This is a genomic window from Shinella sp. HY16, from assembly GCF_028534175.1.
GTDB lineage: Bacteria > Pseudomonadota > Alphaproteobacteria > Rhizobiales > Rhizobiaceae > Shinella.
In genome coordinates, this window is record NZ_JAHYXL010000005.1 from 226,134 (window position 1) to 273,458 (window position 47,325).

Annotated in this window: 47 protein-coding genes (1 of these 47 cut by a window edge); 15 read left to right on the plus strand and 32 right to left on the minus strand. The window is 63.8% G+C overall.

The genetic code is table 11. The features are described from left to right. From K0P03_RS31470 to K0P03_RS31505, 8 genes are all read left to right on the plus strand, one after another. A protein-coding gene (locus K0P03_RS31470) for a GMC family oxidoreductase (protein WP_272791696.1) crosses the window boundary here: on the plus strand, positions 1 to 481 show its 3' end. The gene continues 1,166 nt to the left of window position 1, outside the view; 481 of the gene's 1,647 nt are visible here — the last part of the coding sequence; its start codon lies off the left edge, out of view; it ends in the stop codon at positions 479 to 481. A 54-nt stretch (positions 482 to 535) separates the two neighbouring features. Next, positions 536 to 1,186, plus strand: coding sequence for an HAD family hydrolase (locus tag K0P03_RS31475; protein WP_024270087.1), 651 nt, complete (start codon positions 536 to 538; stop codon positions 1,184 to 1,186). Then, positions 1,183 to 1,965, plus strand: a complete 783-nt coding sequence (locus K0P03_RS31480) for a DeoR/GlpR family DNA-binding transcription regulator (RefSeq protein WP_023516826.1) — start codon at positions 1,183 to 1,185, stop codon at positions 1,963 to 1,965. Before K0P03_RS31475 ends, K0P03_RS31480 begins: the two co-directional genes overlap by 4 nt. Positions 1,966 to 1,976: 11 nt before the next feature. Next, entirely contained in the window at positions 1,977 to 2,984 is a 1,008-nt protein-coding gene (locus K0P03_RS31485; protein ID WP_245290340.1) for a glycoside hydrolase family 3 N-terminal domain-containing protein, read from the plus strand. 41 nt (positions 2,985 to 3,025) lie between these two features. Further along, positions 3,026 to 4,234, plus strand: coding sequence for an MFS transporter (locus K0P03_RS31490; protein ID WP_272791698.1), 1,209 nt, complete (start codon positions 3,026 to 3,028; stop codon positions 4,232 to 4,234). Positions 4,235 to 4,442: 208 nt separating this feature from the next. Continuing rightward, positions 4,443 to 5,027, plus strand: coding sequence for a DUF4956 domain-containing protein (locus K0P03_RS31495; protein ID WP_023513651.1), 585 nt, complete (start codon positions 4,443 to 4,445; stop codon positions 5,025 to 5,027). Next, entirely contained in the window at positions 5,005 to 5,826 is an 822-nt protein-coding gene (locus K0P03_RS31500) for a polyphosphate polymerase domain-containing protein (RefSeq protein WP_272791699.1), read from the plus strand. The genes K0P03_RS31495 and K0P03_RS31500 overlap by 23 nt, the downstream gene beginning before the upstream one ends. A gap of 1 nt (position 5,827) precedes the next feature. After that, positions 5,828 to 6,760: an esterase-like activity of phytase family protein gene (locus K0P03_RS31505; protein ID WP_023513653.1), complete on the plus strand. Its 933-nt coding sequence runs from the start codon at positions 5,828 to 5,830 to the stop codon at positions 6,758 to 6,760. A gap of 65 nt (positions 6,761 to 6,825) precedes the next feature. Here K0P03_RS31505 and K0P03_RS31510 read toward each other — a convergent pair whose 3' ends face one another. Next, positions 6,826 to 7,323, minus strand: a complete 498-nt coding sequence (locus K0P03_RS31510) for an RES family NAD+ phosphorylase (protein WP_023513654.1) — start codon at positions 7,321 to 7,323, stop codon at positions 6,826 to 6,828. A gap of 8 nt (positions 7,324 to 7,331) precedes the next feature. After that, on the minus strand, positions 7,332 to 7,682 hold the full coding sequence (locus tag K0P03_RS31515) for an MbcA/ParS/Xre antitoxin family protein (RefSeq protein ID WP_272791700.1): 351 nt from the start codon (positions 7,680 to 7,682) through the stop codon (positions 7,332 to 7,334). A 327-nt stretch (positions 7,683 to 8,009) separates the two neighbouring features. Between K0P03_RS31515 and K0P03_RS31520 the strand changes: the two genes are divergently transcribed. Together K0P03_RS31520 and K0P03_RS31525 are read left to right on the plus strand one after the other, a co-directional pair. Beyond that, positions 8,010 to 9,023: a zinc-binding alcohol dehydrogenase family protein gene (locus K0P03_RS31520; protein ID WP_272791701.1), complete on the plus strand. Its 1,014-nt coding sequence runs from the start codon at positions 8,010 to 8,012 to the stop codon at positions 9,021 to 9,023. A 56-nt stretch (positions 9,024 to 9,079) separates the two neighbouring features. Then, complete coding sequence (locus K0P03_RS31525; protein ID WP_272791702.1) at positions 9,080 to 9,388, plus strand: putative quinol monooxygenase; 309 nt, start codon at positions 9,080 to 9,082, stop codon at positions 9,386 to 9,388. Positions 9,389 to 9,391: 3 nt separating this feature from the next. On the opposite strand, the gene K0P03_RS31530 is transcribed toward K0P03_RS31525, so the two are convergent. The 7 genes from K0P03_RS31530 to K0P03_RS31560 all read right to left on the minus strand — a co-directional run bounded on the left by K0P03_RS31530 (position 9,392) and on the right by K0P03_RS31560 (position 16,787). Continuing rightward, positions 9,392 to 10,288: a LysR family transcriptional regulator gene (locus K0P03_RS31530; RefSeq protein WP_272791703.1), complete on the minus strand. Its 897-nt coding sequence runs from the start codon at positions 10,286 to 10,288 to the stop codon at positions 9,392 to 9,394. A 173-nt stretch (positions 10,289 to 10,461) separates the two neighbouring features. Then, positions 10,462 to 11,586: a substrate-binding domain-containing protein gene (locus K0P03_RS31535; RefSeq protein ID WP_272791704.1), complete on the minus strand. Its 1,125-nt coding sequence runs from the start codon at positions 11,584 to 11,586 to the stop codon at positions 10,462 to 10,464. Positions 11,587 to 11,647: 61 nt separating this feature from the next. Further along, the gene (locus K0P03_RS31540) at positions 11,648 to 12,640 is read right to left on the minus strand and encodes an ABC transporter permease (RefSeq protein WP_272791705.1); all 993 of its coding nucleotides are present in this window, start codon (positions 12,638 to 12,640) and stop codon (positions 11,648 to 11,650) included. Beyond that, a complete protein-coding gene (locus tag K0P03_RS31545) occupies positions 12,637 to 13,617 on the minus strand; it encodes an ABC transporter permease (protein WP_272791706.1) in 981 nt (326 codons plus the stop codon). Before K0P03_RS31545 ends, K0P03_RS31540 begins: the two co-directional genes overlap by 4 nt. Then, a complete protein-coding gene (locus K0P03_RS31550) occupies positions 13,614 to 15,128 on the minus strand; it encodes a sugar ABC transporter ATP-binding protein (RefSeq protein WP_272791707.1) in 1,515 nt (504 codons plus the stop codon). Before K0P03_RS31550 ends, K0P03_RS31545 begins: the two co-directional genes overlap by 4 nt. Further along, positions 15,125 to 15,973, minus strand: coding sequence for a sugar phosphate isomerase/epimerase family protein (locus K0P03_RS31555; RefSeq protein WP_272791708.1), 849 nt, complete (start codon positions 15,971 to 15,973; stop codon positions 15,125 to 15,127). Before K0P03_RS31555 ends, K0P03_RS31550 begins: the two co-directional genes overlap by 4 nt. A gap of 7 nt (positions 15,974 to 15,980) precedes the next feature. Then, entirely contained in the window at positions 15,981 to 16,787 is an 807-nt protein-coding gene (locus K0P03_RS31560) for a sugar phosphate isomerase/epimerase family protein (RefSeq protein WP_272791709.1), read from the minus strand. Positions 16,788 to 17,006: 219 nt separating this feature from the next. Here K0P03_RS31560 and K0P03_RS31565 point away from each other — a divergent pair, with 219 nt between their 5' ends. Beyond that, positions 17,007 to 18,050 (plus strand): AraC family transcriptional regulator, encoded by a 1,044-nt coding sequence (locus tag K0P03_RS31565; RefSeq protein ID WP_272791710.1) that lies wholly within the window; start codon positions 17,007 to 17,009, stop codon positions 18,048 to 18,050. On the opposite strand, the gene K0P03_RS31570 is transcribed toward K0P03_RS31565, so the two are convergent. The 9 genes from K0P03_RS31570 to K0P03_RS31610 form a co-directional block, all read right to left on the minus strand. Further along, positions 18,037 to 18,804 carry an SDR family NAD(P)-dependent oxidoreductase gene (locus K0P03_RS31570; protein WP_272791711.1) on the minus strand — a complete coding sequence of 256 codons (768 nt, stop codon included), beginning with the start codon at positions 18,802 to 18,804 and terminating at the stop codon, positions 18,037 to 18,039. The two genes, K0P03_RS31565 and K0P03_RS31570, sit on opposite strands and share 14 nt — an antisense overlap. A 1-nt stretch (position 18,805) precedes the next feature. Then, the gene (locus K0P03_RS31575) at positions 18,806 to 19,699 is read right to left on the minus strand and encodes a hypothetical protein (RefSeq protein ID WP_272791712.1); all 894 of its coding nucleotides are present in this window, start codon (positions 19,697 to 19,699) and stop codon (positions 18,806 to 18,808) included. After that, a complete protein-coding gene (locus tag K0P03_RS31580; RefSeq protein ID WP_272791713.1) occupies positions 19,696 to 20,604 on the minus strand; it encodes a dihydrodipicolinate synthase family protein in 909 nt (302 codons plus the stop codon). Before K0P03_RS31580 ends, K0P03_RS31575 begins: the two co-directional genes overlap by 4 nt. Further along, on the minus strand, positions 20,601 to 22,214 hold the full coding sequence (locus K0P03_RS31585; RefSeq protein WP_272791714.1) for a GMC family oxidoreductase: 1,614 nt from the start codon (positions 22,212 to 22,214) through the stop codon (positions 20,601 to 20,603). Before K0P03_RS31585 ends, K0P03_RS31580 begins: the two co-directional genes overlap by 4 nt. A 1-nt stretch (position 22,215) precedes the next feature. Beyond that, on the minus strand, positions 22,216 to 23,364 hold the full coding sequence (dgoD, locus tag K0P03_RS31590; protein ID WP_272791715.1) for a galactonate dehydratase: 1,149 nt from the start codon (positions 23,362 to 23,364) through the stop codon (positions 22,216 to 22,218). Continuing rightward, the gene (locus K0P03_RS31595; protein ID WP_272791716.1) at positions 23,361 to 24,425 is read right to left on the minus strand and encodes an ABC transporter ATP-binding protein; all 1,065 of its coding nucleotides are present in this window, start codon (positions 24,423 to 24,425) and stop codon (positions 23,361 to 23,363) included. Before K0P03_RS31595 ends, dgoD begins: the two co-directional genes overlap by 4 nt. A gap of 1 nt (position 24,426) precedes the next feature. Further along, positions 24,427 to 25,245, minus strand: a complete 819-nt coding sequence (locus tag K0P03_RS31600) for a carbohydrate ABC transporter permease (protein ID WP_272791717.1) — start codon at positions 25,243 to 25,245, stop codon at positions 24,427 to 24,429. Between the two features lie 5 nt (positions 25,246 to 25,250). Continuing rightward, entirely contained in the window at positions 25,251 to 26,147 is an 897-nt protein-coding gene (locus K0P03_RS31605; RefSeq protein WP_050745278.1) for a carbohydrate ABC transporter permease, read from the minus strand. A 61-nt stretch (positions 26,148 to 26,208) separates the two neighbouring features. Next, positions 26,209 to 27,573, minus strand: coding sequence for an ABC transporter substrate-binding protein (locus K0P03_RS31610; protein WP_272791719.1), 1,365 nt, complete (start codon positions 27,571 to 27,573; stop codon positions 26,209 to 26,211). Positions 27,574 to 27,785: 212 nt separating this feature from the next. Between K0P03_RS31610 and K0P03_RS31615 the strand changes: the two genes are divergently transcribed. Further along, on the plus strand, positions 27,786 to 28,514 hold the full coding sequence (locus K0P03_RS31615) for a FadR/GntR family transcriptional regulator (RefSeq protein WP_050745280.1): 729 nt from the start codon (positions 27,786 to 27,788) through the stop codon (positions 28,512 to 28,514). Positions 28,515 to 28,538: 24 nt separating this feature from the next. On the opposite strand, the gene K0P03_RS31620 is transcribed toward K0P03_RS31615, so the two are convergent. Beyond that, positions 28,539 to 29,033 (minus strand): Lrp/AsnC family transcriptional regulator, encoded by a 495-nt coding sequence (locus K0P03_RS31620; protein WP_272791720.1) that lies wholly within the window; start codon positions 29,031 to 29,033, stop codon positions 28,539 to 28,541. 132 nt (positions 29,034 to 29,165) lie between these two features. On the opposite strand from K0P03_RS31620, the gene K0P03_RS31625 reads away from it, so the two are divergent. Next, a complete protein-coding gene (locus tag K0P03_RS31625; protein ID WP_272791722.1) occupies positions 29,166 to 31,541 on the plus strand; it encodes a transketolase-like TK C-terminal-containing protein in 2,376 nt (791 codons plus the stop codon). A gap of 126 nt (positions 31,542 to 31,667) precedes the next feature. On the opposite strand, the gene K0P03_RS31630 is transcribed toward K0P03_RS31625, so the two are convergent. The 11 genes from K0P03_RS31630 to pcaD all read right to left on the minus strand — a co-directional run bounded on the left by K0P03_RS31630 (position 31,668) and on the right by pcaD (position 42,014). Next, positions 31,668 to 32,171, minus strand: coding sequence for a hypothetical protein (locus K0P03_RS31630; protein WP_272791723.1), 504 nt, complete (start codon positions 32,169 to 32,171; stop codon positions 31,668 to 31,670). A gap of 144 nt (positions 32,172 to 32,315) precedes the next feature. Next, on the minus strand, positions 32,316 to 33,647 hold the full coding sequence (locus K0P03_RS31635; RefSeq protein WP_050745284.1) for an MFS transporter: 1,332 nt from the start codon (positions 33,645 to 33,647) through the stop codon (positions 32,316 to 32,318). Between the two features lie 33 nt (positions 33,648 to 33,680). Further along, entirely contained in the window at positions 33,681 to 34,469 is a 789-nt protein-coding gene (gene benD, locus K0P03_RS31640; protein ID WP_272791724.1) for a benzoate diol dehydrogenase BenD, read from the minus strand. After that, positions 34,466 to 35,494 carry a benzoate 1,2-dioxygenase electron transfer component BenC gene (benC, locus tag K0P03_RS31645; RefSeq protein ID WP_272791725.1) on the minus strand — a complete coding sequence of 343 codons (1,029 nt, stop codon included), beginning with the start codon at positions 35,492 to 35,494 and terminating at the stop codon, positions 34,466 to 34,468. Before benC ends, benD begins: the two co-directional genes overlap by 4 nt. A 36-nt stretch (positions 35,495 to 35,530) precedes the next feature. Next, a complete protein-coding gene (benB, locus tag K0P03_RS31650; RefSeq protein WP_023513464.1) occupies positions 35,531 to 36,019 on the minus strand; it encodes a benzoate 1,2-dioxygenase small subunit in 489 nt (162 codons plus the stop codon). Next, the gene (locus tag K0P03_RS31655) at positions 36,016 to 37,374 is read right to left on the minus strand and encodes a Rieske 2Fe-2S domain-containing protein (RefSeq protein ID WP_272791726.1); all 1,359 of its coding nucleotides are present in this window, start codon (positions 37,372 to 37,374) and stop codon (positions 36,016 to 36,018) included. Before K0P03_RS31655 ends, benB begins: the two co-directional genes overlap by 4 nt. A 76-nt stretch (positions 37,375 to 37,450) precedes the next feature. Further along, entirely contained in the window at positions 37,451 to 38,389 is a 939-nt protein-coding gene (catA, locus tag K0P03_RS31660) for a catechol 1,2-dioxygenase (protein ID WP_272791727.1), read from the minus strand. 48 nt (positions 38,390 to 38,437) lie between these two features. Then, entirely contained in the window at positions 38,438 to 38,728 is a 291-nt protein-coding gene (gene catC / locus K0P03_RS31665) for a muconolactone Delta-isomerase (RefSeq protein ID WP_272791728.1), read from the minus strand. Positions 38,729 to 38,740: 12 nt separating this feature from the next. After that, the gene (locus K0P03_RS31670) at positions 38,741 to 39,922 is read right to left on the minus strand and encodes a muconate/chloromuconate family cycloisomerase (protein WP_272791729.1); all 1,182 of its coding nucleotides are present in this window, start codon (positions 39,920 to 39,922) and stop codon (positions 38,741 to 38,743) included. Positions 39,923 to 40,384: 462 nt separating this feature from the next. Beyond that, a complete protein-coding gene (locus tag K0P03_RS31675; RefSeq protein ID WP_272791730.1) occupies positions 40,385 to 41,077 on the minus strand; it encodes an alpha/beta hydrolase in 693 nt (230 codons plus the stop codon). Between the two features lie 145 nt (positions 41,078 to 41,222). Continuing rightward, a complete protein-coding gene (pcaD, locus tag K0P03_RS31680; protein ID WP_272791731.1) occupies positions 41,223 to 42,014 on the minus strand; it encodes a 3-oxoadipate enol-lactonase in 792 nt (263 codons plus the stop codon). A 167-nt stretch (positions 42,015 to 42,181) separates the two neighbouring features. Here pcaD and K0P03_RS31685 point away from each other — a divergent pair, with 167 nt between their 5' ends. Then, positions 42,182 to 43,105 carry a LysR family transcriptional regulator gene (locus K0P03_RS31685; RefSeq protein ID WP_272791732.1) on the plus strand — a complete coding sequence of 308 codons (924 nt, stop codon included), beginning with the start codon at positions 42,182 to 42,184 and terminating at the stop codon, positions 43,103 to 43,105. A 16-nt stretch (positions 43,106 to 43,121) separates the two neighbouring features. Here the strand turns inward: K0P03_RS31685 and K0P03_RS31690 are convergent, their stop codons facing one another. Continuing rightward, positions 43,122 to 43,508, minus strand: coding sequence for a DUF983 domain-containing protein (locus tag K0P03_RS31690; protein WP_272791733.1), 387 nt, complete (start codon positions 43,506 to 43,508; stop codon positions 43,122 to 43,124). A gap of 156 nt (positions 43,509 to 43,664) precedes the next feature. Continuing rightward, positions 43,665 to 45,068 carry an aminotransferase-like domain-containing protein gene (locus tag K0P03_RS31695; protein WP_272791735.1) on the minus strand — a complete coding sequence of 468 codons (1,404 nt, stop codon included), beginning with the start codon at positions 45,066 to 45,068 and terminating at the stop codon, positions 43,665 to 43,667. A gap of 787 nt (positions 45,069 to 45,855) precedes the next feature. Here K0P03_RS31695 and K0P03_RS31700 point away from each other — a divergent pair. Beyond that, complete coding sequence (locus tag K0P03_RS31700; protein ID WP_272791736.1) at positions 45,856 to 46,977, plus strand: PLP-dependent cysteine synthase family protein; 1,122 nt, start codon at positions 45,856 to 45,858, stop codon at positions 46,975 to 46,977. Positions 46,978 to 47,325: the final 348 nt, after the last annotated feature.

Below are 47,325 nucleotides of genomic sequence, written 5' to 3' on the forward strand. Positions count from 1 at the left end.
TGCGGTACCCGGCGGCAATGGCTGCACGGTCAATCTGGGGCAGATCCGGCCGCGGTCGCGCGGGGAGGTCACGCTTGTGAGCGCGGATCCGGCGGCAAATCCGCGCGTGGCGCCGCGCTATTTCTCCGATCCCTATGATCTTGAGGCCATTACCGACGGTACGATGGCGGCCCTCGACATCATGGCGCAGCCGGCTATTTCGAAATTCGTGACCGCGCGGCATACGCCGGTGCCGTCCCTGAAAACCCGCGAGGAGATCCGCGCCTTCTGTGTGAAGGACGCGCATGCCGCCCTGCACCCTGCCGGAACATGCCGAATGGGCGTGGACGACCGGGCCGTGGTCGACCCGAAGCTGCGCGTGCACGGTATCGAGCGGCTGCGCGTTGCCGATGCCTCGGTCATGCCGACGCTGATTTCCGGCAATCCGAATTCCGTCTGCATCATGATTGGCGAACGCGCGGTCGATTTTCTGCGTCAATAGGTGGTGCTTCTTGTTGCATAAATGTGCATGTTCATGCATTGTTGGAATCAATAAATGCACAAAAAGGCAAACAGAATGAATCCTAGTGTTGTGGTCTTCGATATCGGCGGCGTGTTGATCGACTGGAATCCAGCTTATCTTTATCGCCAGCTCCTGCCGGACGACGCGGCTGTTTCCACCTTCCTGACGGATGTCTGCACTCCGGCATGGAACGAGGCGTTCGATGCGGGTCGGCCGTTTGCCGAGGGCGTAGCCGAGCTCGTGCAGCGTCACCCCGAGCAGGCCGACCTGATCGAGGCCTACTGGCTGCGCTGGCACGAGATGCTGGGTGGCGAGGTGCCGGGCACCGCCGGCATTCTGGGGCGGCTGAAAGCGGATGGCGTTCCCGTGCACGCGATTTCGAACTGGTCGGCGGAGACCTTTCCGCGGGCGCAGGCGATCTTTCCCTTCCTGGGGCTTTTCGACGTGCTCATCGTTTCCGGGCGGGAAAAGTTGATAAAGCCGCATGCGCCCATCTTCGAGCGCTATCTGGAGCGGGCGGGTGTTCGCGCCGAGCAATGCATCTTCATCGACGATAATCCGGCGAACATTGCCGCGGCGGCGGCGCTCGGCTTTCATACCGAACATTTCAGCACGGCCGAGGCGCTGGAAGCCCGCCTGGCGGCGCTCGGCCTGCTCGCGCCCAGCGCGGAGACAGCGGGATGACCGCGGACAGGAAGGAACTCGCGGCACTGTCTCCGGAGGAACGGCAAGCCGTCATTCTCGAAAAGGTCAATGCGGCAGGCCGGGTCCTTGCAGCCGGGCTTGCACAGGAGTTCGGCGTGTCGGAAGATTCGATCCGCCGCGACCTGCGCGACCTTTCGGACGCAGGGCTCGTGCAGCGCTTCCATGGTGGTGCGGCGCGGCTGGTGACGCCGGCGCTCGATTTCCATCGGCGTGAAACGCTGCATGCGGAGGAAAAGCAGTCGATCGGCCGTGCCGCGGCTGCGACGATCCCCGAGGGTGCGACTCTGCTGGTGGATTCGAGCACGACCGTCGTCCGTTTCGTGCGTTCGCTCTCCCCTGCGCTCTCCCTGCGCATCATCACGACGGCGGTCGACGTCGCCGCCGCTGCGCTCGATCACCCGCTTGCCGAGGTGGTCATGCTCGGCGGTCGCCTGAGCCGGCTGACGCGCAGCGCCACCGGCGCCGGTGCGATCGATGCGATCCGGGCGATGCGGGTCGATTACTGTATTCTCGGTACCTGCGGCGTCGATCACGGCCTGACGCTCCGCGCTGACGATTTCGAGGACGCCCATCTGAAATCTGCGATGATCCGGGCCGCGAACAAGACCCTGCTTCTCGCGACGGCGGACAAGCTCGGCCAGGCAGCGACCTACGAAGTGGCGCCGATCTCGGCCGTATCGGCGCTTTTCACCAGCAGCAGAGACACCGCCATCCTCAAGGCCATCGGCGAGGCCGGCGTTGATGTCGAGACAGTCTGACAACGGAGACCATGATGCGCTTTTCACCGGATGAGGACGCCCGGGCGATCCTTCTGCCCGCCTTCGATACGCTCGACGTCATGGATGTCATGCTGCCCTTCCTGGAAAAGGGCGGCTGTTCCGTTCTCCTCGGCGAGACCCGGGCGGAATATGTCGCACGGCGCATGTCGGCAGAGCGGCTGGCGAGCGAAACGCCGGAGGCCTTCCGCGCCGCCGTCGGGCGGCTGAGGGCCGTAACCTCCCACTTGATTGTCGCCGTCGATCAGGAACTGGGCGGCATCCAGCGGCTCCAGGGGTTGGTGCCGCTGCTTCCCTCGCTTGACGAGGCGCATGCGCTTGGCGACGCGGCACTCGTCGAACGCTGCAGGGCAACGGCCGCCGCTGCCCGCGCGCTCGGGGTCTCGCTGTTCCTGGCGCCGATCGCCGATGTCATCGACGGGCAGAATGCCTGGTTGCAGGGCCGCACGATGGGCAGCTATCCGCAGGCCGTGGCCCGGCTGGTGTCGGCTTTCGTGACGGGTGTCCAGAGCGCCGGAATTGGCGCAGTAACGAAACATTTCCCCGGCTTCAACGACCTGGAAGGTGACCCGGCCCTCGTAGATGTCCTACTCCAGACATCGCGCGACCGCCTTCTTCACAACGCCCTGCCGTTCACGGCTGCCATCGATGCCGGAACACGGGCGATCATGACGGGGCCTGCGCCCGTTGCCACGCTCGATAGACACAACGCCGCCAGCACCTCGCCGGCGGTCATAGCGATGCTGCGGAACGATTTCGGCTTCAATGGGCTGATCGTCAGCGACGATCTCGATGCCCCGGCCACAATGCGCGGCCGGTCCCTGCTCGAAACCGCGGTTGCCTCCGTCAGCGCCGGCGCGGATCTGCTGCTCGTGGGGGGCGGGCCGCATCTTGATGCGCTGTGTGATGGTATCGCCCATGCCGCCCGTACCGGGCGGCTGGCACCGGAGCGCCTCGCGGAGGCCGCAGTCCGCGTGCGGCAGAACGCGGCGGGCGGTTGAGCACTTCGACGCAGCGGTGACGCACAGGTGGTTTTGTTGAAATGCCGGACGATCCAATTGCAGTGAAACCGTCGTCTGGGGCGAGCCGGCTGCATTGCAGCCTGTTCTTCCTTTCGGCCGGGATCGGCATCGGCGCATGGGCATCCAGCCTTCCGCTGCTTGCAGCCGGTGTGGGGCTCGACAAGGGGCAGCTCGGGCTGGTCCTTCTGTGCTTCGCTTTCGGCGCCATCGTGCTGATGATCAACATCGGCCGCTATATCGACCGGGTGATCGGCAGCCGGATGCTGAGCCTGTGCGGCAGCCTGTTGTTCGGTGCTTCCTTTCTCGTCATACCGTTGATCGACAGCCCGGTCGTTCTCGGCGCCGTCGTTTTTTTCGCCGGGGCGGCGTTCGGTACACTCGACGTGGCGATGAACACGGAAGCGTCTCAGGCGGAGCGGGAAACCGGGCGGCACATGATGTCGTCGTTCCATGCCCTATTCAGCATCGGCAATCTTGCGGGCGCATTTCTGGTCGGGCAGTTGATCAGCCATGGCGGCAACCTGCAAATCTGCCTCGGGGCCTCCGGCGTGCTCGTCATGCTCCTCGCCCTGTCCGCCCGGATGGTGGCGGCGAAACCCGGCCATGAAGCCCGAGGCCTCCGTTCCGAAACCTTCCCGGCCGGGGCTGCCGTGCTCGACGCTCGACAGCGAACCCTCATCCTGCTGCTCGGCAGCATCGCTTTCCTGGCGCTCCTGGCGGAAGGTGGCATGATGGATTGGACCGCGATCTACATGATCGACATCCTTGGCGCATCGGACAGCCACGGGGCCTATGCCTTCGCCCTCTTCGCCGCGGCCATGGCGGGTGGGCGGCTCGTCGGGGACGCGGTGAGCCGGCGCGTGGGCCATGTGGCCGTGATCAGGGCCGGCGGCCTTCTTTGCGCCCTGTCGGTCGCCGTTCTGCTGCTTGCGAACAACCTCGTTCTCTGCCTTGCCGCCCTTGCCCTCTGCGGTCTCGGGGTCGCGAACATGGTGCCCGCCGTGTTCGCCCGTGCGGGGAGTGTGGGGGGCGACGCGGCCGGCAAGGCGATCTCCATCGTTACCACCATGGGTTATAGCGGCCTGCTGCTCGGTCCGGCCCTGCTCGGCTTTCTTGCCCAGGCGACGAGCCTTGTCGCCAGCTTCGGCCTGATCATGCTGGCCTTCCTCGTCATCGCGGCGGTCTCGATCCGGCTGGGTATCCGTCTGAAGCAGCATGGGACACATTGACGGAAGGCCGTTCCTTTTTACCCGGCTCAGAATTTTTCATCGATGCTGGAATAGAGTTCGACCGCCTCCGTTCTTCCTGAGGTCACCGCCATCGCGGCGGAAAATTCAGGAGGTGGAACATGTTGATCCCTATTCAACCGGCATGCCCTTGGGGCTTGCCGTCAGGGCCGTTTGCGCCCGCTCGCGGCGTCAGCCAGGGGAGGTCGAGATGACTCCCCAGATGTTGCAGACCTTCTTCGTGATGGAATTCATGCGTTTCGGCATCGATCTTGCCGGCATGTCCATCCTGATGTTCGGCATGTACTACCGGCGCTACCGCGACAAGGAACTCGTCACGGCGGCGGCGCTCTTCAACATCTTCGTCTTCGCGGTCCTCACCGTGCTTTCCGTCGTCGATTTCGGCGTTGCGGCCGGCTTCGGGTTGTTTGCGATCCTGGCGCTTTTCACGCTGCGCTCCGAACCGCTCAGCAAGACCGAGATGACCTATTTCTTCGGCAGCGTCGCCATCGCGGTCATTTCGTCCGTGCAGGGAACGACGATCCCCTTTGCGGCCGTCACCGTGCTGTTCGTGCTGGTCGGCGCCTATGTCATCGACCATCCGAAGATGCTCCAGTCGGTCAGCGGCACGAAGATCTCGCTCGACAAGATCCACCATGCGCTTCTGGCGGACCCGGCGGCCATGCGGGCGGAGCTCTCCCGGCGGCTTGGCGTCGACGTGCTGTCCTATCAGGTCCTTCAACTCGACTACATAACCGAAATGGCGAAGCTCAATGTCTATTATCGCAAACACTGACACCTGGCTGGAGCACGGCTTCCAGCCGATCAGCCTGGCTGCGCTGAATGGCAAGGCGGCAATGCTTGAGCGGCTGGACAACAAATATGTCGTCGACGCCACCGTGCTGAAACACGCCGCCGCCGCCCTGGCGGACGCCTTCGATATGCTGGAAATCGACGGTCTGCGGGCCTTTACCTATGAGACCTGCTATTTCGACGATGCCGGTCGGCGCAGCTATTTCGACCATCACCAGGGCCGGCGCCAGCGTGCCAAGGTGCGGCTGCGCCGCTACGCCGAGGCCGGCCTCTGCTTCCTCGAAGTGAAGCTGAAGGACAAGCGCGGCATCACCGTCAAGAAGCGGCTCAACCGGGATCCGGAAACCTTCGGCATGCTCGACGACACCGCGCTCGCCTATATTGACGACGTGTACCGGGCCCAGTACGGCCAGCCCTTTCCCCACACGCTGACCCGTGTGATCGACATGCGCTACCGGCGCATGACGCTGGTCGCCAAGCAGGGCGGGGAGCGCATGACCATCGATTGCGGCCTGCAGTTCTACACGCCGGATGCACGGCATGCGGTCGATGAGAGCCTGTTCATCCTCGAGACGAAATCGGCCAATGGCAACGGCGTTGCCGATGGCATTCTCAGGGCGCTGCACCAGCACCCGACCAAACGATGCTCGAAATACTGCGTCGGCACGGCGCTGCTCAATCCCGGTACGCGGCACAACAAGTTCCTGCCGGCATTGCGCAAGCTTGGCCGCCTTCCCGGGTCCGATGTCCTGCACCGGCTAAACAATGATAGGAGTGAGTGAGATGATCCAGAAAATCCTGAATGCGCTGCTTCTTTGCGGCTCCGTCCTTATGCCGGCGTCCATCGCCTTCGCGCAACCGGCATCGTTTGCCCTGACCGTGCTCGACGGCCGGGGGGTGGCCGCTACGGGTCCTGATGGTCGTACGATCAGCGAATTGTCCGGGCTTGCCTGGGATGCTGACGACAAATTGCTTTATGCGGTTTCGGACGATGGTGTGCTGCATCACTTCCGATTGCAGATCGAAGGTGACAAGATCACAGGCATGGAACCGGTGTTCTCCGTGCGGCTCGCCACCGGGACGACGCCTGCCCTCGTCAATGCCGAGGGGCTGGCCGTCATCAATGGCGACAACGGCACGCCCTCCGATGGCGAGCTCCTCATCGCCTTCGAGGACGGCCCCGCCATCCATCGCTTCAAGCCGGACGGTACGGCAATCGCCGCCGTGCCGCTGCCGGAAGCGCTGTCGGATGCCGCACAGTACAATGAACCGAACAGCCGGCTGGAAGCGGTGGCTGTCCTGCAGGACGGCGGCATCGTGACCGCCCCGGAGGAGGCGATGCAGGGCCAACCGGGTGACAGCCATACGATCTATGGTCTTGACGGCGGGCGCTGGACGTTCGCGACCTTCCAGCCGAAGCGCAGCAACCTGAAGGCCATCGAGACCATGCCGGGCGGCGAGCTTCTGGTGCTCGAACGCACCCGCGAGACCAAGGGCGGGCCGAGTGTCGGGCGCCTGCGTGTCGTCGATCCCAAGGGGTGTGCCGATGAGGCCTGCACGGCAATCGATCTTAGCGCGGGGTCAAGCACGCTGCTCAACGACAATTTCGAAGGTCTGGCCCGCCTCTCAGACACGCTCTACCTGGCCGTAACCGACAAGACGAAGAAGGAGACGCCAGCGACGCAGGTCGTTCTCTTCTCGCTTACACGGCCGTAGTCCGTTCCGACACGGTGTGCGTCCCGTCGGCAGGCAACGTCGTTGCCTGCCGATCGCTTTGCGGGTTATCGCGACAGGCGGTTCTCGTCATCGATCAGGGCGAGGCGGCTGGGCAGGACATCGCCCCACGTCCACAGGACGAGATTGAGGTCGTCATCCACGGCGGCCGGCGCAAAACTCTTCACGAGCAGCCCGTGATAGCCCGCGGCCGAAAGCCGACGGGCGAAGTCCTGTGTCCGGGAGATTCCGGAAGTGCGCATCTGGTCGCGCCAGGTCGGATCGGCGAGGGCCCTTGCGTCCATGCCCTCCGCACGCATGGCTTCCGGATCGCGGCAGTCGAAAATCCGGGCGATATCGGCATCATAGGAAACGAGGGTGGTCGGCTGCAGATTGCCGACCTGGTTCGCCTCCCGCAATGCGGTGAGGATCGACAGCGATGTGTAGAGCGCGGGCGTGCCCTTTGGATTGAACCGGCCGCCATAGAGCTCGGCGCCACGCCCGGACAACGGCTCGCGGGCATAGACCGGGTTCAGTGCCCGGTATAGTTTTCCCTGGTAGTGCATCTGCTGGACTATGCGTGGATGCCGGCATCGACGGCGTCGATGTAGTCGAGCACGTCGTCCGCGCGCCCGCTTCGAACCAGATGCATGGCCGTCTGGCCGGAAAAGCCGGGAAGCGGCTCGGAGCGATACCAGGCATAGGCCATCAGCGCCGAGCCGAAACGAGGCTCGACCTTGTTGACGATCTCGATCATCTCGCGCAGGCGCCGCTGCGTCTTGTCAGAGCGGACACGGTCCTTGCGCTGGACGGCATCCTTTCCAAGCCCGGCCGTGCGCGCGATCTCTTCGCTCGTCGTGCGCAGAGCATCGGCGATCTTGCGCGGCACGAAAAGCCCGCCGTCGGCATATTGGGCAAGGCCCATGGCGATTTCCTTCCGAACTTGCCGTTTATAATGACGCAATATAGCGTCATATATCGCGGCTTTCAATGGCCGAAACCGAAAAGGCGAGGTGACCACGCTCACCGCAGGATGGACCTGCCTGCAAGGACCATTCGATCAAATGCCGTTCTGGATGAATGTAGCAGGGCAGACTGCGGAAAATCCGAATTATCAATTTTATAACCGGGCAATTATCGGCCAAGGGTGCGCGACATATCTTCTCCCTGTTCATACCGGCGGCAAGACGATCTCGCCGGGTATCTACCCGGCAAGCCCTGCTTTCCGCCCCGCATATTCAGGAGTTTCAAGATGCGAGCCATCGGCTACGAAAATCCGCAACCCATCGACGCCCCAACGGCCCTTATCGACATTGACCTACCGCGCCCGGCGCCTACGGGACGCGACATCCTCGTCGAGGTGAAGGCAGTGTCCGTCAATCCGGTCGACACCAAGATTCGCGCTTCGGCGAAGGCCGACCCCGGTCAGTGGAAAGTGCTGGGCTGGGATGCGGCCGGTATCGTCACCGCCGTCGGTCCACAGGCAAGCCTGTTCAAAGCCGGTGACGCGGTCTTCTATGCCGGGGCCATCAACCGTTCCGGTACCAATGCCGAATATCATCTGGTCGACGAACGCATCGTCGGAAGGAAGCCGGCGTCGCTCGACTTTCCTGCCGCTGCCGCTCTGCCCCTCACGGCGATCACCGCCTGGGAAATGCTGTTCGACAGGCTGGACGTGACCCGGCCCGTTGCCGGTGCGGCAAACGCCATCCTCATCATCGGCGGTGCCGGCGGTGTCGGTTCCATTGCCATCCAGATCGCCCGGGCATTGACGGATCTTACGGTCATCGCCACCGCCTCTCGGCCGGAAACGCAGGATTGGGTAAAGGCGCTCGGCGCCCACCATGTCATCGATCATCGCAAGCCGCTTGCTGCGCAGGTGGAAAGCCTCGGTATCGGCCAGCCGGCCTTCGTCTTCTCCACGACCAACACCGATGATCATATCGCTGACATTGTGGAGCTGATTGCGCCGCAAGGCCGCTTCGGTTTGATCGACGACCCGAAGGTGCTGAACGCCCTGCCGCTGAAGCGCAAGTCGATCTCGCTGCACTGGGAGCTGATGTTCACCCGCTCGCTGTTTTCCACCGCCGATATCGAAAAGCAGCATGCGCTGCTGAACCGGGTCGGTGACCTGGTGGATGCCGGCAAGATCAAGACGACCCTCAACGAGAACTTCGGCACCATCAACGCGGAAAACCTCAAGCGTGCCCATGCGCTCATCGAATCCGGCAAGGCCAAGGGCAAGATTGTGCTTGCCGGTTTCTGAGACGACAAGCGCGGGTCACCGATGGCGATCCGCGCCTCGAAGGGAAAGAGGATCCGATGACGACACAACCCGAAAAACTGATTTCCATCGCCGTCCTGAAGGCGAAAGCCGGTAAACGCGAGGCGCTGCGACAGGGGCTGCTCACTCTTATCGAGCCGACCCGTGCCGAGCCCGGCAATCTCGATTATGTGCTCTTCGAGCTGCGCGACGAACCGGGCACCTTCTACATGCGCGAGGCCTTCGTTAGTCAGGCCGCGCTCACTGCGCATCTCGAAACAGCCTACTTCCAGGCTTTCGCTCAGATGATCGATGATCTCCTGGAGGAACCCCTGCGTCTGATCTTCCTCGACCAGGTCTCCTCCTGAGACTCAGGCGCCGCGGCCCTTGGAAAGGGTCGCGGCGATGCGGTCGATGAGCATGCGCACGCGCCGTGGCTGTACGGCGCTCGGCGGATAGACGATCTGCAATGCCGTGCCGCCAGCGGAAAAATCTTCAAGCAGTTCCACCAGGGCGCCGGTGGCGAGGTCGTTGGCAACGTCCCGGATCGATTTCAGGGCGATGCCCCTTCCCTCCCGGCACCATTGCCGTACCAGTCCGCCATCGTTCACGACACGCTGCCCGTGTACGGTGACCTTGCGCATCACGCCGTCGATGAGGAATGGCCAGTCCCGGTCGATATTCTGTCCGAAACGCATGACGATGCAGTCGTGCGCAGCAAGCTCGTCCGGATGGACGGGCGTGCCATGGGCGGCCAGGTAGGCCGGCGCCGCACAGACGACACGGCGGTTCTCTCCGAGCGACTTCGCCCTGAGGCTGCTGTCAGCCAGCACGCCGTGCCGGATGGCGAAATCCATGCCCTGCCCGACGATATCGACATTGCCGTCCGTCAGGTTGAGATCGACGGTGACGGCGGGATGTTCGGCCAGGAAGGCGTCGATGACCGGCACGAGCAGACGGCGGCCGAGATCTTCCGGCGCACTGAGCCGGACCGGCCCGGAGATGACATTTGCGCCGCGTCGCACGCGGCTTTCCAACTCCTCCGCCTCCGCCAGCAGCCGCCGCGCGCCTTCGACAAGGGCCCTGCCCTCCTCCGTCAGGCTGATCGCCCGTGTCGTGCGGGTCAGAAGCGCCGCGCCGTAGTAGGCCTCCAGCGATGCCAGGCGCTCCGAGACGGTGGCAGGTGACAGGCCGACCTCGCGGCCCGCGACCGCAAGGCCGCCCTTCTCGACGATGCGCAGAAAGAGGGAAAGGTTTTCTAACAGCATTGCTCGCTTTTCCCGAATGATGGTGCCGGGAGCGAAGCAATTATCAGGCCTGTCCGCAAGGGATGCCCTGCTGTTTCCGCCTCACAAAGACGCGCCGGATACGATACCCGGCGCGTTTCCGCCGTGGTGTTCGGCGGGCGGGTCCGCATGCGTTCGCGGCCCCGCCCCTTCTCTTACTGGCCGCCCCAGGCAGCCGGATAGTCGGGCAGTTTCTCGCAGCCGCACATGGCATGATGCAGCGGCGGCATCTTGTCGTTGACATACTGGTCGAGGGTCTCGGCCGTGATCGCCGGCTGCGGCATCACCCATTCCGGGCCCGGCACCGCCTCACCCTTGAGGATCTTCACTGCAGCGATAATCGGCGTGCGCCACTGATAGGTGGGATAGGTCGGGGCGATCGCCTTGAAGCCTTCCTGCTTCCACTTCACCAGAAAGTCCTGCTGATCCTCGCCGGTGATGAGCGGCAGTGGCAGGCCGGAATCCTCGAAGGCCTCCAGCGCCGCGACGGCCGTCGCACCGGCATCCATCCAGATAGCATCGATCGCTCCACGCTGCAGGTAGTCCTCGACGATCGACTTGGTCTTGGCATTGTCGCCTTCGGTGAATTCCTCGCCGATGACCGTCAGCCCTTTCTCCTTGAAGACGCGTTTTGCCGCCGAGGCCCGGGTCTCGAGCACGTCGACACCGGGCACGATGCGCAGCATCAGCACGTTGGCGCCGGCCGCGGCATTGGCCGCCAAGAATTCGCCAGCCTGGATGCCGAAGCCATAGCCGCCGACCGGATGGATGAAGGTTACCGGGCAGCGGGTGTTGACACCGCGGTCGAAGACGATGACCGGCAGCGTGGCACAGGCCTTCTCGACGGCCGGGGTCAGGGCCGCGGTGGTGTTCGGCGAAACGATCAGCACCGAGCACTTGCCGCCGTTGATCAAGTCGTCGATGTCGGAGATCTGCTTGTCGTCGGAGCCCTCGGCGTCGACATGGATGAGCTCCTTGATCTCGGGATGCAGCTTCACCTCGGCCTGCATGTTGGTCCAGCCCGTCACGCGCCAGGCATTGTTCACGCCGGCATTGGAGAAGCAGATCGTGTAGGGGCCCTCCTTCTTGTACTGCGTGGTGTCGACCATCTGGTCACTGTAATATTGCGCCCACGGCTCTCCCTCGGGGCCATTGGCCTTGGCCGTCAGCAGGGCGCGCTGTTTGTCGAACTCGGCGGGGTCGTCGAAGTTCAACTGTTGGGCCTGTGCCGTGCTGGCGATAAGGGTCGCCGAAAGGGCGGCTGTCAGCAGTCTTTTCATGTCTCACTCCCATTTGATCATGATGTTCAGGTTCCTCCCGGCGGCCTTGCGGCCGGCGAAATCAGGTCCCGCCGGCGCGGTTGCGCCGGTAGGTGGCAAGCACGACGGCGACGATCAGGATCACGCCCTGCACCACGTCGCGCATCGGCTTCGGCAAGCCGATGAAATTGAGCAGCGTGAAGATGGCCGCCAGTGTCAGCGCGCCGGCAATCGAGGCCGGCACCGAGCCGCGCCCGCCAAGAAGCTGCGCCCCGCCGATGACGCAGGCGGTGATCGCCTGCAATTCGTAGCCGACGCCGACATCGGTCGAGACACCGGCGAAACCGCCCAGCAGGATGCCGGCCGTCACCGCGCTCAGCGACGAGACGACGAAGGCGATGATCCGGACCCGTTCCAATGGAACACCCGACATCTGCGCTGCCCGCGGGTTGTCGCCGATCGCGTGCAGCATGCGGCCGAGGCTGGTGCGGTGCATGAGCCAGAACAGGCAGAGCCCGAAGGCCAGCAACACAAGCAGAGCGATGGGCAGGAACTGGATGAGCGGAATGCCCTGGATGTTGGTGCGCCCGAAGAAGCGGAACGTTTCCGGCAGATACCCGCGCGGTGAACCGCTCGACCACATGAAGGCCGCCCCGTTCAGCGTGATCATCATGCCGAGCGTCGCGATCAGCGAGGGCACCCGCAGAAAGCTGACGACGAGGCCGTTCACCACGCCGACGGCAAGTCCGATGGCGTACATGACCGGGATGACCCACCAGGTCGCATCGGCATTGTTGTTGAGCAGCATGGACGAACCGACCACGGTCAGCGTGATCAGCGAACCGACGGAGAGGTCGAAGCCGCCGGAAACAATGACGTAGATCTGCCCTGCGGCGAGGATGGCGAGCGGGGCCGCGCGCTTCAGGAAGTTCATGTAGCCTGTAGGCTCGACGAAATTCGGGTTCGACAGCGTGATGGCGACGATGAGCGCCGCGAGCACGAAGAAGACGGGATTGATCTTCGGCAGGCGTGCGCCGCCACCTGTCCTTGCCGGGCCGGCGGTATCCTGGATCATGCCACTATCCTCTTGGAGCGCACGGCGTAGAAGGCGACGGCCGCAACGATGATGATGCCGCGCATGACCTGCTTGGCGAAGGCGTCGACCCCGGCGAGATTGAAGATGGAGTCGATCAGCGAGAAGACGATGACGCCGGCAATGGTGCCCCAGATCCCGCCCTTGCCGCCGGAGAGGATTGTTCCGCCGATAACGACGACCGCAATCGACTCGAGGTCGTAGGCGCCCTCCGTGCCGATCCAGGGCGAACCGGACTTGAGGCGGCTGGCGAGATAGAGGCCGGCCAGGGAAGCGCAGAGACTGCAGATGATGTGGCTGGCCATCACCACCCGGGTCGTCTTGATTCCGGCGGCGCGTGCCGTATCCCGGTTGCCGCCGACCGAATAGATGTTGGAACCGAAGCGGGTGAACCGCAGCATCGCCCAAGCCGCAACGACGAGAAGCGCCAGCACGAGCAGGCCGACCGGCAGGCCGAGCACCGTGCCATAGGCGAAAATCTGGAATGCATCCGGTACGGAGCCGCCGAAGCGCCCATGGAAGGAGGCAAGGCAGCCTTGGATGATGAGCGCCATGCCAAGCGTGGCGATCAGCGGGTTGACCTCCAGCCGGGTGATCAGCAGCCCGTTCAGCGTGCCGACCAGCACGCCCATTGCGAGAACGGCGAGGACGGCCGGCAGCATCATGGCCGGATCGCCGTTCATGATGGCCGAGGCGACGACGGCCGAGGCGGAGATCAGGTGCGCCACTGACAGGTCGATCGAGCCGACGAGGATGGCGAAGGTCTGGCCAACGGCGGTGATGCCGAGTGCGATGGATCGATTGAGGATCGCAATGCCGGCCTCGGGCGTCAGGAAACGCGTCAGGCCGAGGCCGAGCGCGATCGCGACATAGACGAGAAGCGCCACGCCCAGCAGCAGCGCCGGGGCGTACCGTTCCATGCGCCAGGCCGGGCGCTTTGTGACGCTTGCCGTGCTCATGCCGCCACCGCCTCTTCGCCTGTTGCGGCGAGCATGACATCGGCTTCCGTCACCCCGCGGGCAAAGCCGGCAACGAGTTCGCCGGCGCGCATGACGAGAATGCGGTCGGCAACGCCCAACACTTCCGGTAGGTCGGACGAGACCATCATGATCGCCGCCCCCTTGCGGGCGAGGTTTCGCATGAGATGGTAGATGCCGGCCTTTGCGTTGACGTCGATGCCGCGTGTCGGCTCGATGAAGATCAACAGTCGGGGCGCGAGTGCCAGCCAGCGTGCCACGATGGCCTTCTGCTGGTTGCCGCCGGAGAGCGCCTTGATGTCCTGGGAAAGGCTGCCGGCACGCACGTCGAGATCGCGCATCAGTGTTTCCATCGCCCCGGTGGAGACGAACGGCGTCGCATCGGCATTGCCGGCGAGGCCGGAAAGCGCGCGTGCCGTCAGCATGCCGTTGTCGGTAACCGACTGCATCAGGAGGAGCGCTTCGGCCTTGCGGTCGCCGGGCAGAAGGCCGATGCCGGCGCGGATCGCATCGCGCGGATTTGTGAAGCGGGCCGGCTTTCCGGCAAACACGACTTCGCCCTCGGCAAAGGGGGCAAGGCCGAAGATCGCCTGGGCGAGTGCCACCCGCCCTGCCCCTTGCAGACCGGCAAAGCCGACAATCTCGCCGGCGCGTAGCGCGAAGGAGATGTTTTTCAGCCGATCATTCCCGGCATTGCGTACGGAGAGCACGATGTCGCCGATTTCCTCCGGCCTTGCCGGCTCCGCATAGAAGTCGCCGATATCGCGGCCGACCATGGTGCGTACGATCGTGTCGGGTTCCGGTACATGGTCGAAGCTCGCCGCCGTCTCGCCGTCCTTGAGCACGGTCACGCGATCGGCAAGCCGGGTGATCTCGCGCATGCGATGGGTGATGTAGATGATTGCGACGCCGCGGTGCTTCAGCGTATCGACGAGATCGAACAGCACCTCGCATTCGGCCTCGTTGAGCGCTGCGGTCGGCTCGTCCATCACGATGACCCGCGCTTCGAGCGACACGGCCTTGGCGATCTCGACGAGTTGCTGGCTCGCAACATCGAGATCGGCCACGACCGTGTCCGGCTCGATGCGGTGTGCCGAGCCGAACAGCGCCAGCACGCGCCGCGCCTCCTCGTTCATCGCCCTGATGTCGATGAAGCCACGACGGGTCGGCTCCCGGCCGAGGAAGATGTTCTGCGCGACGGTGCGTTCCGGAAGCAGGGAGAATTCCTGATAGATGACGGCGATGCCCGCGCGGATGGCTTCCAGCGGATGGAGGAAATGCCGTTCCTCGCCCGCCACGACGACAGCGCCGTCATCCGGCCGGTAGAGGCCGGAGAGGATCTTCATCAATGTCGACTTGCCGGCACCGTTTTCGCCGGCAAGGGCATGGACCTCGCCGGAACGGGCGAGGAAACTGACGCCTTTCAGCGCCTTCACGCCGGGAAAGCTCTTGGTGATGCCGCGCATCTCGATGGCAGGGACGTTCTGGTTCATGCTGCTGCCCATGTCTTGCGGATGAACGTTGCGCTTTCGCTGAAAAGCGTCTCGAAGTCGGGAAACAGCGGCCGCCAGACGCGGGTCGCCGTCGCGATGGCTGGCAGACCCGCGCCGAATGCCTCCAGGGTCAGCCAGCCGTCATACCCGATCTCCTTCAACACCCTGAACATAGCGGGAAAGTCTATGTGCCCGCGCCCGGGGATACCACGGTCGTTCTCCGATACATGGAAGACGCCGATGTCGCGACCGATCAGACGGATCGCCGCCTCCGGCCGGCTTTCCTCCACATTGGCGTGAAAGGTGTCGTACATGATCCTGAAGGCGGGATGCCCGACCCGATCGACGTAGGCGTGCGCCTGCTCCATCGTGTTGAGATAGTAGGTTTCGAAGCGGTTCAGCGGCTCGAGGCTGAGATGCATGCCGTGGGCTGCTGCCCGCTCGGCCAGCGCGCGGTGCGCGTCCGCCCCGTATTTCAACTCGTCTTCGCTGGGGCCGCTCCCGGTGAAGACGCCGATCGGCGCGTGGAACGGGCCGCCCATGCTTTCGGCGCCGAGCGCGATGGCGCAATCCAGCGCCCAGTCGAGATGGGTGAGGCCGCGCGCCCGTATTTCGGCATCGGGGCTGACGGGGTTGGCCTCCGGCGTCGGCACGATCGATGTGGTCGACCGGCCAATGCCCAGGGCATCCAGTTCCCGGCCGAGACGTTCGTAATGTGCGACGTTGCCCTTCAGGACGGGGATTTCGACGCCGTCATAGCCGAGATCCCGCAAGCGTCTGATGCTTGCTAGGTGCCTGTCCTCGACGAAATCGGTCAGGCAAAGGAGATTGATGCCAAGTTTCATGAGATGCTCAATGCAGTGTGATGCGGAGGTCGCGGCAGGTTACGCGAATCCAGGACAGTGATTTTTCGATCATCGACCCCGCCGCCCCCTCGCATTCGAGACTGAGGACGCCGGCATATCCATGATCCCGCAACTGGGCGAGGCAGGCCCTGATATTGTCGGCATTGACCCCGTCGCCGAGCGCGCAATGGCTGACCGCGATGCCCGTCTGCCCGCCGCGCGCGGCTGCCGCCAACGATTGCGACACATCCTTCACATGAACGTGGCTGACTTTGTCGATGAAGAGCGGCAGGAACTCCGCCGGCTCCTGGCCGGCGATGAAGGTGTTGCCGGTATCCAGGTTCATGCGCAGCCATGGGGAATCCACGAAGGAAAGCATGCGCGCCATGAATTCGGGACGTGTCGTGAAATGGCCGTGCGGTTCGATGTTGACGACGATCTCGTGCGCTTCGGCGACCTCGATGATCGTCTCGTAGCTGCGCTTCATGAGCGCCATCGCTTCCTCTTCGGTAAGCCCGGGCGGCATATGCAGGCCATCGGTCGTGTCGACGCAGGGACTGCCGGCTTGAGCGGCCCAGGCGATCGATTTCAGTACATAGGGCACGCCCCGGAGCGGGCCGTCCGCGCCGGAGAGCGGATAAGCGGCATCGACCTGGGAGAAGCGCACATCATACCGTTCCATCTTCCGGCGCAGCAGAACCGGGTCCTCATAGAGGGCGACATGGGGCTGGTAGCCGAGGCCGTGGATCCAGCTCACGCCATCGATCAGGCCGCACTCGATGAAGTGCACATCATTGTCGCTCGCCCACTGCAAGCATTTTTCGAACGACCAATAGGCCGAGTTGAATGCGTCCGTGTGGAACCCTATCCGCACTGGCCTGTCCTCCCGATTCTTCCTCCATGCCATTGAGTTTCAATGGCAAATCACCAGCGCCTCCGTTTAACGCTTGATGATGGCGCAGCATTGCGCAATAAATCGCTTCCGGCGTTCGAAATGGACGACTGGTAAATTTTAAACATACCGAGGGAAGCCATGAGCAAGGCCAGCAACGAACGGGCCGTCAATCGGCCGGCAGTTTTCCGCGAGCCGGGCGCCCTGCTCTATGCCGGAAATTGCCAGGACCTGATGAAGGCCTCGCTTGCCGGGCAGGTCGCGCTCAATGCCTGGACGCGCCGCGGTTACCCCGGAACCGATCTTGGCAAGGCGCTGCCGCAGGTCTGTTCGGTCGGTGGCTGGGACGCGCCGACGCCGCAGGACTGGGGGCTGCGCGAGCATTGCAACGAGGGCGTCAAGATCGCCTATCTCGCGCGCGGCTCGCTTGCGATAACGATGGATGGCCGCAAGACGGTGATCAACGAAGGGCAGATGTTCGTGGTGCGGCCGTGGCAGCTCCATGCGCTCGGCGACCCGACCATTGGTGCCAGCCACATCATCTGGGTGCTGATGGATATGGGTGTGCGTCGGCCGCACGAGACCTGGCTCTGGCCTGACTGGATCGGCTGGCCGGAGCGGGACCGCAAGCGGCTGAGCGAGCTCCTGTCGAAAAACGAGCAGATCTCCTACCTTGCGTCACGCGAGGTTGCCCGCACCTTCCTGGATATCCATGACGTGGTCGCCGGGGGTGATATCGAGGGCGGCGAGGCGCGACTGCGCCTGCTGATCTCGATGATGTTGCTGCAGTTCCGCCAGATGCTGGAGAACGAGGCGCCCGTGCTCGATCTTGCGCTTGCAAGCTCCAAGCGTACGGTGGAGATTTTCCTGAAGCGGCTTCGGCATGCGCTGGAGGAGGACTGGACGCTGGAGAACATGGCAGCGGAGTGCAACCTCTCGCGCACCCAGTTCACCCAGCACTGCCAGGTGCTGACCAACATGACGCCGGTGCGCTACCTGCAGATGCTGCGGCTCAATGCTGCCCGGCAGCTCCTGGAGAGCGGCCAGCAATCCGTCACCAATGTTGCCTATGACTGCGGCTTTTCCTCCAGCCAGTATTTCGCCACCTGCTATAAGAAGCGCTTCGGCTTCTCCCCGATGGAGACGCCGCGCCAGCAGGGTGCAATGGCAACTAGCCGGTGGTGACGACACCGCCGTCGATGACAAGGGCCTGACCGGTCATCATGCGGCTCGCCGAGGAAGAGAGGAACAGGCAGCCGCCAACAATATCCTCCGGCGCCAGCGTGTCCTTGAGGCACTGCCGGTCGAGATGGGCCGAAAGCGCCTCGGGGGTGACCCATTTCTCCTTCTGCTTTTCGGTCAGCACCCAGCCCGGCGCGATCGCGTTGACGCGGATCCGGTCCGGCCCGAACTCCCGGGCGAGTGCCCGCGTCATGCCGTTGATGCCGGAATTTGCAGTCACATAGATGGGATAGCCGGCGTTGCCCATCATGTAGCTGATCGAGGTGAAATTCACGATGGCGCCGCCGTTCATCGCCTTCATGCCCGGAAGCACGGCCCGGCAGGCGAAGAAATAGGCCTTCAGGTTGATGGCCATCGCCTGTTCCCAGAAAATCTCGTCGACCGCGAGCGTATCGTGCCGCTGATCGTTGGCGGCATTGTTGACGAGGACGGTGATCCGGCCGTGAACCTGTGCGGCGGCAGCCATCGCCTGTTCCAGGGAGGCGAGATCGCTGATGTCGGCCGGCAGGAACAGAGGGCGCCGACCGGTCTTCTGCTCCATCGCGGCGCAGAAGGCGGTGGCGTCGGAGCGCTGGCAGAAGGCGACCCGCGCGCCCTGCCGGAGGAAGCCCTCGGTGAGGGCGGCGCCGATGCCCGAGCCGCCGCCGGTGATGAAGACGGACGCACCTTCGAGGTCCGGATAGATCGTCTCTGACATGTCAGCTCTCCCTTGCCGCTTCGATGCTGATGGATAGGCTCCATTCCCGCGTTTCGCCCGGCTGGAGCCAAACGGCCTTGCCGCCGGCGACCGCATCGGCAAGGCTCTCCATCGGTGCCGTGGTGGGGGCGAGGGAAATCTGGCTGACGGGCGCCTCGGCAGGCCAGCCGCCATAATCCAGCCAGAGGCCGAGATGCCCGGTAGCCTCCGCATTCCAGCGCAGAGTGAAGGTTCCGCGATCTCCGACGATACGCGCCTCGGCCAGCCCTTCCACGGAGGCAAAGAATTTTGCGGCGAAACGGGTTTTCAGGGGATGGATCCGGTCAAGGGCTGGCAGGCCATCCCGGCCCGGGTCCGGGAAGGTGACAGGGCCCTTCGCAAGAAGGTGCCCGTTGTGGCTGAGGAAGGCCGCGTCCAGGGCTTCGATACCCGGCAAGCGGAGCCTGTCGCCCTCTTCCGGTGCGATGAGAAGATGCTGGGACCACAGATAGGGCATCGCAAGCGAACCTTCGTTCGAGGTGCGATAGACGAGGGTGAGGCGATTGCCATCGAGCGTCAGGGTACGCTGGAAACTGAGCGGGCCGGCCCGGCCGGTTGTCGTGATGCTTTCGTCCGTCGCTTCCATGTCGACCTGGCGGCCCCAGAATTCGCCGTGGTCGCGAAGCGTCATCGGCCAGGCGCTCACCTCGCATGCCGCGGCGGAGGGAAAACATTCGTCCCAGCCGCGTGCCTGTTCGACGCCAAAGGTCGCATCCTGGGCGGGCGAGCCGACTGCAGGCCCCGGAACCAGCCAGTTGCGGCCGGTCGTAAGATCGGTGAGTTCGTTTACCCGTCCGCCGAAATCAGGCTCGAGGCGCAGGCGAAGGGTTCCATTGTCGAGGACGATGCCGCTCATGGCCGCTCCTGTTGCAGACGGGAAAGGGTTTCGGACCATTGCCGGGCGATCGACAGTCCGACGGGCTGGACGGGCAGGCACGGGGCTCGGTCGTGGATCGCGATACCGGCATTTTCGCCGAAGATGCGCTTGCCGTAGGTGATGAGATGTTCGAGCGACTGCATGACGAAGGTGGCGGCGGGAAGCGCTGCGGCATAGAGCGCCTCGGCCTCCACGTGGCGGTCCGCCTGCCACAGGTCGAAGATACGGGCCGCGACCGGTGCGATGTCGGGCGCGAGCACGAAACCGCGGCAACCGATGCGAAGGGCATCGGTCATTTCCAGCCCGCCCCGCCCGCCGACGACCGCAAGGCTGTCGCCCGCCACGTCGATGATGCGGGCCAAGCCGAGCGCCGCGTCCTCGGCTTTCACGGCGGCAAGCTTGGGAGCCCGTTGCTTCAGGCGGACGAGGTCTTCGCCGGAAAGGGCGCGGCCGAGATATTGCGGTGCGTTTTGCACGGCGACGGGCAGCGTGGTCGATGTCGCGACACGGGCGAAAAAGTCGAGATAGACATCCGCGCCATAGCTGCCGACCATCGGCGGCTGGAGGATGAGCCAGTCAGCTCCGGCCGCTGCTGCGCAGGCTGCAAGCTCCACCTGCTCGCCCACCGAATTGCCGGCGATGGTCACCGAAAACGGCAACCGGCCCGCATTGGCGCGTGCTGTCGTTTCGACCAGTGCGCAGCGTTCGGCGAAGGTGAGCTTGAGCACCTCGGTCGCCAGTCCCAGCACGGTGATGCCGTGGCAACCGGTCTCGACGCAGTACTCGATCTGCGCCTTCATCGCACCGTGATCGAGCGCCTCTTGCGCGTCGAACAGGGCAAAGAGCACGGCGTAGACGCCGTCGTGAATGTTGGTTCTTGTCATGCTGCACCCATCATGATGTCAACGCCGCGATCTGCGACCGCCATGGCGGGCGCGTTGGTGTTTCCGCTGGTAATGCGGGGCATCATGGAAACGTCGAAGACGCGCAGGCCCTCGATGCCCTTGACGCGCAGGTCCGGCGTCAGCACGGCGAGCGGATCGTCCTCGGCTCCCATGCGGGCGGTGCCGCAGGGGTGGTAATTGGTCTTGACCGTGCGCTTGCAATGGGCAAGCAGCTCGGCATCGGAGCGGAAGGCCTCACCGGGGAAAATCTCACCCTTGATCACCTTCGCCATCGGCCCGGTTTTCAGCACCTCGCGGGCAAAGCGCAGGCCGGCGATCTCGTGGCGGATATCGTCCTCATGGCCGAGATAATTGGAGTTGATCATCGGCAGGGCTGCCGGATCGGCCGAGCGAAGGCGCACCGTGCCGCGCGCCTTCGGCTGCAGCAGGCAGGAGTTGAGCGTGACGCCGTCCGTGGGCGCGACACCCATGACGTCGCGGTCGAGATAGACGGTCGGGACGCAGTAGAACTGGATCATCGGCTCGCCCGCGGGGTCGAGCGGATTGATGAAGGCGCAGGTCTCGCAGCCGTTCGTCGAAACGGGGCCGGAGCCGAACAGCATGTATTGCAGGCCATTGCGGAGCATGCGCAGGCCGCGGTCCTCGCCGTAATAGCCGAGCTTTTCATGGGTGGCAGCGACCAGCGGAACCTCGTGGTGGTCCATCAGGTTCTCGCCGACGCCGGCAAGGTCCGCCTCGATGGCGATGCCGTGCCGGCGCAGGTCGCGTGCCGGGCCGATGCCCGAAAGCATCAGGATTTTCGGCGTGCCGAAGGCGCCGGCTGTGAGGATGACCTCGTTTGCCGCATGGAGCTTGCGGATCTGGCGGCCTTCGGCGATTTCGACGCCCACCGCCCTGCCGCCTTCGATGAGGAGACGCAGGACGCGCACGCCAGTCATGACGGTCAGTTTCGGATTGGTGGCCACGGGCTCGATGAAGGCCTCGACCGCCCCGCAGCGGCGGGCGCCGCCGATCGTCGTCTGCATGTAGCCGACGCCGGCCTGCGTGCCGTCGTTGAAATCGTTGCGCAGCGGCAGCCCCATCTCCTGTAGCGTCTTGACAAAGACATGGGAGATTTCGGCGATATGGCGCGGGTTGGAGACTTTCAGCGGCCCGTCCGTCCCATGCGCAGGGCCGGCGAGCGACTGGTTGCCTTCCTGCCGGCGGTAGTGTGGCAGGATATCGTCCCAACTCCAGCTGATGCAGTTGGGGCCGGCCTCCGTCATGTGGTTCCATTCGTCGTAGTCGGACCGCCGGCCACGCATGTAGACCATGGCGTTGACGGTCGAGCCGCCGCCGAGCACGCGGCCCTGCGGCAGGTCGTGCGACCGGCCGTCGAGCTGCGGTTGCGGTTCCGTCTTGTGTAAGGTCAGGTATTTGCTGCCCTTCAGCATCTTCACGAAGCCGGCCGGCATGCGCAGCAGCGGATGGCGGTTCGACGGCCCTTCCTCGATGAGTGCGACGCGGGCGCCATGTTCGCCAACCAGTTTTGCCGCGGTTACGCAGCCGGAGGAGCCGCCGCCGACGATGATGTAGTCGAAGTCCGTCATCTCACCATTCCGCAATCGAGCCGTCCGCATGGCGCCAGACCGGCGCCCGCCAGACGTGACCTTCCACGGCGCGGGCGCGCACCAAGTCCTCGTCCACGTCGATGCCGAGACCGGGACCCATCGGGATCGGCAGGAAGCCGGCTTCGATCTTGAAGCGGCTTTCCGGCTTCAGGTAGTCGTTGAGGTCGCCGCCCTTGTTGTAGTGGATGCCGAGGGATTGCTCCTGGATGACGGCGTTGTAGCAGATCGCATCGACCTGGAGGCTGGCGGCCAGCGCGATTGGCCCGAGCGGGCAATGGGGTGCCATGGCGATGTCGTAGCTTTCCGCCATATGGCCGATACGCACCATTTCGGAGATGCCGCCGACATGGGCCGTATCCGGATTGATGATGCCGGCCGCGCGCTTTTCGAAGACGGCGCGGAAATCGTAGCGGCTGTGCAGGCGCTCACCGATGACGAGGGGAATGGACGTGGTGCGCGCAAGGTCCGCCATGTGGTCGACCTGAGCCGAGACCACCGCATCCTCGATGAACATCGGCCGGAGCGGCTCGATTTCCTTCAGCAGGATTTTTGCCATAGGCGCATGCAGGCGGCCGTGGAAGTCGAAGGCGAGATCCATGCGGGTGCCGACCGCATCGCGCAGTTCGCCGAGCTTGGCGACGATCCGGTCGATCTTGGCATAGCTGTCGAGGAACTGGACCTCCTCGGTCGCATTCAGCTTGCACGCGTCATAACCGGCCTCGATAAGCGCTGTCGCATCGGCGACGAGATTGTCGGGCCGGTCGCCGCCGATCCAGCGATAGGTGCGAACCTTGTCGCGCACCTTGCCGCCCATCAGCGCATGCACCGGCTGGCCGAAGGCCTTGCCCTTGATGTCCCACAGCGCCATGTCGACGCCCGACATGGCGCTCATCAGGACGGGGCCGCCGCGGTAGCAGCCGTTGCGGTAGATCATCTGCCAGGTGTCTTCGATCAGCAGTGGATCGCGGCCAATGAGAAGGGTTTCCAACTCGCGTATCTTTGCCGCCAGCGTTTCCGCATGACCCTCGAGCACCGGTTCGCCCCAACCGGAAATGCCCTCGTCCGTGGTAACCTTGAGGAACAGCCAGCGCGGGGCGACGACGAAGGTTTCGAGTTTGGTGATTTTCATTGGGAAGTCCTCAGCCGGGCGCCGGATGCGCTGTCGAAGTAACGGATGCCATTGGGGGAGAGCCGGAGGTGGACGGTGGCGCCGATCTCCGGACGGAAGTGCTTGTCGGCCTTGAGCACCAGCCGGCCCTTGCCGTGGTCGGCGACGACAAGCGTCGCATCGCCCGTCGGCTCCACGGAATAGACGGTGACCGTGAGGTCACCCGCCTCGCCCTCGGTGGCGACCGTGATGTCCTCGGCGCGAATGCCGAGCTGGGCTTCTTTCGCGTCGGCTATGCCCGCCGCCGCGATGCTGGCCTTGCCGGAGCGGAAGGCACCGCCCTGGATGTCGCCGGGAATGAAGTTCATCGGCGGCGAGCCGAGGAAGCCGGCGACGAACAGGTTGTCGGGATCGTCGTAGATCTGGTCCGGCGTGCCGATCTGGCGGATTTCGCCGGCCTCCATGATGATCACGCGGTCGGCCAGCGTCATAGCCTCGATCTGGTCGTGGGTGACGTAGATGGTCGTGATGCCGGTCTCGCGCTGGATGTGCTTGATCTCGGCCCGCATCGCGCCGCGCAGCTTGGCGTCGAGGTTCGACAGCGGCTCGTCCATCAGGAAGACATCCGGCGAGCGCACGAGCGCACGGGCGAGTGCTACGCGTTGGCGCTGGCCGCCCGAGAGGTTCTTCGGCAGCCGGTTCGCATAGGGTGCAAGGCCCACTTTCTCCAGTGCGGCAAGGGCGGTCTTTTCCCGCTCGGCCTTAGCCATGCCGCGGGCGCGCAGCGGATAGGCGACATTGTCCAGCACTTTCATATGCGGATAGAGCGCGTAGTTCTGGAACACCATCGCCATGTTGCGTTCGCGCGGCAGGCGGTTGGTGATGTCGGCGCCGTCCTTCAGCACAGTGCCGGTGGAGGCGGTCTCCAGCCCGGCGATGATGCGCATGGTTGTTGTCTTGCCGCAGCCTGAGGGGCCGAGCAGGACGAGGAACTCGCCGTGGGGGATATGGAGATCGATGGGCTTCAGTGCGGTCAGCGCACCCCAGCTCTTGGTGATGGATTGAAGCGTGATTTCGGTCATGTCAGCGATAGGCCCCCATGGTCAGGCCACGGATGAGGTGGCGCTGGAAGACAAGGATGAAGAGGATGATGGGGATGATGAGCAGGCTGGCGGAAGCCGAAAGCTCTGCCCAGGCGATCGTCTGGTAGCCGATGAAGCCATAGAGGCCGACCGGCACGGTGCGCACCGCCGAATCCCCCAGCACCAGTGCGAAGAGGAACTCGTTCCACGAGAGGAGGAAGATCAGGATGCCGACCGAGATGAGTCCGGGCATGGCGAGCGGCAGGGTGATACGGGTGAAAACCTGGAAATGGTTGTCGCCGTCTAGGCTTGCCGCCTCCTCGATCTCGCGGGGCAGTTCGGAGAAGAAGCCGCGCAGCAGCCAGACCACGATCGACAGGTTGAGCGTGACATGGGCGAGGATCAGACCCAGATGCGTATCGAGCAGACCGAGTTGGTAGTAGAGCACGAAGAACGGGATCAGCATGGCGACGGGCGGCGTCATGCGCGAGGAGAGCAGCCAGAAGCCGAAATCGCCGCGCCCGCGGAAGGAGTATCGCGCGAGGATGTAGGCAGCCGGTGCGCCAAGCGCGAGCGTCAGCAGGCTGGAGCCGGCGGCGGCGATCGTCGAAGAGGCGAAATAGGCCCAGATGTCCGGGTTGCCGATGACCTTGGCGAAATTGGCGAAGGTCGGCTCGAACAGGAAGAGCGGTGGTCGAGCCATGGCCTGGATCGGCGTCTTCAGCGCGGTCATGAAGATCCAGTAGAGCGGAAAGATGCACCAGATCGCGAAGACGTAGAGGATCAGCCGGCGCAGCCAGACGGAGGTGAACAGCTTCATGGCGCTTAATCCTTCAGGTCGAACAGGCCGAGCCGGCGAAGGAAAACCTGGCCTGCCACAAGGGTGAAGACGAGCATGACGATGGCCAGTGCCGAGGCGTAGCCCATCGACAGGAACTCGATGCCGTATTTGTAGGCGAGCAGGTTCAGCGTGCGCGTGGCGACGCCCGGCCCGCCGCCGGTCAGGACAAAGATGATGTCGAAGGTCTTGAAGGCGTCGATCAGCCGGAACAGAAGGGCGAGGGCGAGATAGGGCTTCAGCCGCGGCAGGGTGACGAGGAAGAAGGTGCGGAACGGGCCGGCGCCGTCCATCTGGCTCGCCTCTTCCGGCTCCGGCGGCAGCGCTGCCATGCCGCCCATCACGATGAGCAGGATAAAAGGCGTCCATTGCCAGACGTCGACGAGGATGAGTGACAGGAGCGCAGTCTCGGGCGCAGCCGTCCAGGCGCTGGGAGAAACGCCCATCAGGCCGAGCATGTAGTTCAACACACCCTGCGTGGGGTTGAACATCAGCCGGAAGGTGAAGGTGGCGGCAATCGGGGTGATCGCCATCGGCAGGAGATAGATGACGCGCAGCCACGACGCCTGCCGGACCTCGTGATGCAAAAGGGCAGCGATGCCGACGCCCAGCACCGTCTCGATGCCGACCGCGACGATGGTGAAGATCGCCGTTATGCGTGCGGCATCCCAGAAGTCGGCGGAAGAGAGCAGGTCGGAATAGTTCTTGAGGCCGACCCAGTTGATCGTGTCCGGCGCGGTCAGCGAATAATCGGTGAAGGAGAGATAGACGCTGACGAGGAAGGGGACGAGCGTCAGCGACAGCATGAGGATCGTCGCCGGCGCAAGCATCCACAGGATGAAGCTGCGCTCGGCGCGTTGGATTGTGGTCTGGCGGAGGGGCACGGGCCTGCCTTTCTGATCGGGAGCCCCCCGACCGAAACGCTCGGGGGGCTTGAAATCCGTGTCAGCCCTTGAGGGCAGCATTGATCTTCGTCGTGGCCGCGGTCAGCGCGGCCCTGGCGTCGGCCTGGCCGGTGACGACCTGGTTGATCGCCACGGCGAAGGGGTCGAGGATCTCGCTGGATTTCTTGTGGAACCAGGCCGCCTTGAAGATTTTGGCGTCACCGGAATTGAGGTTGAGGAGGGCGGCTGCCGATGCCTCGGCACCGAAGCGCTTCTGGAACGCCTCGCTCTTCCAGGCGGAATTGCGCACGGTGGCGAGCCCGCCGGCCGCACTCATCAGGCAACCCGGTTTGGAGTTGAGGAAGCTGAGGAGCAGGAACGCCGCCTTCTTCTTCTTCGAATAGGCGTTGATGCCGGCCTGCCAGGCCCAGATGTTCGGCTTGATGGGGTGTTCGCCGGCACGCGGCAAAGCAGCATAGACCGCATCGCCCGCCACCAGGCTCTTTTCCGGATTGGAAATGTCGGTGGCGAAGTTCGAGCTGTCGCAGCCGAGCGCCGCGGCGCCGCTGGAAAAGTCGTTCAGGGCTTCGTACCAGTGATAATTGCCGACGCCGATCGGTCCCGCCTCGCGCAACAGGCGGCCATACATCTCGACGCCGGCAATTGCCGCATCGCTGTCGAGCACGCAGCGCCCTTCCCCGTCGATGATCTCGCCGCCATAGGAGAAGACGAAGCCGCCGCAGGTCCAGGGACCGGCGGAGCTGTCGGACTTCGCGCGCATCGCGATACCCGCTACGGTGTCGGTCTTCAGCTTCAGTGCCGTAGCGAGAAGGTCGTCCATCGTCGCGGGAACGGCAAGGCCGGCTTCGCCGAGCATCGCCTTGTTGGCAAACAGCGTCTGCGCCTCGGCGGTGATCGACATCGAATAGTTCTGCCCGTCTGTCTGGGCGGGGAAGTCGCGTGCCATGGCGAAGATGTCGTCCTGATCGTACCAGGCGGCATCGAACAGTGCCTTGTCAGCATAATAGGCGTCGAGCGGCTCAGCCCAGCCGGCGGAGACGAACTGGCCGAGCGCGTGGATCATCATCACGTCGGGCTCGGCCGACTTGGCGCCGAGCTTGATTGGCATCTGTGAGGTGTATTCCGTCTCGGACTGGGTGTTCAGCTTGACGGAAATGCCGGTCAGCTCTGTGAAGAGTGGCAGCAGGGGCTCGATCGCCGCGCTCCACGGATGCGTCATCGCCTCGATCGTCAGGCTCTCGCCCTTGAAGGCCATCCAGTCGACATCGGCGCCGGCAAAACCTGCGCGCGCTTCTTCTGCCGTCTGCGCGAAGCTCAGCCGCGGCGCGACGGTCAGCCCGAAGGCCGCCGCCGCGGCGCCAGTCATCAGTTGGCGCCGGCTCAGGCGTATCTCTCTGTTCATCATGCTCTCCTCCTCTTCAGATCCGGTGTGGCCGCGACGTTTGGATCCCATAGGGCTGGGATCGGGCTCCTCCGGCCTCGCTCACGATGGCGCGAACATATCGATACTATTGTTTGTGTCAAGTGTAGTACTATTGGATTTTGTGTGCGACTGTTTGCGCGTCGGGGTCATTTCCGCTATGCCAGCGGGAACAAGAGACGGCGGGGGGGCAAGGTTTGACGCAGCAGCACGAGATGGAGACGCCGGACGCAGCATCGGTCAGCGTCCACGAGACGATCGTCACCACCATGGGAAAACGTATCGTTTCCGGGCACTACAAGCCGGGTGCGGTGATCGGCAGCGAGACCGATATCGGCCAGACCTTCAGCGCCTCGCGTACCGCGACGCGTGAAGCCCTGAAAATCCTGAGCTCAAAGGGCCTGATCGAAGGCAAACCCAAGATCGGCGTCGTCGTACGGTCCACCGAACGGTGGAACATGATGGATTCTCTGGTGCTCGACTGGGCGCTGCAGGATGCAAACCAGGCGGAAAAGGCGATCTCGGACCTCTATGCTCTGCGCATGGCGATCGAGCCGAAGGCGGCGCGTATGGCGGCGCGCAACCACGATCAGGCCAATGAAGCGACGGTCCGGCGCGCGCTGCGCGGCATGGCGACCTATCTCGACGAGAACGACCGGGTCGAGCAGGATGTCGCCTTCCACATCGCCATCCTGCGCGCGTCGGGAAATCGCCTCTTCTTCTCGCTCGGCGAGCTGATTTCGGTCGGCCTGCGCCACCTCTTCCACGCAGGCCTACGGGCCACGAGCGAGGAGGATGACCGCTGGATCCGGCGCCACAAGCGGGTTGCGGACGCGGTCTTCGCGCGCGATGAGGCCTCGGCGGAGGCGGAGATGGTCGCGCTGCTGACGGAGGCGCAGCAGACCCACGAGATCATCCCGTCCTGAGCCGGACGGAGGAGTCCTCGCCGCTCAGGGCCGTCCCTTGAGATGGTCGGTCGGAAGCGCCGTCGTATACTTGATCTGACTGAGCGCGAAACTCGAGCGGATATTGGCGACACCAGGGATGAGCGTGAGGAAGTCGACGACGAGGGCCTGGAATTTCATCAGGTCCTCGACCACCACGCGAAGCATGTAGTCCGCCTCCCCGGTCATCAGGTAGCATTCGACGATTTCCGGCTTGGTGCGGATGGCGGCGTTGAAGACGTCGAGCGATTCCCGGTCCTGTTGCTTCAGCGAAACCTGCACGAAGACATTGACCGCCAGCCCCAGCGCCTGTGCATCGACCAGCGCGACCGAACCCTTGATGACGCCGTTTTCCTTGAGGTCGTTGACCCGCCGCCAACAAGGGGAGGCCGACAGGCCCGTTGCCTCCGCCAGTTCCGAAACGCTCATTTCGGCATTCTGCTGCAGGAGATCGAGGATGCGGATGGAGGCCGCATCGAGGCCTGGTTTGGAAATCGGCATGACTGACCGCAAAAAGAGGAGTTATCGGAATTCTGTTTCGCAATTTCGTGATTGCCGGTCAACTGCGGTCAGTTTTCCCGTTTGTGCCGGTGTAGCATTCCTGGTCATTTGAGGACGGGGAGTGAGACGAGCATGAACGAGGCGGCCTTGACGCCAGCGCAGCTGGAATGCCTGAAGGACCTGGAGCGGCAGGTGCTGTGGCATGCCTGCTGGATGATCCATAATGCCAACCACCTGCGCGAAAAGGGCGAGGTGAAGGTCGGCGGCCACCAGGCCTCCTCGGCCTCGCTCGCCTCGATCATGACGGCACTCTACTTCCATGTGCTGCGGCCGGAGGACCGTGTTGCCGTCAAGCCGCATGCCTCGCCGGTCTTCCATGCCATCCAGTATCTGATGGGCAACCAGACACGCGAAAAACTCGAGAATTTCCGTGGGTTCGGCGGCGCGCAATCCTATCCCAGCCGCACCAAGGACATCGACGACGTCGATTTTTCCACCGGTTCCGTCGGGCTTGGCGTGGCGATCACCGCCTTTGCCTCGATCGTGCAGGACTACATTGCTGCCAAGCCCTGGGCGAAGACGCAGCCCGGCGGGCGCATGATCGCGCTGGTCGGCGATGCGGAGCTCGACGAGGGCAACATCTATGAATGCCTGCAGGAAGGCTGGAAACACGATCTGCGCAACACCTGGTGGGTGATCGACTACAACAGGCAGAGCCTGGACGGCGTGGTGCATGAAGGCCTGTGGCAGCGCATTGAAGGCATTTTCACCGCTTTCGGCTGGGATGTGAAGGTGCTGAAATACGGCGCGCTCCAGCAGGCCGCCTTCCGGGAACCGGGCGGCGAGACGTTGCGCGACTGGATCGACCGTTGTCCGAACCAGCTCTATTCCGCGCTGACTTTTCAGGGCGGAGCTGCATGGCGCAAGCGTCTCACAGACGAGATCGGCACGCAGCCGGGTGTCGCCGACCTCCTGGCGGCGCGCAGCGACACCGCGCTTTCCGATCTCATGGGCAACCTTGGCGGCCATTGCCTCGAAACGCTGATCGATACGTTCGAGAGTATCGATCACGACCGGCCGACCGTCTTTCTCGCCTATACGATCAAGGGCTGGGGCACGCCGCTTGCCGGCCACAAGGACAATCATGCCGGCCTGATGACCAAGGCGCAGATGGAGACGTTCCAGGAGCGCGTCGGTGTCGTGCCGGGTACGGAGTGGGAGACGTTCGGGGCAATCCCCTCGCCTGCCCCCGTACGCACGTTCCTGAAGACGGTGCCGTTCTTCGCCAAGGGTGCGCGACGCTTCACCTCCCCTGCCGTGCCCTCCTCCGGCCCGGTTTTCCTCGATGACCGCGAATTGTCGACGCAGGCCGGCTTCGGCAAGATCCTCGATGCGATCGCCAAGCGTGACGATGCCCTTTCGGCACGTATCGTCACCACGGCGCCGGATGTGACGGTTTCCACGAATCTCGGGCCCTGGGTCAACCGCCGCGGCCTTTTCGCCCGCGAGCGGATGGCTGACACCTTCCGGGACGAGCGCGTGCCCTCGGCACAGAAATGGGAGTTCGGTCCGGCAGGGCAGCATATCGAGCTCGGCATTGCCGAGATGAATCTGTTCCTGCTGCTCGGTGCCGCCGGCCTGTCGCATTCGCTGTTCGGCGAACGGCTGCTGCCCATCGGCACGGTCTACGATCCCTTCGTTGCACGTGGCCTCGACGCGTTGAACTATGCCTGCTACCAGGATGCCCGCTTCATGATCATCGGTACGCCGTCCGGCGTGACGCTGGCGCCGGAAGGCGGAGCGCACCAGTCGATCGGCTCGCAGCTCATCGGCATGAGCCAGGACGGGTTGGCAAGCTTCGAGCCGGCTTTCCTCGACGAGCTGTCCGTCATCATGGACTGGTCCTTCGACTACATGCAGCGCGACGGCGACGGCACGCACGACAGGCGCACCTGGCTTCGCGACGAGACTGGCGGGTCTGTCTATCTGCGCCTGACGACGCGGCCGCTGGAGCAGATCGCGCTTCGCCGCGAGGATCCGGCCTTCCGGCAAGGCGTGATCGACGGCGCCTACTGGCTGCGTCCGCCTTCGGCACGCACCCGCATCGTGCTTGCCTATCAGGGGTGCATCGCGCCGGAAGTCTTGATGGCGGCCGGGCGTCTCGCCGAGACGCATGGCGACGTTTCGGTGCTGGCGGTGACATCGGCCGACAGGCTCAATGCCGGCTGGACGGCGGCACAGCGCGCCCGCCGCCAGGGGGATGCCAGCGCCCGCAGCCATATCGAGACGCTGCTTTCCACCGTTCCGCGCGATGCGGGCCTCATCACCGCCACCGATGGCCATCCGGCGACGCTCGCCTGGCTTGGCGCGGTGGAAGGGAACCGTACGGTTTCGCTCGGTGTCGAGCATTTCGGCCAGACGGGCACGATTGCCGATCTCTATGCGCATTTCGGCATCGATACACATGCCATCGTGGATGCGGCGCGTTCCTTCCGAACCGCGGGCTGAAACGGAGTACGGCAGCCCCTGCGGGCCGCCGGCAGCCTTTGCAGGGGTTGTGCGGCGCCGAAGATCCTTCGGCGCCGTGCCGCCCTCAACACATCGAGGGGATCCGCCGTGTGAGGTGGGCCCTCGTCAGGTCCATTCGTGTGCCCGCTCCGTTCGGTAAGGCCGCTCGGCAACAAAGAGCGACGGGGCGTGGCCGGCGACATAGTGCATGGCATCCGCATCGTCGTTGAAGCCGACAAAAACCATGAGCATGGCGCGGGCAGCCGGATGACCCTTCCGGCGGTAGGAAAAACGGATGGCGCAATGCGGATACTGCGTATCCAGTGTGCCTTTGCCTTCGTTGCTCTCGCCGGTGAGCGCAACGAACTGGCCGAGAGCAAAGAACCGATCGATGGCGGCAAAGGCCGAGACTTGCGACATCTGCTGGTTTGTGCCGGCACCAGCGGGGCGGCCGTAATAGAGGCTATCGGTCTGGCCTTTGCGGCGCGCCGTTTCATAGACGACGAGGCCGCCTGCCAACGCCAGCTCCAGATGGGCGCTGAAAGTCTGGAAGCGTTCGGGATGGCGATCCAGGTCCGTAAACAGACCTCTCAGGTCGGCGACATAGTCTGCGTACAGCGCAGCGTTCATGGAAGGCTCACCTTTGAAATTCCGGTCGAAGTGCTGCGCTCCCTAACACAGGCACGGCGGCGTGAAAACGCCGCCGTGCCTGTGTGGTTGACCCGGAGAGGATCCTCCGACCAACCGTCTTTATCCTCGTGAGCCCATCTGCGCTTAGGCCGTGACGAGCGTGGCCGCCTCCGCGCGGCGTGCATGGCTGAAGGCGAAGGCCAGCATGGCAAGTGTCGAGATCGCTGCCGGTACGGCAAAGATCAGGAAGTTCTGCTGCAAGGGCAGTTCCTTTGCCAGCAGCATGCCGCCAAGCGTCGGCCCGACAATGGCACCGATGCGGCCGACGCCGGATGCCCAACCAAGGCCGGTGGAGCGGACCGAGAGGTTGTAGAGCTGGGCGACGCTGGCATAGAGCAGGATCTGCGTGCCGATCGTGGTGGCACCGGCGATGAAGACCACAAGGAACAGCAGTGTTACCGGCAGGCCGAAACCGACGAGCGCGATCGACAGCGTGGCCGCGGCGAAGTATCCGATTACCACCTTCGGCAGGCCGAACCGGTCACCGAGCCAGCCGCCGGCAATCGCGCCGGCCATGCCGCCGAAGTTGAGCGAGAAGAGCGTCATCAGGCTGGCCTTTTCCGCATAGCCGGCTTCCTGCATGACCTTCGGCAGCCAGGAGGAAAGCAGATAGACGAGCAGAAGGCAGCAGAAGAAGGCGGCCCAGAGCAGAACTGTCCGCGTTGCCCGCTGGTGGCGGAAGAGTTCCGCGACCGATGCGGCGGCGCCTTTTGTCTCCGTGAAGACGAGCGTGTCGTCGCTCATCAGGCGTTCCCCCGTTTCGATGCGGGCATAGATGCGCCGGGCCTCGTCCTGCCGGCCCTGGCGCAGCAGGAAGCCGAGCGATTCCGGCAGTTTCCACAGGATGAGAGGCAGGATCAGCAAGGGAACGGCGGCGACGAAGAACATCGGCTGCCAGCCATATTGCGGGATCATCCAGATGCCGAGGCTTGCGGCGACCATGCCGCCGACCGAGTAGCCGGAAAACATCAACGCCACCATCGTGCTGCGCAGCCGTTTCGGCGCATATTCGTTCATGAGGGCGACGACATTGGGCATGAGGCCGCCACAGCCGAGGCCTGCGAAGAAACGATAGACCGTAAATTCGCCCGGCGAGGCGGCAAAGCCCGTCAGCAGCGTCGAGACCGTGAACAGCACGAAGCTGATCGCAATGCCCTTCTTGCGCCCGATCTTGTCGGCGAGCGGTCCGAAGATCAGCGCGCCGAACATCATGCCGAACAGCGCCCAGGCCTGCAGCGCACCGGCCTGAGGTTTGCTCAGCCCCCATTCCTTGATCAACGTCGGCAACACCGTGCCGGCGATGAAGACGTCATAGCCGTCGGCGATCAGCAGCAGCGCGCAGAGCACCACCACCGTCCATTGAAAACTGCCGAAGCGAGCCTTGTCGATCGCCTCGTTCACATCGATCTTGCGCATGGTCACCCCTCCCAGAGTGCGGTTGAAATGTTGTCAGCCGAGATCGCCGCCGGCGACCGGCAGGATGTTCCCGGTGATGTAGGCGGCCTCGTCGGAGGCCAGGAACAGGATCGGCGCGACCTGTTCGTCGATGCTGCCGTAGCGCTTCAGGAAGCTCGAACCCTTCACCTGTCCGACGACCTCGGCCATCCAGGCCTTTTCGTGTGCAGTGTCGCCTTCCGCGTTTCGCGGGATGCGGCGTGGCGGCGCTTCGGTGCCGCCGGGAGCGGTAGCGACGACACGGATGCCGAGACCGGCCACTTCCATCGCCAGCGATTGCGTGAGGGCATTCACCCCACCCTTGGCCGCCGAATAAGGCACGCGGTGAATGCCGCGCGTGGCGTTCGACGAGACGTTGACGATGGTGCCGCCGCCCCGCGCTGACAGGATCGGCAGCACGGCGTGGCAGCAGTAGAGCGTCGGCATCAGCGAGCGACGGATTTCTGCATCGATCTGCGCCGGCTCGAATTCGGCATAGGGCCGCATGCGGATCGCGCCGCCGACATTGTTGATGAGGATGTCGATGCCGCCGAATTTTTCGGTGGCGGCCTGCATTGCGGCTGCTGCGCCTTCGTAGGTTTCAAGGTCGGCGGTGAGCGCTGCCGCCTCTCCGCCACTCGCTTCGCTGGCAACATCTGCGACGAAGTCGGCGCGATCGACGAACAGCACCTTGCCGCCTTCTGCCGCGGCGCGCAGCGCCACCGCCCGCCCGATGCCCTGGGCCGCGCCGGTCACCACCAGCACCTTGCCGGCAAAGCGGCCCGGGAAACAGGACGCGCTCATGCGCCTGCTCCCGCCGCCGCATTGGGCGTGAATTTTTCGTAGTGGAAGCTGTTCGGCTTCACGCCGCTTGCGTCGAAATGCCGGCGCACGGCATCGACCATCGGCGGCGGGCCGCAGAGATAGACGTCGACATCGCCGCCGTTCAGAAGTTCCGCCGGCATGTGCTGCGTCACCCAGCCTTTGCGCGGATGGCTGGAGGCCTCCTCGGCCACGACCGTGCTGTAGCTGAAGTTCGGCAGGCGCCTGGTATAGGTATCGATCTCCTCGACGAGCACGAGATCAAGGTCGCGCGTCACGCCGTAGATGAGATGGATGCGCTCTTCGGATCTATCCTTCACCAATCCCTCCAGCATGGAGAGGAACGGTGCGAGGCCGGTGCCGCCGGCAAGCAGCAGCAGCGGGCGCTTGACCTCGCGGAGGTAGAAACTGCCGAGGGGGCCGGTGATGTCGAGCCGTTCACCGATGGCGGCTTGTTCGAGCCAGGTGCTCATGACGCCGCCGGGGATCTTCTTGATCAGGAAGCCGACACGCCCGGCGCCCGGTACCGTGCTGAAGGAGTAGGAGCGGCTCTGGCCACTGCCCGGAACGGCGATGTTGACATATTGTCCGGAGAGGAACGCAGGCGCCGCCCCTCCCCCGTCCATGTCGAGTTCCAGCACGATCGCGGCGTCGTTGTGCGGGGCGATCTTCGCTACCGTCGCGGCGAAACTCTGCTGGCCCGTCTTGCAGGCGAGCGAGGTCGTCGGCACCGACAGCACGCAATCCGATGTCGGCTTCATCTGGCAGGTCAACACCAGGCCGCCTGCTGCCTCGTCGGCCGTCAACGCGTCCTCGATATAGTCGTCACCGAGGTCGTAGCTGCCACTTTCGGCGCGGCATTTGCAGGTGCCGCACACGCCGTCGGAACAGTCCATCGGCAGGTTGATCTTGGCGCGATAGGCGGCGTCGAGGACCTTCTCGCCGCTGTTGCAGCCGATGAAACGGGTAACGCCGTCCTCGAAGTTCAAAGCGATCTTGTAGCACATGGCTCCTCCTCCTCAGGGTGCCGGACTGCCCGGTCGTCAGATGTGGTAGACGTCGATGACCTGGCGGATGTAATCGTCCTTCAACACGATCTTCTTGTTGGCGATCACGAGGTCGCCGCCGCTCTCGCGCAGCGTGACGAATACGGTGCCGAAGAAGTGGTCGGTGACCTTGTAGCGATGGTTGAGGGTGTGGAAGTTGTAGCGTACGTCGACCTCCCCGCCGCGCGCGGTCACCACCTCGACATTGGCGATCATGTGGCAGGTGCGCGGCTCGGGCGTGGAAGCGCCCGAACGCTCGGTCTTGATGCGGAAGACACGGTCTTCAAGGCCATCGCGGCTTGGGTAGTAGATCAGCGAGATCTGCGCGTGCGGATCCTCAGTGATTTGGTCGTCGTCGTCCCAGGCGGGCATCCAGTAGGTGACGTCGGGGGCATAACAGGTCAGCCACTCGTCCCACTGGCGATCGTCCAGAAGGCGTGCCTCCTTGTAGAGGAAGGCGCAAATGGTGTCGTAAGAGATGCTCATGCCGCCGCTCCTTCCGCTTCCGCGGCGAGCGCCTTGCGCATCACCCTGGCCCAATATTCATGCTGGCGGACGAACAGGCCTTCGTCCTCGCTGCGCTCTCCCGAGAGCAGCGGCGTGATGCCCATGCGTTTTGCATTGTCGTCAGGTCCATCGATCCAGAGCGGGGCACCGCGCGACATGTCGTTCCAGAGGGCCGTGATCCCGGCATAGCCGGCCTGACAGGCGCGGAATTCCTCGAGATCATCGGCCGTGCCCATGCCGGAGACATTGAAGAAATCCTCGTACTGGCGGATGCGCAGCGCGCGGTTTTCGGCGCTCTCGCCCTTCGGGGCGAAGCAGAAGATGCTGATCTCCGTCTTGTCGACGCTGATCGGGCGCGTCACGCGGATCTGCGTGGAAAACTGGTCCATCAGGAAGACATTCGGATAGAGGCAGAGATTGCGCGTCTGGTTGACGATGACATCCGCCTTGTCAGCACCAACGCGGGTCTTGATCTCCTCGCGGTTGCTGTAGACCGGCCGCGCCTCCGGGTTCATCGTGGTCGTCCAGAGCAGGATATGCCCATGGTCGAAGCCGTAGACTCCGGCGACCGACTTGCTCCAGCTGTTGGCATCGACCGCCTTGGTGCCTTCCTCAGCCCGGCGACCCATGGTGGCGGCATAGTTCCAGTGCACGCTGCTGACATGGTAGCCGTCGCAGCCGTTCTCCATCTGCAGCTTCCAGTTCCCGTCATAGATGTAGGAGGAATTGCCGCGCAGAACCTCCAGCCCGTCGGGTGCCTGGTCGACAATCTGGTCGATGATCGCCCTGGTCTCGCCGAGATAGTCGGCAAGTGGCAGTACGTCCGCATTGAGGCTGCCGAAAAGGAAGCCGCGGTAGTTCTCGAAGCGCGGCACGCGCTTCAGATCATGCGAGCCATCCGTGTCGAACTGCGGGGGATATTGCGTGGTCTTGCCGTCCTTGACCTTCAGCAGCCTGCCGCCGTTGGAAAAGGTCCAGCCGTGGAAGGGACAGGTAAAGCTGCCCTTGTTGCCATGCTTGCGTCGGCAGAGCATCGCGCCACGGTGGGCGCAGGCATTGATCATCGCGTGCAGGACGCCGGCCTTGTCGCGGGTGATGACCACCGGCTGGCGGCCGATAGTGGTGGTGTAATAGTCGTTGTTGTCGGGGATCTGGCTTTCGTGGGCGAGATAGACCCAGTTGCTTTCGAAGATGTACTTCATCTCCAGTTCGAACAGGTCGGCGTTGGTGAAGATGTCGCGGCGGCAGCGGAACACGCCGGCTTCGTGGTCATCCTGCACCGCGTTGGCGAGCAGTTCGTCGAGTTCCTGCGCCTTGTCCAGGATCGTAGGCATGGCTCCTCCTCTCATGGCAGCCGCCGCTCGGCGGCGCCATTGCAACGATGTCGGTTGAAGAAAGGCTGGGGCGGCTTTACGCGGCCGCCCGCTTGCGCTGCAGGTTGATCTGGTTGTCGACCCCGTTCACCAGCGCAGTGAGGCCGATATCGAACACGATCTCGGCAAACGGTCCCTCCAGGCCGTTGGCCCTGATGCTCGTGTCTTCGGTCCGCTCGGTGACAGCCGGGACGAGGCCGTCGCGAGTGGCGTAGGCGAAGTCGTCGTTGACCAGGGGATCACCCGCGATGTTGATCTGAGTGGTCAGCTTGCGGTGGCCATCGGCACTGATGAAGAAATGGATGTGTGCCGGGCGCTGGCCATGGCGGCCGAGGGCGGAAAGAAGCTGTTCGGTCGGGCTGCCGGGGGGAACGCCATAGCCCTTGGGCACGATGCTCCGGAACCTGTAACAGCCCTTGTCGTCGGTGACGATCGTACGGCGCATGTTGAACGGCGCCTGCTTGCCGGTGGGGTCGAAGTGGGAATAGAAGCCGCGCGTGTCGCAGTGCCAGACTTCCACTGTCGCGCCGGGAAGCGGTGTGCCGTCGGCGTCGCGAACGGTGCCGTGCATGATCAGGGTGTGGCCGTTGGTATCCGTGCCGTCGTCGAGCCGCGCGAAACCATGCGCGACAGGTGCGCCGGCGACATAGAGCGGACCTTCGATGGTGCGCGGTGTTCCGTTCTTGATTCCAAGGTCCTCGTCGATGGCGTCGAGGCGCTCATCAAGGAAATGGTCGAGGCCGAGGCCGGGCGAGATGAGGCCGGCCTGGCCGGTGGCGCCGATCTCGTTGAGCCAGGCGATGCCGGCCCAGTATTCGTCCGGGGTGATGTCGAGATCGTCGATCGCCCTGAACAGATCCGACAGCAGGCGGTGGGTGATCTCCTTCATGCGCGGGCTGCCACCCGGCTTGTCGAGTCCGCTGACGACCTTCAGAAAATCCTGTATTTCCGGCCTGTCGAAAATCCTCACAGTCATGATAGCTCTCCTCCGGGTCTAGGTTGCGTCAAACGGTTTCGAGTCCGCTCAGGTGTCGTCCTCACGGATTGACGAGGGGTGGCGCAGCAGCGGCGTCACCTTGATGGTCATGAATTTGAACAGGGGCAGCGCCGTCAGGACCGCGTGCAGTTCGGCATTGTCCTTGACGTCGAAAATACTGATATTCGCGTATTCCCCGGCGATGCGCCAAATGTGGCGCCACGTGCCGCTGTCCTGCAGCGCCTGTGCGTAGGCTTTTTCCCGTGCAAGGATGTCCACCGCTTCCTCTTGCGGCAGATCGTGGGGAATGTGGACGTCCATTCGGACCTGGAAAAGCATGGGCTTGTCCTCCTACTCGGCGAGACTGATGGTCTTGCGCGGGGCGTTGCGGGCGAAGAACGCGACGCGATCTTCATCCAGCTCGATGCCGAGGCCCGGGCCACCGGGCACGGTCAGCTCGAAATCGCTGTAGTCGAGCGGCGTTGCGAGAATGTCCTCGGTCAGGAGCAGCGGGCCGAACAGCTCTGTGCCTCGCTGCAGATTGGCGAAGGTCGAAAAGACCTGGGCGGAGGCGATGGTGCCGACCGGGCCTTCCAGCATGGTGCCACCATAGAGCTCGATACCGGCCGCATCGGCGATCGCGGCCACGCGCTGGGCATTGAAGAGGCCGCCGCTCTGCTCGATCTTGACGGCGAAGACATCGGCGCCGCCGACCTTTGCCAGTTCGAAAGCCGATTCCGGTCCGGTCAGGGCCTCATCCGCCATCAGCGCGATGGGGAAACGGCGCATCAGCCGGGTGAGCGCCACCGTGGAAGCGACCGGTTGCTCGACCAGTTCGCAGCCGGCATCGGCAAGGGCGGCCATGCCATAGGCGGCCTCGGTTTCACTCCACGCCATGTTGACATCGACGCGCACGGCGGCCCGCTCGCCTAGAGCGTGCTTGATCGCGGCAACATGGGCGATGTCCTCTCGGACGGTCTTCGCGCCGATCTTCAGCTTGAAGATGCGGTGGCGGCGGAGATCCAGCATGTGTTCGGCCTCTGCGATGTCACGGGCTGTATCGCCCGAGGCCAGCGTCCAGGCGACCGGCAGGCGATCGCGGCGGCGGCCGCCGAGAAGCTCGCTCACCGGCAGGCCGAGGCGTTTGCCTTGCGCATCGAGCAGGGCCGTTTCCACGGCGCTTCTCGCGAAGCGGTTTTCCTTGATCCGTTTGGCAAGGCGCGCCATCAGCACCGGCACGCGGGATGCGTCCTCCCCCAGCATTGCCGGGGCAAAATAGGTGTCGATGGCGACCTTCATACCCTCGGGGCTTTCCCCACCATAGGCGAGGCCGCCGATCGTGGTGCCCTCGCCGATGCCGATGGTGCCGTCGCTGCAATATACCTTTACCAGCATCACGCTCTGGCCGTTCATCGTCGCGACCGACAGCTTGTGCGGGCGAATGGTCGGCAGATCGACCAGCAAGGTCTCGACCCGTTCGACGACGGGAGGGGATATGGTAGCCGGAAAATGTGGTGCAGGGGTCGTGTTCATGGGAGAACTATGCGCCATGCCTCCCCTGCCCGTCCAAGACCGATTGCATCTCTAATGATACCTGATAGGTATAGTGCTGTGAAATCCACCGTGATTGGGCCGCTGGTCGGGCCAGAACAATTGCACCCAACTTCGGGTGATATCACAGAGCGTTGGCGAGCAAGGACGTGGGGTTAGCGAAACATTCGACGCTTCACTGGTCTGGACAGGGTATGGCAGCCGCGGGTTACGGGGCTTGAACGGTTGAAAAGATAGGCGGCGCGATAGGCCGCCATCTGTGCCACGGTCCCGTTGGCGATGGGTCGCGTCGAGTTTCTCTTGCAGATCGATTGGGAGGTTTACGGTCGGGAAGACGGGAAAGCCGGAACGGTGAGTGTTCTGGCAAGCCTGGCGCCGTGGGAGGCTAAATCAGGCAACAGAAGTGCGGGCGCCGGCAAGATGCTGCGCCCGCCCGATTGTCGTTCAGGCTGCCGATTGTGCCGCGTCTGCAATCAGGTCGGCGATGTCCTGGGGCCGGGAGGCCAGGGAGGCGTGGCTTGCATCGAGTTCGATGATTTTCCTGGCGCCCATGCGCTCGGCCATGCGCTTCTGGTTCTCGGGCGCGATCATCCGGTCGTGCGTAGAGATCTGATACCAGGACGGCTTGGTCTTCCAGGCCGGCGCGGTGACTGTATCGCCGAATGTGCTACCCAGCGGGGCCTTCTGCGTGACGGCCATCACCAGGGCCTCGTCGGCGTCGAGGTCCTGGCAGAAGCTTTCCCGGAATTTCTCCGGTTTGATCCAGAGATAGCCGTCGCTGTCGGGGGCGATGTTGGGAAAGGCGGCGGGTGGATGCGCCTGACTGATGGCACCGGCGCTTTCGCCGGCATCGGGTGCGAAGGCGGCGACATAGACCAGTGCCTTCACATTCGGCAGATCCCCCATCTCGGTGATCACCTTGCCGCCGTAGGAATGGCCGACGAGCACCACCGGACCGTCAATTTGCTTCACCATCTTGCGGGTCCGCTCGGCATCGTCGGCGAGCGAGGTCAACGGGTTTTCCACGGCGTGGATGTCGCTGTAGCCCATGCGCGAAAGCGCCAGGATGGCATGCCCCCAATGGGCAGCCCCACCCCAGAAACCATGGACAAGGACGATTGCCGGCTTGCTGCTCATAACTTCCTCCTCAGTTTCCGGATTGCTGTTGTCGTCAAGCGGCTTTTCCCGCCGAATAAAATCTAGGTCTCGCCACCAAAATGCATAGGCCCGAGGGTTGGCTTTTGATGTCCTCTCCCAAGGGTATGGTGTGTGCACGGACGGCCTATTGTGCCGGCATGTCCGAAAAGCCGCGCACCAGTGCCGCGACGTCTGTGGGACGTTCGATGCATGGCAGGTGGCCGGCGCCGTCTATGATGCGGAACACAGCCCCCGGAATTCGGCGCGCTGTTTCTTCGACAAGCGAGGGCGGTGTCGAAAGGTCGCTTCCGCCGGCAATCACAAGCGTCGGTGCCGATATGCCGGTGATGGCGTCGGTGAGGTCGGCATCGCGCAGGGCCTTGCAGGTTTCGGCATAGCCGTCGGCCGACGTGCGCTCCAGCATCCGGCGCCAGCCGGAAAAGGCTTCCGGCTGCTCTACGCGATAGGCCGGAGAAAACCACCGTGCCATAATCGCCTCGCCGATCGATGCGACGCCGTCCTTGAGCACGGCATCGATGCGGGCGTTCCAGGTATCCGGCGTGCCGATCTTCGCTGCGGTGTCCATCAGAACAAGGCGTGTGATCCGGGCCGGTGCCCGCACTGCGAGGTCCATGGCAATCAGCCCACCGACGGAGAGGCCGCAGAGCATCGTATCCTGCCAACCGACATGGTCGAGAAGGCCAACGAGGTCGTCGGCGTGGTCGCGGATACCGCGGGGTGTAGGGGCCGCTTCGCTCAGTCCGTGGCCACGCTTGTCATAGAACAGGAGGTCGAAATCGGCGGCGAGTGCATTGGCGACCTCGTCCCATATCGCCACATCCGTTCCAAGAGAGTTGGCGAAGGCGATCCGCGGTGCGCCGCGCCGGCCGGCGCGGCGATAGAAGAGCACGATGTCGTTGGATCGGATGAAAGGCATTGTGGATACTCGCTCTGGCGCCGTCGATCCATGCGCCTCGACCCGGCCGGGCAGGTGTCTGGCCTATGCAGGAACTCCCGCGAAATTCTTGCTGCAAGGCTAGCTTTGGCGCCGCAAAGCGTCCAAGACTATCGCGGTCGCTTTCAATACCGGGAAGGTATAGTGCCATGGAGCTGCGCCAACTTCGCTACTTCGTCGCCGTTGCCCGCGAGCGTAATTTCTCCAGGGCTGCGGAACTGCTGCACATTGCCCAGCCGCCGCTGAGCCGACAGATCCAGCAGCTGGAAGAGACGCTCGGGGTTACCCTGATCGACCGCTCCATCCGCCCGCTGGTCCTGACCGATGCGGGGCGTTTCTTCTATGACCAGGCGAAGCAGATCCTTGCCCGTATCGATCATGTGCGCGAACAGACCCGGCGCATCGCAGCCTCGCGCCGGGAGATCTTCATTATCGGGTGTGTCGGCTCGACGCTCTACAGCGGTATTCCGGATCTGGTGCGTCGCATGCGGGTCCGCTGGCCGGCGCTCGGCATCGAGATCCGCGAGATGATGTCGGTGGAACAGATCGCGGCGCTGAAGGACGGGCGTATCGATCTCGGGTTCGGCCGCGTACGGCTCAGCGACCCTGATATCGAGCGGATCACGCTACGCGAGGAGCGGCTGGTCGTTGCCTTTCCCAAGGGGCATCCGAAGTCACTGGCGACAGAACCCGTTGCGCTGAGCGAGATCGCCGGCGAGACGCTGGTGATCTATCCCTCCAAGCCGCGGCCAAGCTTTGCCGACGAAGTGCTTGCCCTCTGTGCGGATCTCAATGTCGAGCCGGGCACGGTCGAGGAGGTTCGGGAAATCCAGACCGCGCTCGGCCTTGTCGCGGCCGCCATCGGCGTGTGCATCCTGCCTGCGGCAGCCCAGCGCCAGCGCATGGACGATGTCTGCTACCGCGTGCTTTCCGACGAGCGGGCGACCTCGCCGGTCATCATGAGCTACCGGCGGAACGACGGCTCGGGGCGGATCGACGAGATCAAGTCGCTGATCCGTGAAATGTATGCGGAAAACCCGCCCTGGCTACGCCTGTCGAACATCACCTGGTAGCCCCTCCCCTCGTGTGTCAGGTGCCGGCCTGCCGGCGGACGACCTTGCCCTCTTGGGCCTTGTAGAAATACTGGCTTGCGACCAGCCATCCCTTGAGCGGCCGAAGCGGGGGAATGCAGGTCAACAGCATGAAGGGCCCCGTGACCAGAACCTGCGTCAACAGCGAGGCGCCGAAGGCGACCTCCAGCCAGACGGCGAGCAGCACGCTCGGTACGCAGGCGAAGCAGATGACGAAAAAGGCCGGACCATCGGCGGGGTCGGCGAAGGAATAGTCGAGACCGCAGGCTTCGCATTTCGGCGCCAGCGTAAGGAATCCCTTGAAGAGATGCCCTTGGCCGCAGCGCGGGCAACGACCGCGAATACCGGTTTGCATGGGCGGCAGCTGGGGATAGGTCTCATTCATGGCAAGTACCTTTCTATATCCATTCAATCCAATCATTTTATGCGTTCATATAGATGCAATCATGCTGTCAATTTGTCGAGCAGACATACTGACGCAGGCACACGGACGTCTGCTGCCAGTGAGGCTGCACCCGTTCGATCGGGAAGATTTACGGAATCAGAAAAAGGACCCGGCCATTTCCGGGGGACCTTCAAGCGCGTGCGCCATGAATTCGAGGGCGGTCTGGAGTTGCGGCCGCGTCACCGGGCCGCCGAGGCTGACCCGCACGGCTTCCGGCGGCGCGCCATCGACGGCAAAGGCGTCGCTGGCCATCACGCCGAGGCCGCAGGCCCGCATGTGGGTGCCGAAGGTGGATCGCGTCCAGCCCTGCGGTAGCGGCAGCCAGATGTTGAAGCTCATGGGGTCGGCGCGGTAGCCGGCAGGCAGGAGGCTGGCGGCAAGGGCCTGGCGGGCCGGAGCCTCCGAGCGCAGGAAATCGAGAATCGCGTCGGCCGTGCCATCCTCTATCCACCGCGTGGCGAGGGCCGCGGTCAGCGGCGAAGCCATAACATTGCCTGCCCGCATGGCTCCGGCGAAGGACCAGAGAGCCCGGCTGTCATCGGGCGCGACCACAAAGGCCAGGCGCAAGCCCGCACCGATGCATTTCGACAGTCCGCCGATGTACCAGGTGAGCTGGGGTGCGAAGGCGGCAAGGGGGGATGGGGTGCTTGCTGGAATGAAGCCGTAAGCGTCGTCCTCGACGATCGGCACGCGGTGTGTGTTTGCCGTTGCGGCGATTTCCGCCCGACGCGCGGCTGACATGGTCAGCGTCAACGGGTTCTGCAGCGTCGGATTGAGGTAGATCGCCTTTGGCTTTTCGCGCATGCAGGCCTCCGCGAAGGCCTCCGGCAGGATGCCCTGATCATCCATCGGCAGGCCAACGAGCTTGAGGCGCAGCTGTGCGGCGATCGAGCGCATTCCCGGATAGGTGATGGCTTCTGCAAGCACGGTGTCACCGGGTTTGGTGAGCATTCCGAAGATTGCCAGCAGTGCTGGATGGGCGCCGGGCGCCACGAAGATGCGCTCCTGCTGCAGCGCGAGGCCCTTGCGCCCGAGCCAAAGGGCGGCGGCTTCCTTGTCCATGGCCGCGCCACCGAAACTCTGGTAGCGCAGCAGCGGAACGAGATCGCTGGCGACCGCCGACAGTCCGTCACGCATGCGGGCGAGCAAATCAGGGTCGTCCGGCTCCGGGGGCATGTTCATGGAGGGATCGACCATGGCCGCGCGGCGGCTATCCGGCGATATGCCAACGGGAAGAGGGACGCGTGCTGCATCCGCGCTGCCCGTCACGAAGGTGCCGCGGCCGACATGCGACTGCACGAGCCCGCGCTTCTGTGCTTCGAGGTAGCCGCGGGCGACGGTGGTGACGTCGATGGCGAGCCGCCGGGCAAGGTCCCGGTGCGTCGGAAGCTTGTCGCCGGCCAAGAGCTGTCCGCTGCGCAGATCCATCTCGATCAGATCGGCGATCGCCATGTAGAGAGGGCTGCTGCTGCGGCCGAGATCGGGATGCCAGTTCTTCATGACCGAGGGTTCCAAGCCAATGTAGATTGACGGTATATTGCCTGTATGCCGGCCTGTCATCCACCACCGGCGGACAAAGCGTCGCAAGGCCACCGATGGAGTTGAACGGGCGAGGTCGGAATAGTGGAGCGTCAGCCGGCGGGACGCGGTCCTCCCGTGTGATGGCGACGTCCATGGTGCGGGCCGGTGCGTGGGCCGCAAGCACAGTGGCCTGTCGGCGCAGTGGTTGCTGAGGAGTGAGACTGGAAGCGTAGCAGCGGGTCGCCCGTGTGTATTGTGCGGTTGCTGCTGCCAAACCGCCCTCCGTTCGTACGGCCACTGCGGGACCGGCCCGTACGACGGCGCATACATCCTGCAGGCCGGACAAGCGCGTCCCTCCCCTTGCCGACCACCTGCGATACCGCTCCGCGTGGTGTAGTCGCGCTCTTATCGATTGGCATCGTATCCCGCCCTGGCCAGGACGTGGTACATTTGGTGGGCTGTGTGCCGATGGCGAAGGTTTTCGTGCCGTCGTGTGGCGGGCTCTCGTACGATGAACGCGAACTCCGCTTTCTGCAGCAGGGCGCAAATGATCCTTCTGCCAAGTGTTTTGCGTGCCGGTGAACTTTTGCTATCAAAGGGGGCGGGGACCTGAACGACGTCCGCCATTTCTCCGGACCGGGGGGATGCACCGGCCATCGGCTTCGTTTCCGCCCTCTACTCGTCTGTGGTTCCTGTGCGACCCAGCTTCACAAAGCAATGTGCAGGCCCGAGGGTGCGCAGACAAAGCCGTTTGAAGGGTTGCGACATGACTACGAATTCGACCCGGTTTCAGGCCGAAACCGTTCCCTTCCTCGACTGCGCCGACCGGGCCTGGGCACGCAATGCCATCGGCATCCTCGAGGGCGACGCCCGCCGCTCGGCGGATACCCATCTGGTCAACCCAGTTTTCAAGGGGCTGAAGGGCATTTCCATCTACCTCAAGGACGAGAGCACGCACCCGACAGGAAGCCTGAAGCACCGATTGGCCCGCTCCCTGTTCCTCTACGGCATCTGTAACGGACGGATCAGCAAGGGCACGACACTGGTCGAAGCCTCGTCGGGATCGACCGCGGTGTCGGAGGCCTATTTTGCCAATCTGCTCGAACTGCCGTTCATTGCCGTTATGCCACGCAGCACCAGTCGTACGAAGATCGACGTCATCGAACGTTTCGGTGGTCGCTGTGCCTTCGTCGACAGCCCGTCAGAAGTTTATGAAACTGCGGCGCGCATCGCATCGGAGACCGGAGGCCACTACCTCGATCAGTTCACCAATGCCGAACGGGCCACCGACTGGCGAGGCAACAACAACATCGCCGAGAGCATCTTCGGCCAGATGGAGCGGGAAGCCCATCCGGTTCCGAGCTGGGTGATCATGGGGGCGGGAACCGGCGGCACGTCGGCAACGATCGGGCGCTACATCCGCTACCGTAACCTCTCGACACGGCTGTGCGTGACGGATGTCGAGCATTCGGTGTTCTACGACGCCTGGAAGGCGAGCGACACGCAGACGACCTGCACCGCGCCGTCGCGCATCGAGGGTGTTGGGCGGCCGCGTGTCGAGCCGTCCTTCATCCCGACAGTTATCGACCATATGATCAAGGTGCCGGACGCAGCCTCCATCGCGGCCGCGCATGTGCTTTCGGACCGTCTGTTCCGGCGAGTGGGTGCCTCAACCGGTACGAATTTCTTCGGTCTGCTCTGCATCGCCGACAGCCTGATCAAAGAAGGGCGCGAGGGCTCGCTCGTCACGCTCATCTGCGACAGCGGTGATCGTTATTCCAGCACCTATTTCAATCCCGACTGGTTGTCGAAGAACAATATCGACATCGCACCCTGGTGCGATGTGATCGAGACGTTCCTCGATACCGGAGCCTTCAAGGCACCCTGACTGTATAAAAGGCAAGAGCCGAAATGGTGGGAATGACACCTCCGCCAGGCTCGTGTTGGTACTGGGTTCGGACGCGTTGTACATGTACAACCAAGAGACACCGGCATAGGCACCCGAGTCGGAAGCGCCTGTGCCCTGACCCTGCGACAATGCATACGGAGCCCGGCGGACAGGGCAGGGCAGACGTGCGCCTGAAATGCAGTTGTACATGTACAACATGAATCCCGTTGGTCTTGCCCGAAGCTCTGCCAAAAAGGGTTTGTCCGACTCAGGGAATCGGGCTAGCTTCATCAGCGCTTATTCATCAGTTTTCGAGGAAAAAGCGCAGAAGTTAATCCTGAGGCCACG

Excerpts from the sequence above, each read along its gene's own strand:
- catA (WP_272791727.1), bottom strand. The coding sequence starts at position 38,389 with ATGACTGTGAGGATTTTCGACAGGCCGGAAATACAGGATTTTCTGAAG.
- K0P03_RS31685 (WP_272791732.1), top strand. The coding sequence starts at position 42,182 with ATGGAGCTGCGCCAACTTCGCTACTTCGTCGCCGTTGCCCGCGAGCGT.
- K0P03_RS31500 (WP_272791699.1), top strand. The coding sequence starts at position 5,005 with ATGTCTATTATCGCAAACACTGACACCTGGCTGGAGCACGGCTTCCAG.
- dgoD (WP_272791715.1), bottom strand. The coding sequence starts at position 23,364 with ATGAAAATCACCAAACTCGAAACCTTCGTCGTCGCCCCGCGCTGGCTG.
- K0P03_RS31540 (WP_272791705.1), bottom strand. The coding sequence starts at position 12,640 with ATGATCCAGGATACCGCCGGCCCGGCAAGGACAGGTGGCGGCGCACGC.
- benB (WP_023513464.1), bottom strand. The coding sequence starts at position 36,019 with ATGAGCATCTCTTACGACACCATTTGCGCCTTCCTCTACAAGGAGGCA.
- K0P03_RS31635 (WP_050745284.1), bottom strand. The coding sequence starts at position 33,647 with ATGCGCAAGATCGATGTGAACGAGGCGATCGACAAGGCTCGCTTCGGC.
- K0P03_RS31550 (WP_272791707.1), bottom strand. The coding sequence starts at position 15,128 with ATGAACCAGAACGTCCCTGCCATCGAGATGCGCGGCATCACCAAGAGC.
- pcaD (WP_272791731.1), bottom strand. The coding sequence starts at position 42,014 with ATGCCTTTCATCCGATCCAACGACATCGTGCTCTTCTATCGCCGCGCC.
- K0P03_RS31505 (WP_023513653.1), top strand. The coding sequence starts at position 5,828 with ATGATCCAGAAAATCCTGAATGCGCTGCTTCTTTGCGGCTCCGTCCTT.
- K0P03_RS31570 (WP_272791711.1), bottom strand. The coding sequence starts at position 18,804 with ATGTCAGAGACGATCTATCCGGACCTCGAAGGTGCGTCCGTCTTCATC.
- K0P03_RS31575 (WP_272791712.1), bottom strand. The coding sequence starts at position 19,699 with ATGAGCGGCATCGTCCTCGACAATGGAACCCTTCGCCTGCGCCTCGAG.
- K0P03_RS31490 (WP_272791698.1), top strand. The coding sequence starts at position 3,026 with ATGCCGGACGATCCAATTGCAGTGAAACCGTCGTCTGGGGCGAGCCGG.
- K0P03_RS31620 (WP_272791720.1), bottom strand. The coding sequence starts at position 29,033 with ATGCCGATTTCCAAACCAGGCCTCGATGCGGCCTCCATCCGCATCCTC.
- K0P03_RS31580 (WP_272791713.1), bottom strand. The coding sequence starts at position 20,604 with ATGACAAGAACCAACATTCACGACGGCGTCTACGCCGTGCTCTTTGCC.
- K0P03_RS31670 (WP_272791729.1), bottom strand. The coding sequence starts at position 39,922 with ATGAACACGACCCCTGCACCACATTTTCCGGCTACCATATCCCCTCCC.
- catC (WP_272791728.1), bottom strand. The coding sequence starts at position 38,728 with ATGCTTTTCCAGGTCCGAATGGACGTCCACATTCCCCACGATCTGCCG.
- K0P03_RS31530 (WP_272791703.1), bottom strand. The coding sequence starts at position 10,288 with ATGCTGTTAGAAAACCTTTCCCTCTTTCTGCGCATCGTCGAGAAGGGC.
- K0P03_RS31555 (WP_272791708.1), bottom strand. The coding sequence starts at position 15,973 with ATGAAACTTGGCATCAATCTCCTTTGCCTGACCGATTTCGTCGAGGAC.
- K0P03_RS31700 (WP_272791736.1), top strand. The coding sequence starts at position 45,856 with ATGACTACGAATTCGACCCGGTTTCAGGCCGAAACCGTTCCCTTCCTC.
- K0P03_RS31520 (WP_272791701.1), top strand. The coding sequence starts at position 8,010 with ATGCGAGCCATCGGCTACGAAAATCCGCAACCCATCGACGCCCCAACG.
- K0P03_RS31600 (WP_272791717.1), bottom strand. The coding sequence starts at position 25,245 with ATGAAGCTGTTCACCTCCGTCTGGCTGCGCCGGCTGATCCTCTACGTC.
- K0P03_RS31565 (WP_272791710.1), top strand. The coding sequence starts at position 17,007 with ATGAGCAAGGCCAGCAACGAACGGGCCGTCAATCGGCCGGCAGTTTTC.
- K0P03_RS31480 (WP_023516826.1), top strand. The coding sequence starts at position 1,183 with ATGACCGCGGACAGGAAGGAACTCGCGGCACTGTCTCCGGAGGAACGG.
- K0P03_RS31535 (WP_272791704.1), bottom strand. The coding sequence starts at position 11,586 with ATGAAAAGACTGCTGACAGCCGCCCTTTCGGCGACCCTTATCGCCAGC.
- K0P03_RS31630 (WP_272791723.1), bottom strand. The coding sequence starts at position 32,171 with ATGAACGCTGCGCTGTACGCAGACTATGTCGCCGACCTGAGAGGTCTG.
- benD (WP_272791724.1), bottom strand. The coding sequence starts at position 34,469 with ATGAGCGCGTCCTGTTTCCCGGGCCGCTTTGCCGGCAAGGTGCTGGTG.
- benC (WP_272791725.1), bottom strand. The coding sequence starts at position 35,494 with ATGTGCTACAAGATCGCTTTGAACTTCGAGGACGGCGTTACCCGTTTC.
- K0P03_RS31610 (WP_272791719.1), bottom strand. The coding sequence starts at position 27,573 with ATGATGAACAGAGAGATACGCCTGAGCCGGCGCCAACTGATGACTGGC.
- K0P03_RS31485 (WP_245290340.1), top strand. The coding sequence starts at position 1,977 with ATGATGCGCTTTTCACCGGATGAGGACGCCCGGGCGATCCTTCTGCCC.
- K0P03_RS31475 (WP_024270087.1), top strand. The coding sequence starts at position 536 with ATGCACAAAAAGGCAAACAGAATGAATCCTAGTGTTGTGGTCTTCGAT.
- K0P03_RS31690 (WP_272791733.1), bottom strand. The coding sequence starts at position 43,508 with ATGAATGAGACCTATCCCCAGCTGCCGCCCATGCAAACCGGTATTCGC.
- K0P03_RS31695 (WP_272791735.1), bottom strand. The coding sequence starts at position 45,068 with ATGAAGAACTGGCATCCCGATCTCGGCCGCAGCAGCAGCCCTCTCTAC.
- K0P03_RS31625 (WP_272791722.1), top strand. The coding sequence starts at position 29,166 with ATGAACGAGGCGGCCTTGACGCCAGCGCAGCTGGAATGCCTGAAGGAC.
- K0P03_RS31655 (WP_272791726.1), bottom strand. The coding sequence starts at position 37,374 with ATGCCTACGATCCTGGACAAGGCGCAGGAACTCGACGAACTGCTCGCC.
- K0P03_RS31525 (WP_272791702.1), top strand. The coding sequence starts at position 9,080 with ATGACGACACAACCCGAAAAACTGATTTCCATCGCCGTCCTGAAGGCG.
- K0P03_RS31495 (WP_023513651.1), top strand. The coding sequence starts at position 4,443 with ATGACTCCCCAGATGTTGCAGACCTTCTTCGTGATGGAATTCATGCGT.
- K0P03_RS31585 (WP_272791714.1), bottom strand. The coding sequence starts at position 22,214 with ATGACGGACTTCGACTACATCATCGTCGGCGGCGGCTCCTCCGGCTGC.
- K0P03_RS31515 (WP_272791700.1), bottom strand. The coding sequence starts at position 7,682 with ATGGGCCTTGCCCAATATGCCGACGGCGGGCTTTTCGTGCCGCGCAAG.
- K0P03_RS31545 (WP_272791706.1), bottom strand. The coding sequence starts at position 13,617 with ATGAGCACGGCAAGCGTCACAAAGCGCCCGGCCTGGCGCATGGAACGG.
- K0P03_RS31595 (WP_272791716.1), bottom strand. The coding sequence starts at position 24,425 with ATGACCGAAATCACGCTTCAATCCATCACCAAGAGCTGGGGTGCGCTG.
- K0P03_RS31510 (WP_023513654.1), bottom strand. The coding sequence starts at position 7,323 with ATGCACTACCAGGGAAAACTATACCGGGCACTGAACCCGGTCTATGCC.
- K0P03_RS31675 (WP_272791730.1), bottom strand. The coding sequence starts at position 41,077 with ATGAGCAGCAAGCCGGCAATCGTCCTTGTCCATGGTTTCTGGGGTGGG.